Source organism: Acidovorax sp. Root568, from assembly GCF_001427445.1.
Classification (GTDB): Bacteria; Pseudomonadota; Gammaproteobacteria; order Burkholderiales; family Burkholderiaceae_C; genus Acidovorax; species Acidovorax delafieldii.
In genome coordinates this window covers 223494-281164 of sequence record NZ_LMGP01000018.1, presented here as the reverse complement: position 1 = coordinate 281164, position 57671 = coordinate 223494, and the positions used below count along the sequence as shown (strand labels likewise).

The following is a 57671-nucleotide window of genomic DNA, read 5'->3' as shown; positions in this document are numbered from 1 at the left end:
TGCCGGTGCCTCTGCGGCAGGGGCCGGTGCAGGCGCGGGGGCCGGTGCCGGTTCTTCCTTCTTGCCACAGCCCACCAGGGCAGCAGCAGCCACAGCGGAGAGCGCTGCCACCTTGAGCAGGGAGCGTTTCTGCAGATCAGTCATGTCGGTTTCCTTATCGAAGAAGTAGGACTTGCAAAGGTTGGGGGACGAAAACAATGATTATGGTGCGATCTACCGCAGGGTAACCAGATTTTCCGGTGGGCTAACCCTTTCAGGAGCCCGGATAAAACGGTTTGCCCAGCGATGCCGGCATGTTGATGCGGATCCACGCCGGATTGCGCGAGATCAGCGCCAGCACCACGATGGTGGCCACATACGGCAACATGCTCAGCAACTGACTGGCCACCTGCACGCCGGTGGCCTGCAAATGGAACTGCAGCATGGTCACGCCGCCGAACAGATAAGCACCAAGCAACACCCGTGCCGGGCGCCAGGTGGCAAAGGTGGTGAGCGCCAGCGCAATCCAGCCGCGCCCGGCCACCATGCCCTCGACCCACAGCGGGGTGTAGACAGTGGAGATGTAAGCCCCGGCCAGCCCGCACAGCGCCCCGCCCACCACCACGGCCGCCAGCCGGATGCGCCGCACCGGGTAGCCCAACGCATGGGCTGACTCAGGCGATTCGCCCACCGACCGCAGCACCAGCCCTGCGCGCGAGCGGTACAGAAACCAGATCAACCCCGCCACCAGCAGCATGGTGAGATACACCAGCGGGTGCTGCTGGAACAGCGCTGGCCCGAGGAGCGGCACGTCGCCCAGCACGGGAATGGCGTACTTGGGCAGCTCGGGCAGCTTGGCCTGCACGTAGCTGATGCCCGCAAACGCGGAGAAGCCCACGCCGAACAGACTGAGCGCCAGCCCCGTGGCGTACTGGTTGGTGTTGAGCCAGATCACCAGCACACCAAAGATGGCGGCCAGCACGGCACCGGCCGCCATGCCTGCCGCAAAGCCCAGCCAGGTGTTGCCCGTGTGCACCACGGTGGCAAAGCCGGCAATGGCGGCGCAGAGCATCATGCCCTCGGCCCCCAGGTTGACGATGCCCGCCTTTTCGTTGATGAGCAGGCCCAGGGCCGCAATGGCCAGCACGGTGCCCGCGCTGAGCGTGGCGCCGATGAGCAGTGCATAAGACTCCATCAGACACCTCCTTTCTTGCTGCCGACCCAGCGGATGCGGTAGGCAATCAGCGTGTCACAGGCCAGCAGCGTGAACAGCAGCAGGCCCTGGAACACGCCGGTGAGCGACTTGGGCAGGCCCAGGCGCGACTGCGCGAGTTCACCACCGATGTAGAACATGCTCATGAGGATGGCGGAGAGGATCATGCCCACCGGGTGCAGCCGTCCGACGAAGGCCACGATGATGGCCGCGAAGCCGTAGCCCGCAGGCACATAGGGGGTGAGCTGGCCGATGGGCCCTGCCACCTCCAACGCACCGGCCAGGCCAGCGGCGCCGCCCGAGATCAGCAGCGCCGTCCACAGCGCCCGGCGCGACGAAAAGCCCGCGTAACGCGCCGCTGCCGGTGCCAGCCCGCCCACCTGCTGTGCAAAGCCCGCCCGCGTGCGGAACAGGAACACCCACAAGGCCCCAGCGCCTGCGAGCGCCAGCAGCAACCCGATGGACACGCGCGAGCCCTGCATCAGGCGCGGGATCTGCGTGACCTTCTCGAACGTCTTGGTCTGCGGAAAGTTGTAGCCCATGGGGTCCTTCCACGGGCCATAGACCAGGTAGCCCAGCACCAGCGTGGCCACATAGACCAGCATCAGGCTGACCAGGATTTCGTTGGCATTGAACTTGTCTCGCAGCAGCGCCGTGAGCCCCGCCCAGGCCATGCCGCCCAGCACCCCGGCGAGCAGGATGGCGGGCACGATCCAGGGGCCCGTGGTCTTGTCAGCCAGCAGCGCCACGCCACCCGCCACCACGGCGCCGATGACAAACTGGCCTTCGGCACCGATGTTCCACACGTTGGAGCGGAAACACACGGCCAGCCCCAGCGCAATCAGCAACAGTGGCGTGGCCTTGACCATGAGTTCGCCAATGGCGTACTGCGTCTTGATGGGCTCCCAGAAGAACACCTGCAGCCCGCGCACCGGGTCTTTGCCCAGCGCAATGAACAAGGCCACACCGATCAGCACGGTAAAGGCCAGCGCCAGCAGGGGCGAACCGTAGGTCCAGACCTTCGACGCCTGGGGGCGTGGTTCCAGCTTAAGCATGCTGCACCTCCGCTGCCCGGCTCTGTTGTTGTTGCTGCGCCAGGTGCGCCTGCACATCGGCATGCCACAGCCCGCTCATCCATTCACCGATGCGCTCCACCGTGGCCTCGGCGCGCGGCACCGAGGGCGACAGGTGCCCCTTGGCCACCACATGCAGCCGGTCGCAGATTTCAAACAATTCGTCCAGCTCCTCACTCACCACCAGCACGGCGCAGCCTGCGTCACGCAGGGCCAGGATGGAGCCCCGGATCTGTGCGGCGGCGCCCACATCCACGCCCCAGGTGGGCTGCGAGACGATGAGCAGCTTGGGGTTGGCGTCAATCTCGCGCCCCACGATGAACTTCTGCAGGTTGCCACCCGACAGCGACTTGGCCGCTGCGTTGGGTCCACCCGCCTTCACATTGAAGCGCCGGATGATGTCCTCGGCATGTTTTTGCAGCGCACCCACCTTGATCCAGCCACTGCCGCCGACCGAATTGGTGCGGGTGAGCAGCAGGTTGTGCGCCAGCCCCATGGTGGGCACGGCGCCCCGGCCCAGGCGCTCTTCGGGCACAAAATGCAAGCCCAGCGCCCGGCGCTGGCCGGGACCCATGCGGCCCGCGTTCTCGCCAGACACCTGGATGCAGGCCGCGTCAGCCCGCTGGTCTTCGCCCGACAGCGCGTAGAGCAGCTCTTTTTGCCCATTGCCCGACACCCCGGCAATGCCCACCACCTCGCCCGCCTTCACCTCAAACTGCAGGTCGATCAAATCCACGCCGAACTGGTCGGCGCGCGGCAGCGACAGGCCCTGCACGCGCAGCACCGTCGCGCCAGTCTGCACCGCGCGGTGTTCCAGCGCGGGCGGTTCGGCGCCGATCATCAGCCGCGACAGGGACGCATTGGATTCCTCGGCCGGGTTGCACACGCCCGTCACCTTGCCGCCACGCAGCACGGTGCAGGCGGTGCACAGCGCGCGAATTTCGTGCAGCTTGTGGCTGATGTAGAGGATGCTGCAGCCCTCGCTGGCCAACTTGCGCAGCACCACAAAAAGCTTTTCGACCGCCTGGGGCGTGAGCACCGAAGTGGGCTCGTCCAGGATCAGCACCTTGGGGTTGGTGAGCAGCGCGCGAATGATTTCTACCCGCTGCATCTCGCCCACGCTCAACGTGTGCACGGGGCGCAGGGGGTCGATGTCAAGGCCGTATTCGGCGGCCTTGGCGGTGATGCGGCCGGTCACTTCAGCCAGCGTCAGGCTCTTGTCCAGGCCCAGCCACACGTTCTCGGCCACCGTGAGGGTGTCGAACAGGCTGAAATGCTGGAACACCATGGCAATGCCCAGTGCCCGCGCTTCTTGCGGGTTGCGCACCTGCACGGCCTGGCCGTTGAAGAACACGCTGCCTTCATCGGGCTTGACCGAGCCGTAGATGATTTTCATCAGCGTGGACTTGCCCGCGCCGTTTTCGCCCAGCACGGCGTGGATTTCACCCGGCAGCACCGTGAGCGACACGCCGCTGTTGGCCACCACGGCCGGGTAGCGCTTGGTGATGCCCACCAGCTGCAGCCGTGGCGGCGCCGCACCAGGCGCTGAAGGATTGGGGGGAGAACTCATGCGGGGATTGTCTCTCAGTTTTACAACTTGTTATAAGAATGAAAATACCTCATGGCGCTTGTTCAGCATGCTCAAGCAGCTATTCTTTTCGTAGCGAAGCAGCCACAGTTTTCACGCAATCTCGCAGCCAGGCGGCCGCCGCCGAGTGGTGCGTGCGGGCATGCCACAACTGGTAATACATGAGCCGGGGGAAGGGCACCGGGCACGGCAGGATGGCCAGCGGCAGCTGGTCCACATACCGCTCGCAGTACTGGCGGCCCGTGGTCAGCACAAGCAAGCTCGATGCCACGATGCTTGGGATGAGGCTGAAATGCGCACAGCGCGCCGTGATGTGGCGCTGCATGCCCAGGCTGTCCAGGTGGGCGTCGATCACGCCGCGTGCGCCGGGGTGGGTGGGCGTGGGCGCGATGTGCTCGGCAGCCAGCCAGCTCTCCACGTCCCAGCCGCGCCGCACGGCGGGGTGGTCCCTGCTGACCAGGCACACCACCTCGTCGCCAAACAGGCGGCCCATGTGCAGGTCGTCCGGGGGCTGGGGCCAGTTGCCGATCACCACATCGACCTCACCCTGCGCCAGGTGTGCGTGGTAGTGCGTGTCGGCCGACAGGGGCAGGATCTCGATGGGGCACAGGGGCGCCTCGACCTTGATGCGGGCCACGAGCTGGGGCAGAAAGAGCGGGTCGAGGTAGTCGCTGGCCGCCACGCGGAAGGTGCGGGTGGCCGTGCGCGGATCAAACCCGCGCGCATCCGAAAACAGTGCCTCGGCCGCCCGCAAAATGGCGCCTGCAGGCTCCACCATGCGCAGCGCGGCGTCGGTGGGCATCATGCTGGCGCCGGAGCGCACCAGCAGCGGGTCGCCCGACAGGTCGCGCAGCCTTTTCAACGCAGCCGACACCGCCGGCTGGTGCATGCCCAGGCGGACGGCGGCCCTCGATACGCTGCGTTCTGTGAGCACGGTGTGCAAGACCCTTATGAGATGGAGGTCTATCTTGTCGAAAAGGGCGTGGTCTCTCATAGCGGTGGGGGCATGGGTGCCATAAGCTTGCGCATATGCCGGTAACGGTACTGCGTTCTACCCTCTGCTGAACCTTTCCATCAAAGATCGAAGTGGCGTTTGTCATGACAACAAGACCCTTGCAATTCCTGCGCCGAGGCCAGCCCGTGGCGCTGGGCAATGTACCACCCGACCGCACTCTGCTGGAGGTGCTGCGCGAAGACCTGGGCAACACCGGCACCAAGGAGGGCTGCGGCGAAGGCGACTGCGGCGCCTGTACCGTGGTACTGGGCGAAGAACGCGACGGCCAGCTGCACTACAGCGCCGTGAACAGCTGCATCCGCCTGGCCCATTCGGTGGACGGCATGGCGCTGTGGACGGTGGAGGACCTGGCCGAAGACCCGCTGATCCAGCCGGTGGGCGACGCCCCCGCTGCCCGACAAACGATCACGCTCCATCCCGCACAGGAGGCGATGGTCCAGTGCCACGGCTCTCAATGCGGCTTCTGCACCCCCGGTTTTGTCATGAGCCTCTTCGGCATGTACCAAAGACACATTGCCCCCACGCTCCCCACTGCGTGTGGTTCGCTGCCCCCATCCGGGGAAGGCCCCCCGGATCCCCGAGCGCCCGGGGCCCTCGCGCCTAGGGGCGGCCCGTCGGCGCTCGACCACGTCCGCCACGGCCAACCCATCACCCGCGAACTGGCCCAGGAAGAACTCTCGGGCAACCTGTGCCGCTGCACCGGCTACCGCCCCATCCTCGATGCCGCCCAGCAGATGGCGTCACTGCCCGGCATGGCGGTCAATGAATCCGAAGTGCTACAAAAACTGAAGCTGCTGAGGCATGATGCACTAGCGCATGCGGCCGATTCGACCTATATCGCGCCCTCCACACTTCCGGAGCTGCTTGCAGCACGCGCCGCCCACCCGGGTGCCCAGGTGGTGGCGGGCTGTACCGACGTGGGGCTGTGGGTGACCAAGCAGCACAAGCAGTACTCCCAGGTGCTGGACGTGACCCGTGCGGCCGAGCTGCGGCAGGTGGCACAACACCCCGACGCCATCCACATCGGCGCTGCCGTCACGCTGACCGACGCGTTTGCAGCCCTTACCGCACAGTGGCCGCAACTGCACCGTTTTGCCACGCGGTTTGCGGGGCTGCCCGTGCGCAACTCGGGCACGCTGGGCGGCAATGTGGCCAACGGCTCGCCCATTGGCGATTCCATGCCCCTCTTGATCGCGCTGCACGCCCAGGTGGTGCTGGCCAGCCAGGCCCGGGGCGAGCGCCAGCTGCCGCTGGAAGACCTGTACACCGGCTACCGGCAAAACGTGATGGCAGCCGATGAGCTGCTGGTGCGTATCGTGGTGCCCCGCCCTTCTGCCCAAGAACAGCTGCGGGCGTACAAGATCTCAAAGCGGTTTGACGACGATATCTCAGCCGTCTGCCTGGTGCTCAACCTCGACATCGCAGGCGGCACTGTGCAGCGCGCCAGCATCGGCGCAGGCGGCGTGGCTGCCACCCCGGCCCGCGCACGGCAGACCGAGGCAGCACTGACCGGCCAGCCCTGGACCGAGGCCACCGCGCAGCGCGCCGCCGCCGTGCTGCAGGCCGAGTTCAGCCCCATCTCTGACATGCGCGCCAGCGGCGCCTACCGCCGCGAGGTGCTTGGCAGCCTGCTGCAGCGCTACTGGCTGGAGAGCCAGGGCCAGCCCTCGGTCAGTCTGGACACCTTGACGCTGGAGGCCGCTGTATGAACGCCCCCCACACCATCGCAGAAACCGCCCTGCCTGCGCCCGCCCGCGCCGCCATGGGCCAGTCGCACATCCACGAAAGCGCCCGCGCCCAGGTGGCGGGCGCCGCGCATTACATCGACGACCTGCCGGAGGTGAAGGGCACGCTGTACGCAGCGCCCATCCTCTCCACCGTGGCCCATGGCACGCTGACCGGGGTGGATGCCACCGCCGCCCTCGCGCTGCCCGGCGTGCGCGGTGTGGTGCTGGCCAGCGATGTGCCCGGCGACAAGATCCTGGCCGCGTTCGGGCACGACGAGCCCGTATTTGCGCTGGACAGCGTGCAGTTTGTCGGCCAGGTGATCGGCCTGGTGGTGGCCGACTCGGTCATGCAGGCGCGCCGCGCGGTGCAGGCCGTGAAGCTCGACATCTCCCCCCTGCCCGCCGTGCTGACGGTGCAGGACGCGCTGAAGGCGCAAAGCTATGTGCTGCCGCCGGTGTTTGTGCGCCGGGGCGATGCGGCCACAGGCCTCGCGCAATCGGCGCACCGCATGCAGGGAGCGTTTGAAGTCGGCGGCCAGGAGCACTTCTACCTGGAGGGTCAGATCGCCTACGCCATGCCGCTGGAGCAAAAGCAGTGGTGGATCTACTCCAGCACCCAGCACCCCGGCGAGGTGCAGCACTGGGTGGCGCACGCGCTGGGCATCGACAACCACGCGGTCAAAGTGGAATGCCGCCGCATGGGCGGTGGCTTTGGTGGCAAGGAGACCCAGGCCGGGCACCTGGCTGTGTGGGCCGCCGTGGCCGCCAACAAGCTGGGCCGCCCCATCAAGCTGCGGCTGGACCGGGACGAGGACTTCATGGTCACCGGCAAGCGCCACCCGTTTGCGTACGAGTACGACGTGGGCTTTGACGGCACGGGCCGCATCACGGGCCTGAAGCTCCAGATGGCCGCCAACTGCGGCTTCAGCGCCGACCTGTCGGGCCCCGTGGCCGACCGCGCGGTGTTCCATGCCGACAACGCGTACTACCTGAGCGATGTCGAGATCGCGTCGTACCGCTGCAAGACGAATACCCAGAGCCACACCGCCTTCCGCGGCTTCGGTGGCCCGCAGGGCGTGATCGTGATCGAGGCCATCCTGGGCGACATCGCGCGCGCGCTGGGTCTGGACGCACAGGACGTGCGCCTGGCCAACCTGTACGGCAAGGACGCGAGCACGGGCCGCCACGTCACCCACTACCAGATGGCGGTGGAAGACAACATCCTGCACGAGCTGCTGCCCACGCTGGAGCAGACCTCGCACTACCGCCAACGCCAAGCCGAGATTGCGGACTGGAACGCGCACAACCCGATCATCAAGCGCGGCATCGCCATCACACCCGTCAAGTTCGGCATCAGCTTCACGGCCACGCTGTTCAACCAGGCGGGCGCGCTGGTGCACGTGTACACCGACGGCAGCGTGCAGGTAAACCACGGCGGCACCGAAATGGGCCAGGGCCTGCACACCAAGGTGGCGCAGATCGTGGCCGACGAGCTGGGCGTGCCCCTGCACCGCGTGCTGGTGACGGCCAGCGACACCAGCAAGGTGCCCAACGCCAGCGCCACCGCAGCCAGCAGCGGCACCGACCTGAACGGCCGCGCCGCCCAGTACGCCGCGCGCAACGTGCGCGACAACCTGGCCTCGTTTGTGTGCGGGCTGGACGGCTGCGGCGCAGGCGCGATCCAGTTTGCGGGCGGCCAGGTGATCTCGCCCAAGACGGTGCGCAGTTTTGAAGAGGTGGTGCAGGCCGCGTACGCCAACCGCATCCAGCTGTGGAGCGACGGCTTTTACCGCACGCCCAAGATCCACTACGACAAGACCACCCTCACCGGGCGCCCGTTCTACTACTTTGCCTACGGCGCCGCCTGCACGGAGGTGGCCATCGACACCCTGACCGGCGAGAGCCGTGTGCTGAAGGTGGACATCCTTCACGACGTGGGCCACAGCATCAACCCGGCCATCGACATCGGCCAGATCGAGGGCGGGTTTGTGCAGGGCATGGGCTGGCTGACGACCGAGCAGTTGGTGTGGAACGACAAGGGCACCCTCGCCACCCACGCGCCCAGCACCTACAAGATTCCCGCCACGGGCGACATCCCGGCGCACTTCAACGTCCACCTGTGGCCCGAGGCGAATCGGGAGGACAACGTGGGTGGCAGCAAGGCGGTGGGGGAGCCGCCGTTCATGCTGGCGATCAGTGTGTATGAGGCGCTGCGCAATGCGGTGGCAGCGGGGCGTAGCGGCGTGGATGCTGCGGCGCCAGTGGTGTTGATGGCGCCAGCGACTGCGGAGAATGTGCTGAAGGCGTTGGGGCGGTTGGGAGAGTAACGTTTTTGGCTTCTGGCGCCAGTGGGATATGGGCTGGTAGCTATTGATTTTGTAGTGTTTGGTTGTGTGCGCTGACTGAGTCGCATGCCTTTGTTAAGGGCGGAGGCCGGGAGTCGCCCGGCAGGCGAGGTACTTTTCTTTGCTTCGCCAAAGAAAAGTACCCAAAAGAAAGGCGACCCCCAGTCTGCGTCCCCTGCGCTGACGCTACGGGGCAACCTGCGGTGCTCGGGTTTGGCGGGGTCTCGCTCAACTCGCGCCGCTGCGCGTCGCTCAGACACACGCGAGCCCTGATCCGCCAAACCCTGCGCTCCTCGGCGCATCCACAGGGGCACCGGGGGCAGAACATCCACACGGGCCATCGCTGCGCTCGGCCCCACCTCGCGGGCGCAAGCGCCACGCGCTGCGCAGCCTGGGCCGAGCGCAGCAATGGCCCGAATGGATGTCCGGCTGTTCGGTTGTTTGGATGTTCGGCTGTCCCACCCCTGCTGGCTGCGCCTGCGGCGGGGCGGTTGTGGGGTGGCACGCGCGTCGGAGCGCGCGTGCTTCGTGCTCTGACTCGCCGTGGATGTCCGAGCGGCGCGCGGCAGCGCAAAGCGAGTTCCACGGCGCACCCCGCAACCGCCCCGACGCAGGTGTGCCCCGGAGCGAAGCGCAGGGGTCGCAGACTGGGGGTCGCCTTTTCTTTGGTGACTTTCTTTTGGCGAAGCAAAAGAAAGTTACTCGCACGCCGGGCGACTCCCGGCNGCGCAGGGGTCGCAGACTGGGGGTCGCCTTTTCTTTGGTGACTTTCTTTTGGCGAAGCAAAAGAAAGTTACTCGCACGCCGGGCGACTCCCGGCCTCCGCCTTCAACCCAGGCATGCGATCCAATCAGCAACCACAAGAACACGCTACGAAATCAATAGCTACCACCGCATATCCCACTGCGCATCCAGCCCAAAAGCCCTCAAACAGGCCCCAAAGCCATCCGCCCCGAAGAAGTCACCGACGCATCCCTCGCATGCCGCGTCTCCACCCGGTTGCGCCCCGCCCGCTTGGCGTCATAACAAGCCATGTCCGCCGCATACAACACCGACGGCACATCCTGCAAGCTGGCGTCCAGCACCACCAGCCCAATGCTCACCCCCAGCGTAAAACTGCGCCCCTGGTAAGACGGCTCCCACGCACGCACCGCCGCACGCAACTGCTCGGCCACGGCCTGGCCGCGTGCCAGCGCACAGCCAGGCAACACCACCGCAAACTCGTCCCCGCCCAACCGCGCCGCCCAGCCGATCTGCCGTACATGGGACGCCAGCAGCCGGGCCACATGGCGCAGCACATCGTCACCCGCGTCGTGGCCCGCAATGTCGTTGACAACGGTGAAATGGTCCAGGTCGAGGAACAGCACCACCCCGTCGCCCTGGGTCTCACCGCCCTCCTCATCGGCGGCGGGTGCCACAGCGCGCTGGCGGGCCGACCGCTCCGCCATCAGCTGGCCCAGGCGCTCGTCAAACGCGGCGCGGTTGTACAGCTGCGTCAGCGCGTCGTGCGCGCGGCCCCAGGACTGCTGCACCTGGGCCTCGCGCGCGGCGGTGATGTCTTCCAGAATCCACACGGTGCCACCGTGCACCTCCTCGGGGCGCACGCCCTGGCCCTGCACGCGGGCCCACACGGGGGTGCCGTCCTTGCGCAAAAAGCAGACATCGCCGTCGAACGCGCCATGCGCCGCCACCTCGGCGCGCACACGGTCTCCCACCTGGGCATAGTCGGCGTCGCTGGCGTACAGGATGCGCGCGGGGCGGCCCTGCAGCTCCTGCGCGCTGTAGCCCAGCATCACACAGGCCTGGTGGCTCACCACCTCCAGCATGCCGTGGCGGGTGATGACGATGCCCACCGGGGCGCTGTCCAGCACGGCCTGGAACTGGCCGACCACCGTGTCCTTGCGCGACTGCTGCAGGCTGCCCTGCTGCACCAGGCCCTGGAACACCCGCACCAGTTCGCCCACCTCGCCGCCCGCGCGGGGCCAATGCACATCTTGCGCAGGCTGCTGGCGCGCGCTGGTCCTGAGCAACTGGCGCGCCTTGAAGGTCAGCTGCGCCAGCGGCTGGGCCATCCAGCCCATCAGCGCCACCGCCAGCAGCATGCACAGCACCATGCTGGCCACCGCCAGCCACCAGGCTTCGCGCTGGGCGCCGCGCAGCGGTGCCAGCAGCGCCTGCGACTGGCTCACGCGCGCCACGATCCACTGCGGCAGCGGCATGCCCGCCATGCTCACGATGTGGTCGGACTGCACATGGGTCATGCCCCGCCCCACCACCGGCTGGGCCTGGCTTTGCCAGCGCGTGTACACCGGGGCCAGGCCCACTTCATCACGCACCTGGCCCAGCACGCGGGTGGGGTCGGAGTGCGACAGGATGGTGCCGTCGCGGGTGAAGACGATGAGCTGCGAGTCATCGCGGGCAGGCAGCGTCATCGACGGTGGCAGCAGGCTTTGGGATTGCAGGCGCAACGCCCCTGCCACCACACCCACCACCGTGCCGTCTTCGCGGTGCAGGGGCATGGTGAACATGACCCGCGCCTCGCCCCGGCGGCCGGCGATCAGCTCGGACACCAGGGGCTTGCCATCCACCAGGGTGCGGCGCAGGGCATCGCGTTCGGTGGGGTCCAGGTCTGCGGCCTTTTCGATCTGACCGGCGCGCAAATTCAGGCGCAGTTCGCCGTTGTCGCGGGCGACCTGCATGGTGTCGAAGAACTGCACCGCGGGCAGGCCCTGCTGCAGCAGCCATTCCAGCGACGAGGGTGACTCCAGCATCGCCGGTGTGATGCCTGCGGCCACGGTGCGCAGCACCTTCTGGCTCTGTTCGATCTTGCTGGCCAGCAACCGGGCCACCACCTCGACCTCGTCGGTCTGCTGGCTCACCACCCGGCGCATGGCCTCCTGCCCGGAGGCCCGAGTCACCAGCCAGGCGGCCACCGCCCCCGACAGCGCCACCGCCAGCGCCGCCACCAGCATCAGCCGCAGCACCAGGGCGCCGGGCACCAGCCAGCCCGGATCAAGGTCCGGGGCTGCCTTGGGGCCGGGCGGCGGCGTCACGGACGCTCCCCCCCTGCAGGCTGATGGGCACGCTCAAAGTTCGGCATGGGGACGGGTCATGGCAGACATGTCCCAACAAATATACGCAGGGCCTGTGCCCGGGGGCTTGGGTGGAACCCTTGGGTAAAGCCAAGGAAAAACCCTGAGCCCGTCGGGGTGCGGGAAGGGTGTGTGGCGGGATGGAAGCGGACTGCGGCAAGGGCCCTGCAGCGTGGTACCAGCGCCCACGGCCATACAGAACGGGCCACCACCCAAGGCGCATCACCCGGGGTGCGGGGCTTGTCAGCAAATGCAACGCAAGGGCAGTCCGTGGCTGCCGGCAGGCGCAACCCGACAGCCGCCGCAGGGCGTCAAGAGAGCGGTGTCAAGAACGCTGTGTCAGCAGCCCGCCATCGACTGCAATGCCCGTGGCTGGGGCAGCGCCAGCACATTGCCGGTGCCGTGGATCAGGCCCAGCTCGCGCAGGTGGCGCAGCACGCGCGAGAAGGTTTCGGGCGCAATGCCCAGCTGCGCCGCAATCAAGCGTTTGCGCTGGTGCAGGGTGACCTGCATGGCACCGCTGTGGTCGGGCTGGGCGTGGTTCAGCAGCCACTGCGCGCAGCGCGATTCGGCGTCCTGCGCCAGGCGGCTCACGGCCAGCTCGGACTGCTGCCGGTAGCCCTGCGCCATGTCCAGCAGCAGCCCGCGCGCCCCCGCAGGCATGGCGGCCAGGCTGCGGCGAAACTCTTCGATGGGGATGCGCCGCACATGCACGCGCGTGTCGGCCACCATGTCCACCGGTAGCGGCAGGCCCATCAGGGCCGACGCGGCGTCGAGCCAGAACGGCCCCTCGACGGCACCGAGCTGGTGGCGCAGGAAACCGTCGTCCAGCACACCGCGCAGCACACGGCCGTTTTCGAGGTGCAGCACCGTCGTCAGCACCTCATTGCGCCTGCGCAGCACTTCGCCGGGGGCGATCACCTCGGTGTCAGCGGGCAGAGAAAAAAGGGTAGATGGCAGCATGGAAGCCACTGTGCCGTGCGGCTGCGCCCGTGGCATTGAGCCACATCAAAGCCGCACCATGTCGCCCGCCCCGCGCGCCCCAGGTTTGCGCCAAAACACACGAAAACTGCGCCAGCAACGTGCATGGGTGCGCCCTGACCCGGCCAAAAAGTATGTAAACAGGTGTTGCACTAGGGCATGGAACTTGCGATGCCCCAACGGCGGTCCCCGCCCTGCACCACGGTGCAACAGGGGCCGCGTCTCCCCTTGCACCCGCCGGACCTCCGGCGCTTTCATCCCCAGGAATCACTCCATGAAAAAAAACCTGATTGCACTGTCTCTATCGCTCGGTGGCGCCCTGCTGTGCTCCACCGGCGCCCAGGCCCAGAGCTCCGTCCAGCTGATGGGCTTGACCGATGTGTTTGTGGGCTCCATGAAAAACGCCGGTGACGCCGGCAGCAGCAAGGTGGTCAACAGCGGCGGCATGACCACGTCGTGGTTCGGATTCAAGGGCACCGAAGACCTGGGCGGCGGGCTCAAGGCCAACTTTGCGCTCACCTCGTTCATCAAGGTGGACAGCGGCATCCAGGGCCGATTTGCCAACGACACGTTCTTCTCGCGCGATGCCAACGTGGGCCTGAGCGACAGCTGGGGCACCGTGACCGTGGGGCGCGGTCTGGCGCCCAACTTCCTGCCGTCCATCCTGTCGAACCCGCTGGGCGACTCGTTCACCTTTGCACCGCTGATCCTGCACATGAACGTGCCTCTGTTCAACGGCACGGGCTGGGGTTCGACCACGCCGTCCGACACGGGCTGGTCCAACGAAATCATCTACAGCACGCCCAACCTGGGCGGCCTGACCGCCAACCTGCACTACCAGTTTGGCGAGGTCGCGGGCGACAGCAGCAAGAAGAACGTGGGCATCAACGCGCTGTACTTCAACGGCCCCATCACCGTCACCGGCTTTTACGAGCGCGACCAGATGAGCAACCCCGCCGTGCCCAGCACCTACCTGGGCACCACCAAGACCGACTGGATGCTGGGCGGCGCGTATGACTTCGCGATCGTGAAGGCCTTTGCGAGCTACGGCCAGGCCAAGGCCGACAACACCACCAACAAGGCCAAGACGACGCAGCTGGGCGTGTCGGTGCCCGCAGGCGCCACCGGCAAGGTGCTGGCATCGTGGGCGCAGACCAAGATGACGGCCACCGACATCTCGCGCAAGACCTTCACCGTGGGGTATGACTACTTCCTGTCCAAGCGCACCGATGTGTATGTGATGGCCATGAACGACCGCATCGCCAACCAGACCAAGGGCAACAGCTTCGGCGTGGGCATCCGCCACCGGTTCTGAGGCCTGCACAGGGCTTCTGGGGCCTTCTTCAAGCCCCAGCAGCCCCAGGCGCTAGTGCAATATGCCTGAGCAGCTACAAAATCAGTAGCGCCCGAAAATCGTTCACGTTGGTGTGCGTAGGGCCGGTGACCAGCAGGTCGTCCAGCCCCGCAAAAAATCCCCAGGCGTCGTTGCGCGCCAGGTGGTCGTCGATGCGCAGGCCTGCAGCGCCTGCGCGCGCCAGCGTGTCGGGGCACACAAAGGCCCCCGCGTTGTCTTCGCTGCCGTCAATGCCGTCGGTGTCGGCCGCCAGCGCCCACACGGCGGGCTCGCCCTGCAGCGCCTGCGCCAGGCCCAGGCAAAACTCACCCGCACGCCCGCCCCGCCCCCGGGGCACACCGGGTGCACGCGGACGCACGGTGACGGTGGTCTCCCCCCCCGACAGGATCACACACGGCGCCGCAAACGGCTGGCCGCGCCGCGCCACCGCGCGGGCCAGCGCCGCATGCACCTTGCCCACTTCGCGCGACTCGCCCTCGATCTCATCCGACAGCACATGCGCAGGCAGCCCCGCCGAACGGGCCAGCGCGGCCGCGGCCTCCAGCGCCTGCTGCGGCGTGGCGATCAGATGCACGGCATGCCCGGCAAAGCGCGCGTCGCCGGGTTTGGGCGTCTCCAGGCGGCCTGCCTCCAGCGCAGTGCGGATGGCCGGGGGCACATCGATGCCATAGCGCGCCAGAATGGCCAGCGCATCGGCGCAGGTGGTGGCATCCGGCACGGTGGGGCCGCTGGCGATCACCGACGGGTCGTCGCCCGGCACGTCGCTGATGGTGAGCGTGACCACGCGCGCTGGCGCACAAGCCGCCGCCAGGCGCCCGCCCTTGATGCGCGAGAGGTGCTTGCGCACGCAGTTCATCTCGCCAATGTGCGCGCCGCTGTCGAGCAGGGCGCGGTTGATGCGCTGCTTGTCTTCCAGCGTCACCCCGTCGCAGGGCAAGGTCAGCAGGGACGAGCCCCCGCCCGAGATCAGGCACAGCACCAGGTCGTGCTCCGTCAGCCCCTGGGTCAGATCGAGAATGCGCTGCGCCGCAGCCAGCCCCGCCGCATCGGGCACAGGGTGCGCGGCCTCCACCACCTCGATGCGCTGCGGCACGCCCGCAGGCCGGGGCGGAACATGCCCGTAGCGGGTGACCACAAGGCCCGACAGGGGCGCGTCCTGCGGCCACAGGGCCTCCAGTGCGTGGGCCATGGCGCCCCCCGCCTTGCCCGCGCCCAGCACCAGGGTGCGCCCCCCGCTCTCGCGGCTGGGCGGCTGGGGCAGCCACTGGCGCATGCCGTGCAGGGGTTGTGCGCTGTGCACTGCGGCATCAAACAGCGCCTTCAGAAAGGCGCGGGGGTGGGTGCGGTAGTCCGGCAGGGAGGGGCTGGCTGGCTGGGTTTCTGGGTGCATGCCGCGCATTGTGCAGCGGCCGTACCAGTCACGCTGCTGTAACCAGCCTGTCACACGCCACCGGTATCGTCGGCACCCTTGCTCAGGGACCCACAACAGCCATGCACAACACCCCATGGAGCCGACTGGAGGCGATGATGGCGCTGATATCGCCCGCCGCCCGCCAGGGCACCGGCCCCCTGGCGCGGCTGATGCGCGAGGGCGGGCTGTACTGCGTGTTCCAGCCCCTGGCCGACCTGCGCGAGGGCCAGGTGTACGCGCACGAGGCACTGATCCGGGGGCCCCAGAACACCCCGCTGCACACCCCCGACAAACTGCTGGAGCTGGCCCGCCGCGAGGGCATCCTGCAGGACTTTGAGCTGCTGTGCGTCTACACCGCCATGGAGCAATGGGGGCGCCACGACGCGCCGGGCCGGCTGTTTGTGAACATCAGCGCCGATGCGCTGGTGCATGGCGTCCAGCTGATCGGCGCCACCGAGCTGGGCAACACCGTGCGCAGCCTGGGCCTGAGCGCTCGCATGCTGGTGCTGGAGATCACCGAACACGAACGCGTGACCGACATGCCCCAGCTGCGCCAGGCCATCAAGGCCGTGCATGCCTGCGGCGCGCGGCTGGCGCTGGACGACTTTGGCGATGGCCGCTCCAGCCTCAGGCTGTGGTCCGAGGTGAAGCCCGACTTCGTGAAGATCGACAAATACTTCATCCGCGACATCAGCGACCACCCCGAGAACCTGCAGATGCTGCAGGCCATCAAGGGCATTGCCGACGTGTTCGGCACCCAGCTCATCGCCGAAGGCATCGAAACCCGCGACGACCTGCGCGCGCTGCGCGACCTGGACATCCCCCTGGGCCAGGGCTGGCTGCTGGGCCGCCCGGCCATGGCGCCGCGCGAGGCGGTGGACGACGCGGCGCTGGAGGTGATGCACGACCGCCGCGTGGCCGTGCTGCCGCACCTGGGGCAGACCGCGCGCCCAGGCATCCTGCGCAGCCTGCTGGTGGTGCAGGCGCCCACCGCAGCGCCCGCCACCAACAACGACGCCGTGGCCGCCTTGTTTCGCCAGCACACGGACCTGCACGCGCTGGCGGTGGTGGACGGGTCGCGCCCCGTGGCCCTCATCAACCGCCAGCAGTTCATGAACCACTACGCCACGCCGTACTTCCGCGAGGTGCATGGCCGCAAGTCCTGCCTGGCGTTTGCCAACCTGGCGCCGCGTGTGGTGGAGCTGGACTGCGACGTGGACCAGCTCGTGGGCATCCTGACCTCGCAGGACCAGCGCTACCTGAGCGACGGCTACATCGTCACCGACAACGGCCGCTACCTGGGCCTGGGCACCGGCGACCAGCTGGTGCGCGCCGTGACAGAGACCCGCATCGAGGCTGCGCGCCATGCCAATCCGCTCACCTTTTTGCCAGGCAACATCCCCATCAGCCTGCACATCCAGCGCTTGCTGGAAAGCGGCACCGAGTTCGTGGCCTGCTATGCGGACCTGAACAACTTCAAGCCCTTCAACGACCACTACGGCTACTGGCGCGGCGACCAGATGATCCGCCTGGTGGCGCGCCTGGCCACGGCACACTGCGACGCACGCAGCGACTTTGTGGGCCATGTGGGCGGGGACGACTTCATGCTGATCTTCCAGAGCAGCAACTGGCTGCAGCGCTGCAAGAACATCGTGGACGAGTTCGCACGCGAGGCCGTCACGCTGTTTGACGACAGCGCACGGCTGGCAGGCGGCATCCATGCCGAGGACCGGCATGGCGTGCAGCGGTTCTTTCCGTGCACCACGCTGGCCATCGGCGCCGTGCGCATCACGCCCGGGCGCTTTCGGCATGCCGAAGAAGTGGCCAACCTGGCTGCCGTGGCCAAGCATGAGGCGAAGCAGGCATCAACCGGGGTGGTGCTGCATGGCGGGTTTACCGAGTCGAGCCTGGGGGCGGTGGCTGCCACGCGGGCGTTGCAGGATGTTTTGGCTGCGTAGGGCTTGTTTGGATCGCATACCCAGGACGCAAAAACGGCGTTCTGGCTTGCCGGCATTGGGGCCTTGACGCTGCTCGGCTTAGAGCAAACAAGTCCGCTTCGGTCCCTTTGTAGCCGCTCGCTGAAGCGTGAATCCGTCTTTGAAAATGCGTGTCCGGCGACTTATCGGGCACTCAAGTTCAAAGCAATGACGCCCAAAACAATGAGGCTAAGACCGGACAGTCGAAGGAAGCTCGCCGACTCACCAAACCAGAGCATTCCGAGCACCGCCGTCAAAGCTGTTCCGCTTGCCGCCCATACCGCATAGGTAAGTCCGACTTCCATATGCCGGACGGCGATTGCCATAAGCCAGATAGCGGCGGAATAACAAAGCCCTGAAAGGACGGAAGGGAAAATACGTGTGAAGCCATCCGCATAGCGGAGTGCAATGGTTCCAACGACTTCCGCGAGCACGCTTGCCGCCAGTACAAGCCAAGCAAAGGTTGAGTCACGCACAGAGCACCTCTCAAGCCAGGCGCCTATACCGAGCGCGGCCAGAGGTTCTAAGAGCGGTACCCCGGATCAGTATTGGAGATTATCAGAGGCGCGCCGAAACAGCCTAAGGCTCAGTCGATCCACGCCCGCTTCTTGGCGATTCTGTGAGCGACTGCTTCTGGCCGATTGTTGCGGCACTCAACACATTCAAGGCCCCGTTGCGGCCCCTGCCTCAAACCACTTCCCAATCAGCGCACGCTCCGCATCGGTAATGCCCGTGGCGTTGTTCATGGGCATGAGCTTTTGCACCACGGCCTGCTGGTAGATGGCCTGGGCGTGTTGCTTCACGCTGTCGGGCGAATCAAGCCGCAGGTTCTTCATCTGCACCTGCTCGCCGTGGCACATGTAGCAGCGCTGTTCCAGCACCGCCTGCACGGCCTTGAAGTCATTTTGGCCGCTAGCGCCGGTTTTATCTGCGCTGGCAGCTCCTGAAACAGGAGCATTCGCCACGGGGGTGGCCACCGGTGCGGGGCGCATCCACACAATGGCGCCCACGATCACGGCCACGCCCACCAGCGCATACGGCAGCGGGTTGCCGTTGCGGCCCAGCTTGTAGCCGTGGCGCATCACAAAGAACTGGCGGATGGCCGCGCCCGCGAACATCATCAGGATCAGCACCAGCCAGTTTTGCGGGTGGCTCCAGGTGAAGCTGTAGTGGTTGCTCAGCATGGCAAACAGCACGGGCAGCGTGAAATAGGTGTTGTGCACGCTGCGCTGCTTGCCGCGTTTGCCGTGGATCGGGTCCACGGGCTGGCCGGCCTTGATCTGGCAGATGACGGTGCGCTGACCGGGGATGATCCAGAAGAACACGTTGGCGCTCATGGATGTGGCGATCATCGCCCCCACCAGCAGGAAGGCCGCACGGCCCGCAAACCAGTGGCAGGCCAGCCACGAGGCCACGCACACCAGCACCAGCACCAGCGCGCCCACAATGGCGTCGCCGTTCTTGCGCTGGCCGAAGATGCGGCAGATGGCGTCGTACAGCAGCCAGAACACCACAAAGAAGCCCAGCGCCACCATGATGGCCGTGGCGGGCGCCCAGTCCATGCGCGACTTGTCGATGAGGTAGGTACTGGCGCTGTAGAGGTAGGACACGGTGAACAGCGCAAACCCGCTGATCCAGGTGCTGTAGCTCTCCCAGAAGAACCAGTGCAGGTGTTTGGGCAACTGCGGCGGCGACACCGCGAACTTGACGGGGTGGTAAAACCCGCCGCCGTGCACGGCCCAGAGCTCGCCGCTCACGCCTTGTTTCTTGAGGTCTTCGTCCTCGGGCGGCGTGAGGCTGCTGTCCAGAAAAACGAAATAGAACGACGAGCCGATCCAGGCGATGGCCGTAATGACATGGACCCAGCGCAAAAGCAGGTTGGCCCAGTCGAGAAAGTAGCTTTCCATATCTCAACCTTGATGGCGCGTTAGCGCCAAACAGCAAACCTGCTCACCACTGCGGGCGCTCTGAGCAGACATTGAGGTCGCGCACCTTGGCCAGTGGGTTGCTGGCCGGGGCACCGCTGCGACCGGTACGTCAAAGTGTATGCAGGAATTGTTCCCGATTCCAGCCCCAACCTGGGGCATTCGGGGCCGGAATTACCCTCATTCCCCAGCCTTTGGCGCTGGCTGCAGCGTCTGCAGCAACTGCGCTGCCACGGCAACGGCAATCACCTCAGGCTCCTTGCCGCCAATGCCGGGAATGCCGATGGGGCACGTCACTTGGGCCAGCTCCTCGGGCGCAAAACCACGCCCATGCAAGCGGTTGCTGAAGGTGGCCCACTTGGTTTGGCTGCCGATCAATCCGATGAAAGGCAGGTCGCCCTGCTCGCGCTGGCGGCGCAGGCAGGCGGCCACCACGTCCAGGTCCTCGGCGTGGCTGAAGCTCATGATCAGCACGCGGCTGCCGGGTGCCAGGCGGGGCACGGCGAGTTGCACCGGCTCGGAGTGTTCGCAGACCACACCCTCGGGCGGGTCGGGCGGGAAGATGCCGTCCCGGCTGTCGATCCAGGTCAGCGCAAAAGGCAGTGGCGCCAGCACGCGGGCCAGCGCGTGGCCCACATGCCCGCCGCCAAACAGGGCCACCGGGTGCAGGTTGGGTGTGAGGCGCTGGGCCAGCCCCGGGGCGTCTTGCGCCGCGAGAAGCTCAAATCCCAGGTGCACCACCCCGCCGCAGCACTGGCCCAGCGCCGGGCCCAGCGCAAACCGCATCGGCCCAAGCGCCGTCACCGGCCCACCCGCCAGGCGGCGGCGCGCCTCGGCAATCGCCTGCAGCTCCAGATGCCCGCCGCCGATGGTGCCCACCAGCTGGTCGGCAAATACCGCCATCCAGGCGCCGCGCTCCCGGGGCACGGACCCTTGGGTAGACTCCACGGTCACCAGACAGGCTGGCGCGGCCCCCAGGCCGTCCAGCAGCATTTGCAAATTTGTCACCGCGATCCTTTTCGTGACGGACGCAAAACGGGGCCAGGCAAGCGGCTCACCCTCCGGTGAGTCTGCTGCTGCATCCCCTTTGCAGCCGTCGTCATTTTGTAACGTACCACCTTCGCCGCTGGGTTATCGTGCCCGCAGCCTCAGGAGCCTTTCACACCATGCCCGACACGCCCTCTCCCCGCTCCACCGGAAAGCGCAGCCACTGGTTGCTGGCAGGCATCATGGCCGTGGGTGCGGCGCTGGTCTCGGCCTGCAAGTCCCCACCAGAGCCCACGCCAGCCCCCGCTCCCGACAGCGTCCCCTCCACCGGCCCCGATGCCAGCGGCGTCAAGGGCCCCGTGCCCGCCACGGCCGGATCTGCGCGCCCCTCGGCCGCTGCCACACCGCTGGCCTACCGCCAGGATGCCGCCACACACCTGTATGGCCTGAACCGCGAACGCATCTTCAAAGGCAAACTGCCGCCGCAGCTGTATGCCATCGGTGTGCTGCAGCTCGACATCGACCGCGCGGGCAAGATCACCCGCCTGCACTGGATACGCGCCCCGCGCCATGCCCCCGAGGTGGTCACCGAGATCGAGCGCACGGTGCGCGCTGCGGCCCCCTTCCCTGTCCCGGCCCGCATGGGCAAGGTCACGTACACCGAAACCTGGCTGTGGGACAAGAGCGGGCACTTTCAGCTTGATACGCTGACCGAAGGGCAGCTTTAGAAGCTGGCGTTTTACCCGCGCGCTAGCAGTGCGGATACATACCGACCCTGGCAACTGTCGCTGCTTAGGCCAGGGCCGCCGCGCAAGGGCCGCCCCGCCGCGCTGGCGGCGTCCCCCTGAGAGGGAAGGCGCGAAGCGACTCAGAGGGCTTCACACTACGAGCCCCGGTAGGTCGAATAGCTCCAGGGGCTGACCAGCAGCGGCACGTGGTAGTGCTGGTCGGCATGCGCAATGCCGAAGTCCAGGCTCACCTGGTTCAGAAAATTCGGCTCGGGCAGCTGCACGCCCCGGGCCTTGAAGTAACCCGCCACATCAAAGCGCAGCCGGTAGGTGCCGGTGCGCAGGCTGGCGTTGTCGAACAGCGGTGCGTCGGTGCGGCCGTCGTGGTTCAGCACCAGGCGCTTGATGAGGGTGGCGTTGTCGCCGTCGGTGGAATACAGGGCCACTTCCATGCCGGCCGCAGGGCAGCCGTTCATGGTGTCCAGAACGTGGGTGCTCAATCCCATGGGGGAATCTCCTGAAGTAAGAGTCTGTCCAATCGGCGACGATTGCCAGATCGCAGTGTGTAGACCAAAAGTGTATACACTTTTCACCATCCACCGTATCATGCAGCCATGGAATCTTCCTCCACCAGCGCCATTGTCGAAGCGCTGACCCGCGCCATCGTAGAGCACCGCCTGCAACCCGGCACCAAGCTGGCCGAGCAAAAGCTGGCCGACCACTTTGGCGTGTCGCGCACGCTGGTGCGCCAGGCGCTGTTCCAGCTGGCACAGAACCGGCTGGTCACGCTGGAGCCCGCACGGGGCGCATTTGTGGCCACGCCCTCGGTCGAGGAGGCACGCCAGGTGTTTGCCGTGCGCCGCATGCTGGAAACCGAAATGACCCGCGCCTTTGTGCGCAGCGTGACGCCCGCCAAGCTCAAGGCCCTGCGCGCCCACGTGGCCAGCGAGAAGACCGCCATGGGCACGCAGGACGCCAGCACCCGCACCGAGTTGCTGGGCGACTTTCATGTGCGCATGGCCGAGCTAATGGGCAACGAGGTGCTGGCGCAGATGCTGGGCGACCTGATCTCGCGCTGTGCCCTCATCACGCTGATGTACCAGTCAGCCAGCGCCGCCGAACACTCGCACGAAGAGCACGCCGACATCGTGGCGGCCCTGGCCGCGCGCGACGAAGAACGCGCCGTCGCCCTGATGCAAAGCCACCTCGAACATGTCGAAGCCAGCCTGACCTTTGACCGCAAGCGCCCTGCCAGCGATCTGGCCGCCGCCCTGGCCCCTTGAAAACCACCCCTACATGATCTACGACACCACCCAGGCCTACCCCCGCGACCTTATTGGCTACGGCAAGACCCCGCCCCATGCGCAGTGGCCCGGTGGCGCGCGCATTGCCGTGCAATTCGTCCTGAACTACGAAGAGGGCGGCGAAAACGCGGTGCTGCATGGCGATGCGGGCAGCGAGCAGTTCCTGTCCGAAATGTTCAACCCGGCCAGCTACCCCGAGCGGCACATGAGCATGGAGGGCATTTATGAATACGGATCGCGCGCTGGCGTGTGGCGCATCCTGCGCGAGTTTGAAAAGCGCCAGCTGCCCCTCACGGTGTTTGGCGTGTCCACGGCCCTGCAGCGCCACCCCGACCTCACTGCGGCGTTTGTGGAGCTGGGCCACGAGATTGCGTGCCATGGGCTCAAGTGGATCCATTACCAGCACATCCCCGAAGAGGTGGAGCGCGCCCACATGCAAGAGGCGATGGAAATCATCCAACGAATGACGGGCGAAAGGGCGTTGGGCTGGTACACCGGCCGCGACAGCCCCAACACCCACCGCCTGGTGGCCGATTACGGCGGGTTTGAATACGACAGCGACTACTACGGCGACGACCTTCCCTTCTGGATGAAGGTGCAAAAGACCGACGGCAGCGTGGTGCCCCAGCTCATCGTGCCCTACACGCTCGATTGCAACGACATGCGCTTTGCGCTACCCCAGGGCTATTCGCACGCCGATCCGTTCTTCCAGTACATGAAGGACACCTTCGATGCGCTGTATGCCGAGGGCGATCCGGCCGGCGACAACGCGCCCAAGATGATGAGCATTGGCATGCACTGCCGCCTGCTGGGCCGCCCGGGCCGCATCACGGCTCTGCAGCGCTTTCTGGACCACATTGCACAGCATGACAAGGTGTGGGTGGCCCGCCGCATCGACATCGCGCGCCACTGGAAGGCCGTGCACCCCTACCCCACCACAAAGGCCTGACGACCATGGCATGGACCCTTGACCAACTGAATGCCGCCACGCCCGCGCAGGCCCTCGAGGCACTGGACGGCGTGTACGAGCATTCCCCCTGGATTGCAGAGCAGGCGCTCACGCAGCGGCCATTCCGCTCGCTGGCACACCTCAAGCACGCCCTGGCCCACGCGGTGCGCACCGCCAGCACCGAGGCGCAGCTGGGCCTGATCCGCGCCCACCCCGAGCTCGCGGGCAAGGCCATGGTGGCGAAAAGCCTCACCGCCGAATCGACCAACGAGCAGTCCAAGGCGGGCCTGACGCAGTGCACGCCCGAAGAATTTGCGCGCATCCAGCAGCTCAATGCCGACTACAACGCACGCTTTGGTTTCCCCTTCATTCTGGCCGTGCGCGGACCGCGCGGCGCGGGGTTGAACAAGCAGCAGATCATCGACACCTTTGCGCGGCGGCTCGACAACCACCCGGAGTTCGAGGTGGCAGAGGCCTTGCGCAACATCCACCGCATCGCCGAGATCCGGCTGAACGACAAGTTCGCCGCCGAACCTGTGCTGGGCAATGACGTGTGGGACTGGCATGAAAAGCTGGCCGAACACTCCGACCCCGGCTTTGCCGAAAAGGGCCAGCTCACCGTCACCTACCTCACCGACGCCCACCGGGCCTGCGCCCAGCGCATCAGCCACTGGATGCGCGACTGCGGCTTTGACGAGGTCGAGGTGGACGCCGTGGGCAACGTGGTAGGGCGGTATCGCGCCGCAACGCCCGGGGCGAGGTACCTCATGACGGGCTCGCATTACGACACCGTGCGCAATGGCGGCAAGTATGACGGGCGCCTGGGCATCTTTGTGCCCATGGCTTGCGTGCGCGAACTGCACCGCGCGGGCCGGCGCCTGCCGTTCGGCATCGAGGTGATTGCCTTTGCAGAAGAAGAAGGCCAGCGCTACAAGGCCACCTTTCTGGGTTCGGGCGCGCTCATCGGGCACTTCAACCCGGCCTGGCTGGACCAGAAGGATGCGGACGGCGTGACCATGCGCGCGGCCATGCAGCACGCGGGTCTGTGCATTGACGACATTGCCAAGCTGCAACGCGACCCGGCGCAGTACCTGGGCTTCATTGAAGTCCACATCGAACAGGGCCCGGTGCTCAACGAGCTGGATCTGCCGCTGGGCGTGGTCACCTCCATCAATGGGGGTGTGCGGTTTGTGGGCGAGATGATCGGCACCGCGAGCCACGCAGGCACCACCCCCATGGACCGCCGCCGCGATGCGGCCGTGGCTGTGGCAGAGCTGGCGTTGTACATCGAGCAGCGCGCCGCCCAGGACGGGGACTCAGTGGGCACGATCGGCCTGCTCAACGTGCCCGGCGGCTCCATCAATGTGGTGCCGGGCCGCTGCCAGTTCAGCCTGGACCTGCGTGCGCCCACCGATCCGCAACGGGACGCACTGGTGCGCGATGTGCTGGACCAGCTGGGCCAGATCGCTGCCCGGCGCGGCCTGCGCTACACGCTGGAGGAATCCATGCGCGCCGCCGCCGCCCCCAGCGCCCCGGCCCTGCAGCACCACTGGGAGCGCGCGGTGGACCACCTGGGCGTGCCCGTGTTCCGCATGCCCAGTGGGGCAGGCCACGATGCCATGAAGCTGCACGAAATCATGCCGCAGGCCATGCTGTTTGTGCGCGGAGAAAACTCCGGCATCAGCCACAACCCACTCGAATCCACCACCAACAACGACATGCAGCTGGCCGTGGACGCCTTCACCCAGGTGCTGCACCAGCTTGCCGAGGAACAACAACCATGACCACCCCGAACCACCACGCCGCGCTGGACGCCTGGATCGACCAGCACTTTGACGAAGAAGTGCGCTTTCTGCAGGCCCTGGTGCGCGTACCCACCGACACGCCCCCCGGCAACAATGCGCCTCATGCGGAGCGCACCGCCGAGCTGCTGAAGGACTTTGGCTACGAGGCCGAAAAGCACGCCGTGCCCGCCGCCGATGTGTTGGCCTACGGCATGGAATCCATCACCAACCTCATCGTGCGCAGACCGTACGGCAGCGGCGGCAGGACCATCGCCCTGAACGCCCACGGTGACGTGGTGCCGCCCGGCGAAGGCTGGACACACGACCCCTATGGCGCCGAGATCGTCGATGGCGCCATGTACGGCCGCGCCACCGCCGTGAGCAAGAGCGACTTTGCGAGCTTCACCTTTGCCGTGCGGGCCTTGGAAGCCGTGGCCAGGCCCACCCAGGGCGCGGTAGAGCTGCACTTCACCTACGACGAAGAGTTTGGCGGCGAACTCGGCCCCGGCTGGCTGCTGCAAAAGGGACTGACAAAGCCCGACCTGATGATTGCCGCCGGCTTCAGCTACGAAGTGGTCACCGCCCACAACGGCTGCCTGCAGATGGAAGTGACGGTGCACGGCAAGATGGCCCATGCCGCCGTGCCCCACACCGGAGTGGATGCCCTGCAGGGCGCCGTGCACATCCTGAACGCGCTGTACGCACAGAACAACGAGTACAAGAAGGTCACGTCCAAGGTCGAGGGGATCAAGCACCCCTACCTGAACGTGGGCCGCATTGAGGGCGGCACCAATACCAACGTCGTACCCGGCAAGGTGATGTTCAAGCTCGACCGCCGCATGATCCCCGAGGAAAACCCGGTGGAGGTTGAAGCCAGCATCCGCCGCGTGATTGAACAGGCTGCAGGTGAGCGCGCCGGTATCAGCGTGGAGATCAAGCGCCTGCTGCTGGCGAATGCGATGACGCCGCTGGCGGGCAACAAGCCCCTGGTCGATGCGATCCAGCAACATGCCCAGGTCGTGATCGGTGAACCGGTCCCCGCCGTGGGCACGCCGCTCTACACCGATGTGCGTCTGTATGTGGAGCGCGGCATTCCCGGCGTGATTTACGGTGCAGGCCCCCGCACGGTCCTCGAATCGCACGCCAAGCGCGCCGACGAGCGCCTGCAGCTCGAAGACCTGCGCCGCGCCACCAAGGTGATTGCACGGACATTGAGCGACTTGCTCGCCTGAGGTCCCACAGGGCAGTAAGTAATGCACGCAGCACATCAGTGCTGCGCTTCAATGTCATGGCGAGATTGCCTCTGGCAGCCCTTTGACCGACCTACACTGGCGCGGGCGCATCCTTCGGCTGGGTGCGCCCGTTGTCATTTCCAGATTCCACACACCAGGAGATATCCCATGAACATTCGTCATACGCTGCTGGCTGGCAGCGTTGTGCTGGCCCTGGCCAGCCTCACGGCCTGCGGCAGCACGCCGCCGGTAGCCACGGCTGCACCCGCGCCCGCAGTGCAGCAGACCGCCTCGGCCCAGGCCGCCAGTGCAGCCTACGACTTCGACATGGATGTGTTCCACCCCGTGGTGGCACGCAATGGCATGGTCGCCTCCGAGCAGGAGCTGGCCTCGCAGATTGGCCTGGACATCCTCAAGGCCGGTGGCAACGCTGTGGATGCGGCCGTGGGCATTGGCTTTGCGCTGGCCGTGGCCCTGCCCAATGCGGGCAACCTGGGTGGTGGCGGCTTCATGATGGTGCACGACGCCAAGACCGGCAAGAGCGTGGCCCTCGACTTCCGCGAAGTGGCGCCATCGAAGGCCACGCGCGACATGTACCTGGATACCAAGGGCAATGTGGTGGACGGCAAGTCGCTGTACACCCACTATGCCGTGGGCGTTCCCGGCACCGTCGCGGGCATGGAACACGCGCTCAAGAGCTGGGGCACCCTGCCCCTGTCGCGTGTGATCGCTCCGGCGATTGAACTGGCGGACAAGGGCTTCCCGGTGAGCGAAACGCTCGCCAAGATCCTGCAGCAAGAGAAGAAGAACATGGGCAAGTGGCCCGCCACCCAGGCCATCTTCTGGAAGAACGGCGAACCCCTGAAGGTGGGCGACCCGCTGGTGCAAAAAGACCTGGCGCAGTCCATGCGCCTGATTGCCCAGCAGGGCGCCAAGGCGTTCTACGAAGGCGAGATCGCCCAGAAGATCGCGGCTGAAATGGCACCCCACGCAGGCGCCATCACCCTGCAAGACCTGCGCGAATACAAGGTGGCCGAACGCGTCCCCACGCGTGGCACCTACCGTGGCTACGAGATCGTGACCATGCCCCCACCCTCCTCGGGCGGCCCGCACCTGGTGCAGATCCTGAACATGCTGGAGCCCCTGCCCCTGGCCCAGTGGGGCCCCAACAGCGCGCAGACCATCCACTACATGGCCGAGAGCAGCAAGCTGGCATACGCCGACCGCTCCGAATACCTGGGCGACCCGGACTTCGTGAAGATCCCGCTGAAGGGCCTGACCTCCAAGCGCTATGCCGAATCGCTGGCCAAGGGCATTGACCCCAACCGCGCACGCCCGGCCAAGGAGATCAAGCCCGGCCAGCCCCAGCCGTATGAGAGCGACCAGACCACCCACTACTCGGTGGTGGACAAGGCGGGCAACGCCGTGGCCGTGACCTACACGCTGAACACCAACTTCGGCAGCGGCATCGTCGCCAAGGGCACGGGCATCCTGCTCAACAACGAGATGGACGACTTCTCGGCCAAGCCCGGCGTGGCCAATGCCTACGGCCTGGTCGGTGGCGACGCGAACGCAGTGGCCGCCAAGAAGCGCCCCCTGTCGTCCATGACACCCACCCTGGCGCTGAAGGACGGCAAGCCCACACTGGTGACCGGCAGCCCTGGCGGCGCGCGCATCATCACCACGGTGCTGCAGACGGTGGTCAACACCATCGACTTCGGCATGAACCCTGCGGAGGCCGCAGCGGCACCCCGCGTGCACCACCAGTGGACGCCGGACGAGCTGCGCGTGGAAAAGGGCCTCTCGCCCGACACCATTGCCCTGCTCAAGCAACGCGGCCACAACATCGCAGTCAAGCCTTCGATGGGCCGCACGCAGACCATCCAGATCCGTGGCGGCGCGCTGTACGGCTACTCGGACCCCCGCAACCCCGACGGCAAGACACTCGGCTACTGATTGCCAGCGCCCGCTTCATGCGGGCGGTCTGTGCTTGTCAACATTTGCGAGGCCACGCCCCACAAGGGCGTGGCCTTTTTTATTGCCGGCTCTGGCAACCCCATGCGGGCATACCCTCATACCGCCATTCTTCAGACTTGCCTACAGTTCTTGTATGCAAGATTTGCGTTCAAAAAGCTATTGAAGGAGTTGGCATGTCCCGGTTTTTCAAATCCCTTTTTGGTCAGGTGGTGCTGGCCTTGATAGCCGGTGTGGTGGTGGGCCTGGTGTGGCCCGACACCGCCATTGCGCTCAAGCCCCTGGGAGACGGCTTCATCAAGCTCATCAAGATGCTCATCCCGCTCATCGTCTTCTGCGTGGTGGTGCATGGCATTGCTGGCACTGGCGACCTGCAGCGGGTAGGCCGGGTGGGCGTCAAATCGCTGATCTACTTCGAGGTGGTCACCTCCATCGCCCTGGTGCTGGGCCTAGCGCTGGCGTTCTGGTTCGAGCCGGGCGTGGGCATGAACGTGGACCCCAAGGCGCTGGACCCCAAAGCCATGGGCGCCTACGCCGAAAACGCCAGCAAGCTCACTGGCGGCGGCTTCACCGACTTCTTGCTCAAGCTCATTCCCACCACCGCCGTGAGCGCGTTTGCCAACGGCGATGTGCTGCAGGTCCTGCTGTTTTCCATCGTTTTTGGCTGCGCCCTGGCATTGATCGGTGAGCGCGGGGCGCGGGTCACCGGCCTGATCGATGACCTGTCGCATGTGCTGTTCAAGACCATGGGCCTGATCATCAAACTCGCACCGTTGGGTGTGCTGGGCGCCATCGCGTTCACCGTGGGCAAGTACGGCCTGGGGTCCCTCAAGCAGCTGGGCATGCTGGTGGCGCTGTTCTACGCCGCGGTGGTCATCTTCGTCGTGGTGGTGCTGGGCCTCATCATGCGGATGTCGGGCTTCAGCCTGTTCAAGCTGCTGCGCTATCTGCGCGAGGAGCTGGCCGTGGTGTTTGCCACCACGTCGTCCGACAGCGTGCTGCCCCAGATCATGGCCAAGCTCAAGCACATGGGCATCCGCGATTCGACCGTGGGCCTGGTGATCCCCACGGGCTACTCGTTCAACCTGGACGCGTTCTCGATCTACATCACACTGGCCGCCGTGTTCATCGCCCAGGCCACCAACACGCCGATTTCCATGGCCGACCTGCTGACGATCCTGGCGATCTCGCTGGTCACCTCCAAGGGTGCACACGGCGTGCCCGGCTCGGCCATCGTCGTGCTGGCAGCCACCTTGCAGGCAATCCCTGCCATCCCGGCGATTGGCCTGGTGCTGGTGTTGTCGGTGGACTGGTTCATGGGCATCGCCCGCGCGCTGGGCAACCTCATTGGCAACTGCGTCGCCACCGTGGCCGTGGCAGCCTGGGAAGGCGACATCGACCGCGAACGCGCCCACGCCGTGCTGGACGGCCGCGAGCCACCCTCGCCGCGTGCCTGATCGGGCAAGCCCCCGACACAGCACGCGACAATCCGGCCATGAGCATCAACCAGACCCAGATCGCCCAGCAGGTGGTGGAATCCATCCTGGCGCAAAAACTCTCGCCCGGCGAACGCCTGGGCGAGCAGGAGCTGGCCGATCTATTCGGCGTGAGCCGCACGCTGGTGCGCGAGGCCCTGATGCAGCTGCAGGCACGGGGCTTTGTGGAAGTGCGCTCGCGCCGGGGCTGGTACGTGGTGGAGCCGTCGGTGGAGGATGCACGCGACGCGTTCTCCGCCCGGCGCATCATCGAATCGGGCATCCTGGCCGATGCGGGCCGCCCGCTGCAGAGCGTGACCCGCCGCCTGCGTGCGCACATCGCCGACGAACAGCAGGCCATCGAAGGCGCTGACGCTGCCACACGGGCCTTTTTGCTCGCAGATTTCCACGTCTGCCTGGCCGAAGCGATGGGCCACCGCAGCCTGAGCGACATCCTGCGCGACCTCACGGCGCGCACCACCCTGGCCGCGTCGCTGTACCAGTCGCAGCACGCGGCCGGCCAGTCTTGTGCGGAGCATGCCGCCATTGTGGAGGCGCTGGAGGCCGGCAACACCACCCTGGCCCGCGAACGCATGCTCGCCCACATTGGCCATGTGGAAGGCGCCCTCAACCCCGGCCAGCCGCTGGTGCGCGACCGCCTGCGCGAGTCGCTGGCACCGCTGACCAGCCAACGCACCAAGGCTGCATCCACGGACCTCGGCTAGCCCACGCCGGACGCGCCCGCCGGCCCCCAACCTTCCCATCGCCTGCGTCCACGGCTGGCGGGTACTTTGCTGCGCCCCTCTAAGGGTTAACCGGGATAAGCGTGCCCGGTCATTTTGTATACGATTTTTGTATGGACATCTGTGCACCATTCGGCACAGGTTTCCATTCCGTATTCAAAAACCAACCCCCGAAGGACACCCATGAACCCGCCCGTACACCCCGTGGACGAACACCTGCCCCTGGGGCGACTCACGGCGCTGGGCCTGCAGCATGTGCTGGTGATGTATGCGGGTGCCGTGGCGGTGCCGCTCATCGTGGGCCGTGCGCTCAACCTCACGCCCGACCAGGTAGCCAAGCTGATCTCGGCCGACCTGTTTGTGTGCGGGCTGGTCACGCTGATCCAGGCGCTGGGCGCCTCGCGCTGGTTTGGCATTCAGCTGCCGGTGATGATGGGGGTGACCTTTGCCTCTGTGGCGCCCATGATCTCGATGGCGCAGACCACCGGCGGCACCGCCGGAGCCGGACTGATCTTTGGCTCGGTGATTGGCGCGGGGGTGATCTCCATCCTGATCGCTCCGCTGGTGAGCCGCATGCTCCGTTTCTTCCCGCCGGTGGTCACCGGCACCATCATTGCCGTCATCGGCATCAGCCTGATGCGCGTGGGCATCAACTGGATCTTTGGCAACCCCGTCGGCCCCACGGCGCCCAGCGTGCCCAACCCCGAGCACCTCAAGTGGCTGGCCGATGCGCAGGCCGCTGCCGGAGCCCCCGGCTCGTCACTGCCACCGGTGCCCAAGGGGTTTGCGGTGGTGCCCACGGTGCCCAACCCCAAGTACGCCGACCTGACCGGTGTGGGCATCTCGGGCCTGGTGCTGCTGTCCATCCTGCTGATTGCCAAGTTTGCCAAGGGCTTCGTCGCCAACATCTCGGTGCTGCTGGGCATCGTCATTGGTGCGGTAGTGGCCGTGGCGCTGGGCATGATGAACTTCGACAAGGTGGCCAAGGCGCAGTGGTTTGACCTGGTGCTGCCGTTCGAGATTGCCGGCCCTGTGTTCGACCCCATCCTGATCCTGACCATGACCCTGGTGATGATCGTGGTCATGATCGAATCCACCGGCATGTTCCTGGCCCTGGGCGAGATGACCGACCGCAAGGTGGACCAGGCAGCCCTCACGCGCGGCCTGCGCACCGATGGCCTGGGCACGCTGCTGGGTGGCATCTTCAACACCTTTCCGTACACCAGCTTCTCGCAGAACGTGGGGCTGGTCGCCGTCACCGGCGTCAAGAGCCGCTTTGTGTGCGTGGCCGGCGGCGTGATCCTGATCGTGCTGGGCGTGCTGCCCAAGATGGCCGCACTGGTCGAGTCGCTGCCCACCATGGTGCTGGGCGGCGCGGGGCTGGTGATGTTCGGCATGGTGGCGGCCACAGGCATCCGCATCCTTGGCGGGGTGGACTTCAAGACCAACCGCTTCAACGCCATGATCGTGGCCGTTTCCATCGGCGTGGGCATGGTGCCGCTGATCGCGCCCAACTTCCGCCAGTGGATGCCGCACGCTATCCACCCGCTGATCGAATCCGGTATCCTCCTGGCCTCGATCACGGCGGTGGCCCTGAACGTTTTCTTCAATGGCGCCAGCCGCGACACCTCCGCCGCTGTCAACGCCGCACGCCAAGCCGACGCCCACTAGCGTCCCGCCTGCCCGCTGCCGAAAACCTGCCACTGCCCGCGTGGCCCCGCCCCCTGTCCGCCACGGCTGCCAGGGGGTTTTGGCTTCATGCTGCATACGCATAAACCTGCATGTCCGCCGCCCACGCCATCGGGTACCCTTGTTTTTGCTTTCCGCCCAGGACTTCCAGGATTTCCGCATGACACAGAACATTTCCGCCGCCGAACAGGCCCTGCGCGACGCTGCGCGCGAATACCACCGCAACCCCACCCGGGGCAAGATTTCGGTCACCCCCACCAAGCCTTTGTCCAATCAGCGCGACCTGTCGCTGGCCTACTCGCCGGGCGTGGCTTACCCATGCCTCGACATCGCTGCCGACCCGTCCAAGGCGTTTGACTTCACCTCGCGCGGCAACCTGGTCGCGGTGATCACCAACGGCACGGCGGTGCTGGGCCTGGGTGACATCGGCCCGCTGGCCAGCAAGCCGGTGATGGAAGGCAAGGGCTGCCTGTTCAAGAAGTTCGCGGGCGTCGACGTGTTCGACATCGAACTGGCCGAGCGCGACCCCGACAAGCTCATCGAGATCATCGCGGCACTGGAGCCCACGCTGGGCGGCATCAACCTCGAAGACATCAAGGCACCCGAGTGCTTCTACATCGAGCGCGAACTCAGCAAGCGCATGAACATCCCGGTGTTCCATGACGACCAGCACGGCACGGCCATCATCAGCAGCGCGGCGCTGCTCAACGGCCTGGAGCTGGTGGGTAAGCAGATCGACCAGGTGAAGATTGCCGTGTCGGGCGCGGGAGCGGCCGCCATTGCCTGCCTGAACGTGATGGTGGGCCTGGGCGTGAAGATCGAGAACGTCTTCGTGTGCGACTCCAAGGGCGTGATCTACGAAGGCCGCCCCGGTGGCTACGACGAATCCAAGGCGGCCTACGCGCAAAAGACCGACGCCCGCACGCTGGCCGATGCGGTCAACGGCGCCGACGTGTTCCTGGGCTGCTCGGCCCCCGGCGTGCTCACGGCCGAGATGGTCAAGACCATGGGCCCCAAGCCCATCATCCTGGCCCTGGCCAACCCCGAGCCCGAGATCCGCCCCGAACTCGCCAAGGCCATCCGCCCCGACTGCATCATCGCCACGGGCCGCTCGGACTACCCGAACCAGGTCAACAACGTCCTGTGCTTCCCGTACATCTTCCGCGGCGCGCTGGACTGCGGTGCCACCAAGATCACCGAGGCCATGAAGCTGGCCTGCGTACGCCAGATCGCCGACCTGGCCAAGGCCGACATCAGCGAAGAAGTGGCCAGCGCCTATGCAGGCAAAGAACTGACCTTTGGCCCTGACTACCTCATCCCCACGCCGTTCGACTCGCGCCTGATCCTCAAGATCGCGCCCGCCGTGGCCAAGGCCGCTGCCGAATCGGGCGTGGCCACGCGCCCCATCGAAGACATGGAGGCCTACAAGGAAACGCTGTCGCGCTTTGTCTACCAGACCGGCATGCTGATGCGCCCCGTGATCAACGCGGCCAAGGCCCTGCCCGATGCACAAAAGCGCGTGGCCTACGCCGACGGTGAAGACGAACGCGCCCTGCGCGCCGCGCAGATGGCCATCGACGACAAGATCGCCACGCCCATCCTCATCGGCCGCCCCGCCGTGATTGCCGCGCGCATCGCCAAGGCCGGCCTGCGCATGCAGCTGGGCAAGGACGTGGAGGTGTGCAACCCCGAGGACGACCCGCGCTTTCGCCAGTACTGGGAGCACTACCACCAGCTCATGAAGCGCAACGGCGCCTCGCCCGAAGTGGCCAAGGCCGCCGTGCGCCGCTCCAACACCATCATCGCCTCGCTGATGGTCAAGCTGGGCGATGCCGACGCCATGATCTGCGGCCTGGTGGGCACGTATGAAACGCACCTGGAGCGCATCCACAGCATCATCGGCCGCCAGGAAGGCGCCAACAACTACGCCGCGCTGAACGCGCTGATGACCAACCGGGGCACGCTGTTCATTGCCGACACCTACGTGAACGAAGACCCCACGGCCCAGCAGCTGGCGGACATCGCCTGGATGTCGGTGCAGGAGGTGCAACGCTTTGGCATCCCACCCAAGGTCGCTTTCCTGTCGCACTCCAGCTATGGCTCGTCCAAGCGTGCGTCGGCCCGCAAGATGCGCGAGGCTCGCGACCTGTTCGTGGCCGCCCATCCCGAGATCGAGTGTGATGGCGAGCTGCACGGCGATGCCGCGCTGGAGCCGAACATCCGCAACGCCTACATGGCGGATTCGACCCTGACTGACTCGGCCAACCTGCTGATCTGCCCCAACCTGGATGCTGCCAACATCCTCTACAACGTGCTCAAGACGACCACCAGCGGTGGCGTCACGGTGGGCCCCATCCTGATGGGCGCCGCTGCCACGGCCTACATCCTGACCCCGGCCGCCACCGTACGCCGGGTGCTCAACATGACGGCCCTGGCCGTGGCCAGCGCTGCCGCCCGGCCACGCTGAGCGCGCTGTGCCGTGCTGACCTGAGCGCAGGCCGTGAGCAGGCCTGCCCACACACCGTTGCAACGGGGCCCTCGGGCCCCGTTTTTCATGGGCAAGCCAACCCCCTGGCCCTGCGCATGCACCATTTCGGGAAACCCAGCATGCTGACGCGCACCACTTCGGTGAACAATGGGGCGCAGCAAAGCACCCGCGTACACAAACCGGGCATCGTTTTTGCTGACTGCAGGACCATGGCCCATCAAAGGGGCCAGTGCCTTCCCTCACCGAATTTCCCCTCGCCCGACAGGAGCCCCGAATGAAAAAAAGACTGTTCATGCAAACCGCCGCCGCCCTGGCCCTGATCGGCAGCACCTCGCTGGCCCAGGCGCAGGCCACCACGCCCATCAAGTTCCAGCTCGACTGGCGTTTTGAAGGCCCTGCCGCACTATTCCTGCAACCCGTGGCCAAGGGCTACTTCAAGGCCGCAGGCCTGGACGTGACGGTGGATGCGGGCAACGGCTCCGGCGGCGCGGTGCAGCGCGTGGCCTCGGGCACCTACGACATGGGTTTTGCCGATCTGGCCGCCGTGATGGAGTTCCACGCCAACAACCCCGACGCGCAGAACAAGCCCGTGGCGGTGATGGTGGTCTACAACAACACGCCCGCCTCGGTCATGGCGCTGAAAAAGAGCGGCATCGCCAAGCCCGCCGACCTGGCTGGCAAGAAGCTGGGCGCCCCCGTGTTCGACGCAGGCCGCCGCGCGTTCCCCATCTTCCAGAAGGCCAATGGCATCGGCGCCGTGACCTGGACCGCCATGGACCCGCCACTGCGCGAAACCATGCTGGTGCGCGGCGACGTGGACGCCATCACCGGCTTCACCTTCACCTCGCTGCTCAACCTGGAAGCCCGTGGCGCCAAGGCCGCCGACGTGGTGGTGCTGCCCTATGCCGACTTTGGCGTGAAGCTGTACGGCAACGTGATCATCGCCAGCCCCAAGCTCATCAAGGAGAACCCGGGCGCCATCAAGGCGTTCCTGTCGGCCTTCACCAAGGGCGCCAAGGAAGTCATTGCCAACCCCGCAGCCTCCATCGAATACGTGAAGGCGCGCGACGGCATCGTGAACGTGCCGCTCGAAACCCGCCGCCTGCAGCTGGCCATCGACACGGTGATCAACAGCCCCGACGCCCGCGCCGAAGGCTTTGGCCAGCTCAAGCCCGGCCGCCTCTCGCTGATGGCGTCGCAGGTATCGGATGCGTTCAACACCAAGACCCGCGTGAACGCCGACGATGTGTGGAACGCCAGCTTTCTGCCCAGCGCGGCCGAGCTGAACATCCTGCCGAAGAAGTGACACCCCCTGAGTCGCTTCGCGCCTTCCCCCTCTCTCGACTCGCTGCGCGAGTCGGGAGGGGGACGCCCCCGGTGCACGCCAGCGAAGCGCCGCCTACGCGGCATGGCGGCCCTTGCACGGGGGCGCTGGCCTGGGCCGCGCCCAGCATCAACCTCGGTGCACCAACACTACTCATTACGGACCTCTGATGCAGGCTGCTGATTCCTACTTTGTGGACTTCCGCGATGTCTGGCTCGCGTACAACGACGAGCTGCGCGCCAAGAACCAGTTTGCGGTCGAAGCCATCGACCTGCAGGTACGCCAGGGCGAATTCATCGCCATCGTGGGCCCCTCGGGCTGTGGCAAGTCCACCTTCATGAAGCTGGCCACCGGGTTGAAGATGCCCTCCATGGGCAAGATCCTCATCGACGGGCAGCCGGTGACGGGGCCGCTCAAGGTCTCGGGCATGGCCTTCCAGGCGCCTTCGCTGCTGCCCTGGCGCACCACGGTGGACAACGTGCTGCTGCCGCTTGAAATCGTCGAGCCCTACCGCAGCAACTTCAAGCAAAAACGCAAGGAATACGAAGAGCGCGCCCGCAAGCTGCTGCAAAAGGTGGGGCTGGCGGGCTATGAGGACAAGTTTCCCTGGCAGCTGTCGGGCGGCATGCAGCAGCGCGCCAGCATCTGCCGCGCGCTCATCCATGAGCCCCAGATGCTGCTGCTCGACGAGCCGTTTGGCGCACTCGACGCCTTCACCCGCGAGGAGCTGTGGTGCATCCTGCGCGACCTCTGGACCGAGCAGCAGTTCAACGTGATCCTGGTCACGCACGATCTGCGCGAATCGGTCTTCCTGGCCGACACGGTGTATGTGATGAGCAAGAGCCCCGGCCGGTTCGTGGTGCGCAAGGAGATCGAACTGCCCCGCCCGCGCGACCTGGAGGTGACCTACACCAAGGAGTTCACCGACATCGTTCACGAACTGCGCGGCCACATCGGCGCACTGCGCAAAGCCGGCGCGCCCATCCAGCAATAACAAGAAAGCGCCTCATCCCATGCACAAGAAAACCGTCGAGCGCTGGTCTCCCTGGCTGCTGCTGACCGCCACCATCCTGCTGTGGCAGATCATCTGTTCGGCCTTCAATGTCTCCGAGTTCATCTTCCCCAGCCCCTGGGCCATTGCCACCCAGCTGGTGGAGTTTGGCGGCGTCATCGCAGGCCACGCCTGGCGAACCTTCTGGGTCACCATGGCCGGCTTTGGCATCGCCATCGTCGTGGGGGTGCTGCTGGGCTTTGTGATCGGCTCTTCGCGCCTGGCCTACGCCGCCGTGTACCCGCTGATGACGGCCTTCAACGCACTGCCCAAGGCCGCCTTTGTGCCCATTCTGGTGGTGTGGTTCGGCATTGGCGTGGGCCCGGCCATCCTCACGGCGTTCCTCATCAGCTTCTTCCCCATCATGGTCAACATCGCCACCGGCCTCGCCACGCTGGAGCCCGAGCTGGAAGACGTGCTGCGCGTGCTGGGCGCCAAGCGCTGGGACGTGCTGACCAAGGTGGGCCTGCCGCGCTCCATGCCGTACTTCTACGGCTCGCTCAAGGTCGCCATCACCCTGGCCTTTGTGGGTACCACGGTGTCGGAAATGACAGCTGCCAACGAAGGCATTGGCTACCTGCTCATCAGCGCGGGCTCGTCCATGCAAATGGGCCTGGCCTTTGCGGGCCTGATGGTGGTGGGCGCCATGGCCATGGTGATGTACGAACTGTTCAGCTGGATCGAAAAGCGCACCACGGGCTGGGCGCACCGGGGATCCCAGGGGGAATAGGCAGGGTACATCCCCCTAAGTCGCTTCGCGCCTTCCCCCTTCTCTCGAACTACTTGCGTAGTTCGGGAAGGGGGACACCGCCAGCGCGGCGGGGCGGCCCTTGCGCGGCGGTACGGGCTGAGGCCGTGCCAGTCTCTACCGTTGTCAGCCGATTCCCCTGGGATTGAAAGAACGATGTCACTCTCACCCAACCAGATCACGCTTCATCTTCGCCGTGCCAACGCCGTGGCCCAGCGCGCCAAGGACATGGGCCGCCATCCCTTCGGCGCGCTGCTGGTTGCGCCCGATGGCGAGACGGTGCTGGCCGAGCAGGGCAACATAGACACCGTGAACCATGCCGAGAGCACGCTGGCCCGCACGGCGGCGGCCAACTATCCCGGCGAGTACCTGGCCCGGTGCACGCTGGTCACCACCTTCGAGCCCTGCGCCATGTGTGCAGGCACCATCTACTGGGCGGGCATCGGCCGCGTGCTGTATGGCGCCGAAGAAGCCGCCCTGCTCGCCCTGACGGGCGACCACCCCGAGAACCCCACGCTGGCCCTGCCTTGCCGCACGGTGTTTGCGAGCGGCCAGCGCCCCACCGAGGTGCTGGGGCCGATGCCTGCGCTGCAAGACGAGATCACGGCCCTGCACCGCGATTTCTGGCGGTAGTTGGCTCTGGCGCTTGTATGCCAAGCGCAAGCAGCTCCTCTTTCAGGAGCAAAAGACACCACCAACCGGTGACTCGGCACCCTGCCGCTATACTGCCCGCCCCGTTTGGACGACAGCAGGATCACACCGCATGCGCTTGACCATTCTTTTGCGCCTTCTGGCCCTTGGGGCCGCAGCAGGTCTGGCCGCATGCGGTGGCACCGCGCCGACCCAGCCAGCGGCGGGCGACGCCACACCGGTCGCAGCGACCCCATCCACCGCGCTCCCCGTCCGCATCGGCATCGCCCTGGGCGGGGGGGCTGCCAAGGGCTTTGCGCACATCGGCGTGATCAAGATGCTGGAGGCCAATGGCCTGGCGCCCGCCGTGGTCTCGGGCACCAGCGCCGGCAGTGTGGTCGGCGCGCTGTATGCCAGTGGCATGAACGCGTTTGAGATGCAGGAAAAGGCCGTGACGCTGGACGAAGCCAAGATCCGTGACCTGCAGTTGTCGTCCGGCGGGTTGGTGCTGGGCCAGAAGCTTGAAGACTATGTGAACGAGCAGGTGCGCCGCAAACCGCTGGAACAGATGGCCAAGCCCTTTGTCGTTGTCGCCACGCGGCTGGAAGACGGTGAGCGCACCGTGTTTGCACGCGGCAACACGGGCCAGGCCGTGCGCGCATCGAGCAGCGTGCCGGGCGTGTTCCAGCCCGTCACCATCGGCAAATACCATTTTGTGGATGGCGGCATCGTGAGCCCTGTGCCTGTGGATGCCGCACGCCAGCTGGGCGCCGACATCGTGATCGCGGTGGATATCTCCAACAAGGCCCGGGGCCAAACGCCGGGCAACATGCTGGGTGCGCTGAACCAGTCGATTGCCATCATGGGCCAGAAGCTGGGCCAGGCCGAGCTGGCGCGGGCCGACGTGATCATCCGCCCGCAGGTGCTGGACATTGGCGCCGCCGACTTCAGCCAGCGCGCCAATGCCATCGTGGAAGGCGAGAAGGCCGCGCTGGCCGTGATGCCGCAAATCCGCGAGCGTGTGGCCCAGCTCCAGGCCGAGCGCAGCAAGGCGGCGGCGCAGGCCCAGCAGAAGGCGGCCGAGGCGCAGTACCAGGCCTGCCTGGACAACCGCAGCCGGCTGCAGAAGCTGGCGGGCCTCGCCAAACTGGACGACTCCTGCCCGGCGCCCAAGTAGCGCGGCAAACAAACGATTCCGGCACAGTGCCCTTCGGGTAAAGTCAACTGCGCCCCGGCCTGCCAGCACATCCCGGCACAGACTTCACGCCCCACTGCCCGCCCTACCCATGTCTTCGCCGTTCTCCGCCGTCAAACCCAGCGCCAAGCTCTCCGACCAGGTGGCCAGCGCGCTGGAGGCCGAGATCCGCGCGGGCCGCATCCAGGCGTCCGACAAGCTGCCCACCGAGGCGGTGCTGGCGCAGCAGTTCCAGGTGAGCCGCACAGTGGTGCGCGAGGCCATCTCGCGCCTCAAGTCGCTGGGGCTGGTGGACTCCCGCCAGGGCAGCGGCGTGTATGTGCTGGCTCCGGGAATAGAGCCGCTGCAGTTCGATGTGCCCCTGGCGGCATCGCGCGAGGCGGTGATGCAGATTGTGGAGGTAAGGCGTGCGCTGGAGGCCGAGGTGGCCGAGCTGGCGGCCCTGCGGCGCACCGATGAAGACATGGCCGCCATACGTGCCGCCATGCAGCACATCGCCGACGCCGTGCGTGCAGGCCGCGACGGGGTGGAAGAAGATGTGCTGTTCCACCGCGCCATCGCCCGGGCGGCAGGCAACCCGTTCATGATCAGCACGCTGGACTATCTGGCGCAGTTCCTCAAGGGCGCCACCCGCGTGACCCGTGCCAACGAAGCGCGTCGCACCGACTTTGCCGATGCGGTGACCCACGAGCACACCCACATCGTGCGCGCCATCGAGGCGGGCGACCCGGTGGCAGCGCGGGCGGCTGCCGCGCAGCACATGAAGAACGCACTGGCCCGCATCGAGCAGGCCGACCTCACGTTCTGGGCCCAGGACGGCGCTCGGCTGGCCCAGCCGCTGGTGGCGGCATCCATACCGCTGGTGTTCTGAGCCACGTCCCAAACCTGTGCGCCGGGCTTGCGTCCCAACACATCGGTGATTTGCTACATATTTGGTAGCTACTCAGGCATATCGCACTAGCGCTTGAGCACCAAAACGCCTCAAAACCGCTTCCCCCTCCATGCCCACGCACTGGCAGACGCGGGTTAACCCGTAGCAGTGCCGTGCGCGATAATTTGTATGATAACCATATAAACATACCAACCAAGGTGCAGATGAAAACCCCTGCAAGGCCGTTTTGAGCGGCTCCAGCCTGGGTCAGCCCCTTCCATCCCGGAGATATCTCGTTCATGTCCACCCTCGCACTTCTCGGCATCGGCGCCGGCAGCATTGGCCTGCTCCTGTTGCTCATCATCCGCTGGCAGGTCCACGCCTTCGTGGCGATGATGCTGGTGAGCTTTCTGGTGGCGTTTGCCACGCAGATGCCCATTGGCGACATCATCAGCACGCTGATTGCGGGCATGGGCGGCACGCTGGGTTCGGTCGCCATCCTGGTGGCGCTGGGCTCCATGCTGGGGCGCATGATCGAGGTCTCGGGCGGTGCGGCCAGCCTGGCCAACCGCTTCACACAGCTGCTGGGTCCCACACGGGTGCCCATGGCGCTCACGGCCGCCGCGCTGGTGCTGGCCATCCCGGTGTTTTTTGACGTGGGCTTCATCATCCTGGTGCCCATCGTCTATGGCTTTTGCAAGGCAGCGGGCGTCAACCCCATCAAGTTCGGCCTGCCCGTGGCGGGCATCATGCTGGCCGCGCACGTGGTGGTGCCGCCGCACCCCGGCATCGTGGGTGGGGCAGCCATCGTCAAGGGCGACATTGGCTGGATCACCATCATTGGCCTGGCCATCTGCATCCCGCTCGCAGCGCTGTCGCAGGTCGTGTCGGGCTGGCTCAACCGCAAGGGCTACCCCATGCTGCCCACCACAGCCGAGCAGTTTGCGGCTTTTGGCAACAGCGAAGATAGCAAGGGCAGCAAGGCGGTTAAGGCGCCTAGCGTCGGCACCATCATGGCGCTGATCATCATCCCCCTGGCGCTCATCATGGCGGGCACCACCGGCGCCACACTGCTGCCCAAGGGCGACAACCTGCGCAACGTGCTGGGCTTCATCGGCTCGCCCATCTTTGCGCTGATGGTGGCTGTGGGCCTGGCCATGTTCCTGCTGGGCCGCAACCAGGGCTGGAACCGCGAGCGCACCAACGCCATCATGGAATCTGCCCTGCCCCCTGCCGCCACCGTGATCCTGGTGACGGGTGCGGGTGGCGTGTTTGCCAAGGTGCTCACGGCCAGCGGCATTGGCGCTGCGCTGTCGCAAAGCCTCACCGCTACTCACCTGCCGCTCATCCTGCTGGCGTTCATCATCTCTCTGGCCCTGCGCGCCGCCCAGGGCTCGGCCACCGTGGCCATCATCACCACCTGCGGCCTGCTGGCCGATGCGATGGCGGGTGGCGGGTATTCCCCCTTGCAAGTGGCGCTGCTCACGGTTGCCATCGGCTTTGGCAGCCTGGGCCTGTCACACGTCAACGATTCGGGCTTCTGGATCGTGACCCGCTACCTGGGCCTGAGCGTGGGCGATGGCCTGCGCACCTGGACCGTGCTGACCACCGTGCTGGGCCTTGCAGGTTTTGCAATGACCGCTTTGCTCTGGGTGCTGGTGGCCTAAGCGCCCTCTTATTGAAATTCTTTGAAGGACTGACAACATGACACAACCCACCGTCGGCATCATCGGCCTGGGCGCCATGGGCGCTGGCATTGCCAAGACTCTGCGCAACAACGGTTTCACCATCCACGTGTGCGACGTGCGCCCCGGCGTGGCCGAGGCCTTTGTGGCAGACGGTGGCACGGCCCACGCCACCACTGCTGCGCTGGCGGCGGTGAGTGATGTGGTGGTGTCGGTGGTGGTCAACGCCGCGCAGACCGAGAGCGTGCTGTTTGGCGACGATGGTAAAAGCGGTGCGGCCAGCACCTCGCGCCCCGGCAGCACCTTTGTGATGTGCTCCACCGTGGACCCCAACTGGTCCGTGGCGATGGAAGCGCGCCTGAACGCCCTGGGCCTGCACTATGTGGACGCCCCCATCTCCGGCGGCGCAGCCAAGGCTGCCTCGGGCCAGATGACCATGATGACCTCGGCCAAGCCCGAGGCCTATGCCGCTGCAGGCGCGGTGCTCGACGGCATGGCTGGCAAGGTGTACCGCCTGGGTGACAAGGCGGGCGCGGGCAGCAAGGTCAAGATCATCAACCAGTTGCTGGCCGGCGTGCACATTGCCGTGGCCGCCGAAGCCATGGCCCTGGGCCTGCGCGAAGGCGTGGAGGCCAGCGCCTTGTATGAAGTGATCACGAACAGCGCGGGCAACAGCTGGATGTTTGAAAACCGCATGGCACATGTGCTGGCGGGCGACTACACACCGCTTTCAGCCGTCGATATTTTTGTGAAGGACCTGGGCCTGGTGCTGGACACCGCACGCGCCAGCAAATTCCCCCTGCCTCTGGCGGCCACCGCGCACCAGATGTTCATGCAGGCATCCACCGCAGGCTTTGCCAAGGAAGATGACAGTGCCGTGATCAAGATCTTCCCTGGCATCACGTTGCCCGAAGGAAAGGAGAAGGCATGACACGCGCGTTGCTGGGCTGCATTGCCGACGACTTCACGGGCGCGACCGACCTGGCCAACAACCTCGTGCGCGCAGGCATGCGCGTGGTGCAGGCCATGGGCGTGCCCACGGCCCCGCTGGATGCGGAGGCCGATGCCATCGTGGTGGCACTCAAGTCGCGCACCGTTCCCAAAGACGAAGCCATCGCCCAGTCGCTGGCCGCACTGCAGTGGCTCAAGGCGCAGGGCACCGAGCAGATCTACTTCAAATACTGCTCCACCTTTGACAGCACGGCCGAAGGCAACATTGGCCCCGTGACCGATGCGCTGATGCAGGCCCTGGGCACCGACTTCACCATCGCCACGCCCGCCTTCCCCGACAACAAGCGCACCGTGTTCAAGGGCTATCTGTTTGTGGGCGACGTGTTGCTGAACGAGAGCGGCATGCAGAACCACCCGCTCACGCCCATGACCGACCCGAACCTGGTGCGCGTGCTGCAAGCGCAGACACCCAGCCGCGTGGGTCTGATCGACCACAGTGTGGTCGCACAGGGCGAGGCTGCCATCCGCGCACGCATCGACCAACTCAAGGCCGAGGGCGTGCGCATGGCCGTGGTCGATGCGGTGTCGAACGCCGACCTGATGCGCCTGGGCCCTGCCCTCAAGGGCATGCCGCTGGTCACAGCGGGCTCGGGCGTGGCCATTGGCCTGCCGGGCAACTTTGGCGTAGCCTCCAGCAACGAGGCAGCCCGCCTGCCCGCCGCGCAAGGGCTGCAGGCCATCGTGTCGGGCAGCTGCTCAGTGGCGACCAACCAGCAGGTCATGGATTTCATCAAAGCGGGCCAACCCGCTCTGGCCATCGACCCACTGCGCATTGCCGCAGGCGTGGACGTGGCCGCCGAAGCGCTGGCCTGGGCCGAAGGCCACCTCGGCAAAGGCCCGGTGCTGGTGTATTCCACCGCCGAGCCATCGGCCGTGCGCGCCATTCAGGGCAAGCTCGGTTCTGAGAAAGCCGGTGCCATGGTGGAAGAAACCATTGCCGCCGTTGCTCGCGGCCTGGTGCAGCGCGGTGTGCGCCAGCTCATCGTGGCGGGCGGTGAAACCTCGGGTGCCTGCGTGCAGGCCCTCGGCATTACGCAGATGCGCATTGGCGCGCAGATCGACCCCGGCGTGCCGTGGTGCCATGCCGTGGCCCCCGACGCCAAGGACGGGCTGCACATCACGCTGAAGTCGGGCAATTTTGGTAGCACCGACTTTTTCACCAAGGCTTTTGCACAATTGCTGGCATGACCTCTACCCCCGCCTTCATGGATGAGCGCCAAGCCCGCGACGAAATCTGCCGCGTGGGTCGCAGCCTGTTTGAGCGGGGCTATGTGCATGCCACCGCAGGCAACATCAGCGTGCGCCTGGCCGATGGCTACCTCATCACCCCTACCGATGCCTGCCTGGGCACGCTACAGCCCGAGCGGCTGGCGCGCCTGGACGCACACGGCCAGCAGGTGGCGGGCGACCGGGCCAGCAAGACCATTGCGCTGCACCGGCAGATTTACGAGGCATCGGCATCGACAGCAGCCCCCGCGCGCTGTGTGATCCACACGCACAGCACGCACCTGGTGGGCTGCTCGCTGCAAGCCGACACCGCTGCAGGTGGCCAGCTGGCGCCCGATGCGCAATTGCTGCCCCCCATCACGCCCTACTTTGTGATGAAGGTGGGCCGGGTGCCGCACATCCCTTACCACCGCCCGGGTGATGCTGCCGCTGCAACGCTGGTGGCGCAGACCATCACCCGCTATGCCGCACAGGGCAGCCCTGTGCGCGCCGTGATGCTGGCGCGCCTGGGGCCCAACGTGTGGCACGACACGCCCGCCGCCGCCATGGCCGTGCTGGAGGAGCTGGAAGAAACCGCACGCCTGTGGATGCTGTGCCAGCCTCGCCCCACGTCGCTGACCGAGCCCCAGATCGAGGAGCTGCGCCAGAGCTTTGGTGCCCACTGGTAACGGGCGGGCTGTGCCCATGGCGCGGGGATGAAAGAACACACACAAGGAGACAAACCATGACCCTTTCTTTCTGGCGCAAAGCCTTTGCTCCCATGCTGCTGGGCGTGCTGGCCGCAGGCGGTGCATCGGCTGCGGACTACCCCGCCCCCAAGCACGGCGAGTGGATCGTCAAGGATTTCCGCTTTCACACCGGCCAGACCCTGCCCGAACTCAAGCTGGCCTACTCCACCGTGGGTGATCCCACAGGCGAGCCGGTACTGGTGCTGCATGGCACCAATGGCTCGGCAGAGAGCATGCTCACGCCCGGCTTTGCAGGCACGCTGTTTGGCCCCGGCCAGCCGCTGGATGCACGCAAGTACTTCATCATCCTGCCGGACGCCATCGGCACCGGCCGCTCCAGCAAGCCGTCAGACGGCCTGCGCACCGCTTTTCCGGCATACAACTATGACGACATGGTGCAGGCCCAGTACCGCCTGCTGACCGAGCACCTGGGCGTGCGCCATGTGCGCGCCATCATTGGCAACTCCATGGGCGGCATGCACACCTGGGTGTGGGCCCAGCGCAACCCCGATTTCATGGACGTTGCCGTGCCCATGGCCTCGCTGCCCGCCGCCATGTCAGGCCGCAACTGGATGATGCGCCGCCTGCTGGTGGATGCCATCCGCAACGACCCCGAATGGCAGGGCGGCAACTACACCCGCCAGCCCCGCAGCCTGCAGTTCGCGTCGGTGTTCTTTGGCACGGGCACCAACGGCGGCAACCAGGGCCTGCAAAAGCTGGCTCCCACCCGCGCTGCGGCCGATGCGCTGGTGGAGCAACGCCTCAAAGCGCCTTTCCGTGGCGATGCCAACGACCACATCTACCAGTGGGAGGCATCACGCGACTACGACCCCGAGCCCGGGCTGGAACGCATCACCGCGCGCGTGCTGGCCATCAACTCGGCAGACGATGAGCGCAACCCACCCGAGCTGGGCGTGCTGGACAAAGCCATCGCCCGCATCCCGCACGCACAGGCCTACGTGATCCCAGCCAGCGCCGACACCCTCGGCCACAGCACGGTGGGCCTGGCGCGCTTTTACCAAGACCGGCTGGCGCAGGTGCTCACAACCGCACCCCGCCGCTGACCTCTTTTTCCTCAGGAACCTGTTTATGCCCCGCTTTGCCGCCAACCTGTCCATGCTCTACAACGACGTGGACTTTCTCGACCGTTTTGCTGCCGCCGCCCGCGATGGTTTCAAGGCGGTGGAGTACCTGTTTCCCTACGCCTACCCGGCGCAAGAACTGGCCGCGCGCCTGCAAGCCAACGGCCTGCAGCAGGTGCTGTTCAACGCCCCGCCCGGCAACTGGGACGCGGGCGAACGTGGGCTGGCCTGCCTGCCGGGGCGTGAGGCCGAGTTCCGCGAAGGCATTGCCAAGGCCATCGACTACGCCAAGGCCCTGCAGTGCCCCCGCATCCACGTGATGGCAGGTCTGGTGCCCCAGGGGGCAGACGCCGCCACCGTGCGCTCCACCTACATCGCCAACGTGCGCTACGCTGCCGAACAAGCCGCGCCGCACGGTATCCAGATCCTGCTGGAACCTATCAATGGCCGCGACATGCCCGGCTTCTTCCTCAGCCGCCAGGACCAGGCCCATGCGCTGATCGCAGAGATCGGCGCCGCCAACGTCAAGGTGCAGATGGACCTGTACCACTGCCAGATCGTGGAAGGCGACCTCGCGATGAAGGTGCGCCAGTACCTGCCCACAGGCCACGTCGGCCACTTCCAGATTGCCGGTGTGCCCGAGCGCCACGAACCCGATGTGGGCGAGATCAACTACACCTACCTGTTCAAGCTGTTGGACAGCCTGGGCTACGACGGCTGGATTGGCTGCGAATACCGCCCCGCGCGCGGGGCCGCCGCCCACGCCACCAGCGACGGGCTGGGCTGGCTCAAGCCCTGGCTGTAAAGACCTACCTCGCACCACAGTTGCCGTTGCACGCCTGACGCTGGTGCAGCGCGCACCATGGCGCGGCACGCGGGGGCGTTCGGGCATGGTTTCTCCTTGGGTTGGCATGGCACAGATCCTGCAAATACGCAGACGCCAAGAGTAGAAGCGTTCAGCGGCCACCGCCCGGAAATTGCTCTTGAAGCATGCAATGGACTGACGCCACCACGGGCGCACAGGACTGTGCGTCTTCAGGAGGCCGGTGCCCCCACCTCGCAGCCCCAGCGCCCTGTCGGTTGATTGCATGCACCCCGTTCGGAGGGGTGTGAAGCCTGGCTTTTCACTCCCCCGTGGTTACCCGCCAACGACCAGGAGTGCTCCACCATGCAACGCCGTTCCCTCATCCGCGCCACCGGCGCCGCCGCCCTTCTGTCTGCCACACCGTTTGTGCGCGCCCAGGGCAATCTGCAAAAGTTCAAGTTCAACCTGGGCTGGAAGGTCGAGGCCTCGGGCGCAGGCTTTTTGCTGGCGCAGCAGCGCGGCTACTACAAGGATGCAGGCCTTGATGTCACCATCGACACCGGCAACGGGTCTGCCTCGGCCATCAGCCTGGTGGCGGGTGGTGCCTATGACGCGGCATCGGCCGACCTCTCGACCATGATCGAGTTCAACACCGCCAATCCGCAGTCCAGGCTGGCAGCGGTCGCCATCCAGTACGACCTGAACCCCAACTCGGTCATGGTGCGCAAGGACGGCGCTATCAAGAAGCCCGCTGACCTGGCGGGCAAGACCATCCTGGGTCAGCCCTTCAACGCTTCGCGCAAGCTCTTTCCCGCCTTTGCCAAGGCACAGGGCTTTGATGGCAGCGGCGTGAAATGGGAGAACGTCGCACCCGACATCGGCGACACACGCTTCGTCAAAGGCGATTTCGACGCAGCGGCGTACTTCTTCTTCACCGGTCTGCTCAACCTGAAGGCGCGGGGCCTGACACCGGATCAGATCACGGTGTTCCGCTTTTCGGACTATGGCCTCAAGTCGTATGGCAACGGACTCATTGCCAACGCCAAGAGCATGCAGGACAACCCGGATGCCATGAAGGCCTTCGTCAAAGCCACCACACGCGGCTGGGTCGACGCGATTGCCGACCCGCGCGCCGGCGCTGCCGCCATCAAGGCCCGAGAGCCCCTGGCCCATGAAGAGATCGAGTTCGAACGCCTGCAGCTCATCGTGGACGGCACCATGAAGACCGCCGAGACACGCGCCAACGGCTGGGGCGCTGCCACGCCTACGCGCCTGCAGGCCACCATCGATGAGACCGTGGCCGCCTTTGGCCTCAAGAGCAGCCTGGCGGTGGCCGACATCTGGACTGACCGCTTTCTGCCCCCGGCCGTAGACCGCAAGCTCAAGGCCTGACCAGGGGAAAGCCATGGGCATCCCCCTCCTCGACCTCAGCGGCGCCCTGCAGCCGGGCGCGCCGCGCAGCCCCGCCGTGATGGCCGTGGCCGCCCAACTGCGCCAGGCCTGCACGGGCCCGGGGTTCTTCTACGTGCGCCACCACGGTGTGCCGCAGGACATCATTGCACGCCAATTTGCTCTGGCGCAGCAGTTCTTCGACCTGCCGTTGGCATCCAAGGAAGCGATTTCGCTGCACCACTCACCCGCGATGCGGGGCTACGAAAGCCTGGGCGGGCAGACCCTGGACGCGAATGCGCGCCCGGACCTCAAGGAGAGCTTCTATTGCGGGCTGGACTATGCGGCAGACCATCCGTATGTGCAGCGCGGCTACCACTCCTACGGCAGCAACCAGTGGCCTGAGGGGTTGCCCGAGCTGGCCACCCAGAGCCGCACCTACATCGCCGCCATGCGGCAACTGGCCCTGCGGCTGATGCAGCTGCTGGCGCTCTCGCTCGACCTGCCAGAAGACTATTTCGACCACACACACCAGAGTCCCATGCTCACGCTGCGGCTCCTGCGCTACCCACCCCATCCTGAGAGCGCCGATGCGCTCACCTTTGGCGCGGGCGAGCACACCGACTGGGGAGCCATCACCCTGCTGGCCCAGGACCACCATGGCGGGCTGGAGGTGAAACTTCCCACCGGCGAATGGGTGTCTGCCACACCCATCGAGGGAGCGCTGGTGGTGAACCTGGGCGACATGATTCCGCGCTGGACGAATGGGCTGTACCGATCCAACCCCCACCGCGTGCGCAACGTGCACAGCGGGGGCGCACCGCGCCACTCCATTCCGTTCTTCTACACGCCCGACTACGAGGCCCAGGTGGTCCCCGTCCCCACCTGCGTGCCTGCGGGTGAGTCGCCGCGCTTTGCACCCTGCACCGTGGGCGCGCACCTGCAGGCCATGTACCGCAAGACGTACGGCCTGGGTCAGATCACCACCCCAGCCAGCGCGGCGGTGATGGCATGAGGCTCTGGTTCAACCTGCTGTGCCAGGACATCGAAGCGCAGCTTCAGTTCTATCAAGCCCTGCTGCAGTTGCCCGAGGCGTCGGGGACGCGCTCGGCCATCTACCGGGCGGTGGAGACCGAGCACTTCCAGCTCGGCTTCAATGCCCCCGAGGCCTATGCCCTGCTAGGCCTGGCCGACCGGCAGCCTGGCGCAGCCTTGCCGTCACCACGCGGCGTGACAGGCTATGCCACCTTCATGCTGGACACACCGGACGCCGTGGAGGCTGCCAGCGAAAAGGCCAAAGCTCTGGGCGGACAGGTCATCAAGCCACCTTACGCCACGTACTACGGCCAATGGCAGGCGGTGCTGGCGGACCCGGAAGACAACGTGTTCCGGATAAGCGCTGTGGGTGTACCGCGCCACGTCGCTTGAGCCTGCCCCTGCCCGGCCGCGCCATCTACGGCAGCCGACCACCCAGGCATCGGCGGGGCGGACAAGCGCCCACCCCTGCCTCCCAAGTCACGCGTCAATAAGCCTTGAAGTTGGCCGCCACCCGCTGGTTCAGGTAGTCGCCCGCGGCAATCGCCGGGTACTTCTTGCCGGGCCCTTCGATGATGGCGTCGCGGTTGGCCTGGGCAAAGAAGGCGATGCTGTAGCGCGGCCCCATGTACTCGCCTGGCAGAGGGTTCTTCACACGGTGGAAGTTGCTGGGCAGCTGGTCGTCGCTCCAGCGCATCAGCATGTCCCCGATGTTGCAGGTGATGGCCTGCTCGTCGGGCTCCACCGAGGTCCAGGCCTGGGTGTCCATCTCCTTGCCCGGGCACACCTGCAGGCCGCCCTGGCCCTGGCGCTGAAAGAGCAGGGTCAGGCAATCAAAGTCGGTATGCGCCCCGGCGCGCCACAGGCCCAGGCTGGCTTGTTGCTCGGGCGGGGTCGCAAAGTAGTGCAGCAGGCGCAAGGTGCTTTGGTAGCTGGCCTGCGCAGGGTCGTGCGCGCCGGCAAAGAAGGCCTCGTCAAACCCCAGCTTCCACGCAAAGCACGACAGCACCTGCATGGCCACCTGCCAGCACTGGCCCTCAAACGCGAGCATGGTGGCCTGGAAGCCCGCCAGCTCCTCGTCGGTGGGCCACAGGCCTGCCATGTGCGGGCGGGTGATCTGGTACGACTCCTTCTGGTCCGGTGTGCCGGTGGAGGGGCGCACCTGCGCGCGGCTCTCCCAGCCCACGTTGAGCGCCTTCTTGAGCGGGTACTGCGCCTTCACGGCATCCGGCAGCGCAAAGAAACGCTCGGTCATCGCAAAGGCTTTATGCACCCCGGCCAGGTCAATGCCGTGGTTCACGATCTGGAAAAAGCCGACATCGACGGCGGCGTCCCATAGCTGATCGGCAATCTCGGTCTTGCGCTGAGCAAAGTGGCTGAGGTCGATGCGGCGGATCTCGCGGCTCGCGGTTTCCGAGCCCATCGCGCCCATGCGCGTTTCTTTTTGCAGCTCGGCGAGGTCGTAGGTGGCAGTGGTGGTCATGCAGTTCTCCTGAAGACAAGTGGAAGGAAGAAAGGCCCTCCCGCTGGGTGCTTCAAGAGCGTTTGGCACCGCCTGCTGCGGCCGGCCGTTCAACCCTTGAAGCCACGGTGTGCCAACGCACACCGCTGTGCGCACAGCGGGCTTCAAGAGCAATTTCCGACTGGCATCGCCTCGTGCAGGATGGCACAGGGACAACGCAGTGAACGCTTCTACTCTTGCCAATAGCGATGCAAGAAGAATGCCCACGCGCCTTGCATGTGTGCCAGCGCAAAGTCAGAGCGCTTGTGCACAGCGCGTCCAAAGCCATGCATACATGTCACTGATTGTGATTGGCATGCCAAATGCATAGCGCCCTGCACCACAACGGCGGGCGTGCAGACAGTCCGGCGTTGCACAACGACAGCAACCCACCCACCATCGACGGAGACACACCATGCACGCGCTCATGTCTGCACCCCCGGCCAGCTTTGACGACCCTACCCCCATCAACGACACCGACGGCACCTACCTGCGCCAGGCCATCGCGTGGTCGTGCACCGCCCGCGCGCGCGGCAACCGCCCGTTTGGTGCGGTGGTCATCAGCGCCGAAGGGCACCTGCTGGCCGAGGCCTACTGCAACACCACCGAGACCGGCGACTGCACCGGCCACGCCGAAACCAATGCCGTGCGCCAGCTCAGCCCCCGCGTGGGCCGCGATGCCCTGGCCAAGGCCACGCTGTATTCGTCGGCCGAGCCCTGCGTGATGTGTGCGGGCGCCATCTTCTGGTCGGGCATTGGGCGCGTGGTGTTCGGCATTGATGCCGAACGCCTGCGCGTGTTCCGGGGCGAACGTGCCGAACAGCGCGACGCCGAGCTGTCGTGCCGCGACGTGTTTGCCGCCTCGCCCCACGCCATCGAATGCATCGGCCCGGCGCTGGTCGAAGAAGCCAGCGCACCGCATATCGGGTTCTGGAAAGTCTGACCCACTCCTGCGCGGGCAGAATCTGCGGCGCACACTCTGCAATCCCCCCATGCCTCGCACCAAAGCCATGACCGAATCCGAAGCCGAAGCCGCCTCCGGCGCGCTGCTCAGCCGCGCCAAACAAGGCCGCGAACGCATCCTGGGCGCCATCCGCGAAGCGGCCATTGCCGAGTTCAGCCGCCATGGTTTCAAGGGGGCATCCACCAAGGCCATTGCCGAGCGCGCCGGCCTGACCAAGCCCCAGCTGCACTACTACATCAGCAGCAAGGAAGAGCTGTATGAAGAGCTGCTGTACTCGGTGCTCAACGGCTGGTCGGGCGCCTTCATTTTCGACAGCAACAGCGACGATCCCAAGAAGGTGTTGAGCAGCTACGTGCGCAAAAAGCTCGACTACGCGCTGGACAACCCGGGCCTGTCGCGCATCTTCACCACCGAGGTGCTGGGCGGTGGGCGCAATCTGGGCAAGTACTGGCCGGTGGCCGTCAAGTCCACCCAGCAGAAGGTGGACCTCATCAACCGCTGGATTGCCGAAGGCCGCATGCGCAAGGTGGACGCCAAGGTTTTGCTGATGCAGATCTGGGGCATGACGCAGCACTACGCCGACTACGGCGTGCAGGTGCACATCATGCTGGGCCTGGCGCCCGACGAGCCCATCGACCGCGAGCCCATCGTGCGCGAACTCACCAGCTTTGTGCTGCTGGGCTGCGGCCTCGCACCAGACTAAGGCCCCCGCCCCATTCTGGGCATCCCTCAGGTGCCCGAGGGACGAGTCCCGGGAAATTTGCACCAGCACGCGGCGTCAAAAGCCGCTTTCAGGCCGCGTTGATCCACCACAAAGACGTTTGACCGCTTTTTGTGGCTGGCACAGCCTTTGCAATAGTTTGACCAATCGATCAAATCACATGGTCAAACAATGCAGACAGCCCCTGACACCGCCAGCAGTACCTGCGCCACCCGCACAGAACACGCATTCGAGCTGATCCTGCAGCGCAGCCAGATGCGCTTGCCCGTCGCCCCCGGCGAGAGCATGGCCGATGTGCTGCAGCTCGCTGGCGTACCGCTGGAAACCCTGTGCGAGCAGGGCGTGTGCGGCACCTGCGTCACCCGCTGGCTGGACGGCGAGCCCGACCACCGCGACAGCTGCCTGAGCGCTGCAGAGCAAGCCACCCACGTCGCCGTGTGCTGCGCGCGCAGCCACAGCCCCACGCTCACGCTGGACCTGTAGGCCCATCCCCCACAACCCGAAGGACCCCCGCCATGCGCATCCTCGTGATCTATTGCCACCCGGTAGAGACCAGCTACAACGCAGCCCTGCACACCGAGGTGGTGCAGCAGCTGCGCGGCGCGGGCCATGAGGTGGACGACTGCGACCTGTACGCCGAGGGCTTCAACCCCGTGATGACACGCGAAGAGCGCCTGGGCTACCACGAGGTGCCCAGCAACCAGTTGCCCGTGCAGGGCTATGTGGACCGCCTGCTCTGGGCCGAAGCCGTGGTGTTCTGCTTTCCCACCTGGTGCTTTGGCATGCCGGCGATGCTCAAGGGATTTTTCGACCGCGTGCTCATGCCCGGCGTGGCGTTTGACATCAGCGACCCGCACAACGTCAAGCCGTCGCTCACGCACATCAAGCGCATCTCCGCCGTGGTCACCTATGGCCGCCCCCGCTGGACGGCCCTGTTCATGGGCGACCCGCCGCGCAAGTCCATCACCCGCTACATGCGCCTGCTCACGGGCGGAAAAGCGCGGGTGGACTACCACGCCTATTACCACATGAACGTGGCCACACCGCCCCGGCTGGCGGCCTTCAAGGCCCGCGTGGGCCAGGCGATGGCGCGCTTTGCATAAGACAACGTTCTAAGGGCCACGGCATGCACGCATCCAACACCCCCGACCACATCCTGCGCGCCCGGTTGCCGCGCTGGCTGCTGCCCTCCCCGTGGCCGCAGCAGGGCCACCAGCCCGCACTGGCCGATCTGCGCCTGGCCCAGGGCCGCATCGTGCAAGTGCTGCCCCACGGCACCCAGCCTGCGCTACACGGCGCTGTGTGGGACGTGGCAGGCGCGCTGGTGCTGCCCGGCCTGGTCGATGCGCACACCCACCTGGACAAGGCCTTCACCCTGCCGCGCATGGGAGAGGTCAAACCCGGCCTGCTGGGCGCCATCGAGGCCATGATGGTGGACCGCCAAAGCTGGACCGAAGCCGACATCCACGCCCGCGCCAGCCGCGCGCTGCAATGGGCCTACGACGCAGGCACCGTCCACCTGCGCACCCACTGCGACTGGTGGGAGCCCGACGCGCAGCCACTGGCCTGGAACGTGTTGCGCGCACTGGCCCACGACTGGGCCGACCGCATCACGCTGGAGCGCGTGAGCCTGATCCCCTTACACCTGTACGCAGACCGCAGCGCCGCCCTGCGGCTGGCCGCCACCGTGGCCGCCAGCGGCCCCGGCGCATTGCTGGGCGGCTTTGTGCATTCCACCAACTGGGACCCGCAGGCGCTGCACCACCTGTTGGAAGCCGCACAACACCACGGGCTGAACGTCGACCTGCATGTGGACGAAGAACTGCACCCCGGCGCCCAGGGCTTGGCGACCACCGCCGCACTGCTCAAGGAGCTGGGTTTCGAAGGCCATGTGGTCTGCGGCCACACCTGCGCGCTGGCCGCACAGGACGAGGCCACGGCCCTCGCCACGCTCGATGCCGTGGCACAAAGCCCCATCACCCTGGTCACGCTGCCCATCACCAACCTGCTGCTGCAGGACGCCACCACCGGCCGCACGCCGCGCCAGCGGGGCCTGACGCTGGTGAAGGAGGCCCGTGCACGCGGCATCCCGGTGCTGGTCGCCAGCGACAACGTGCAAGACCCGTTCAGCCCCGTGGGCAGCTTTGACCCGCTGGAAGCCCTGGCCACGGGTGTGCTGGCTGCGCAGCTGGATGCACCTTTCGACCAATGGAGCGAATCGCTGTGCCGCGCCGACTGGCTGTGCACCGGCCACACTGGCACCACAGCGCTGCCGCTGCAGCCTGGCACGGTGGCTGACCTGCTGGTCTTCACGCAGGCTGACCACTGGGGCTTTCCATCGCGCGCACAAAGCCGTGTGGTGCTGCGCCAGGGCCGCGTCGCCAGCGGCCATGCACCGGCTGCCTGGCATGTGCCAACCACCCAATCCGCAAGGAGCCTCGCATGAGCCCCACATCTGCGCCGGGCATCGCCCAGCCCCTGGCCCGCTACGCCGCATGGCGCCGCGCAGGCGACTTCATCTACCTGAGCGGGATCATTGCCGTGGACCCTGCCGCCAGCCGCATCGTGCGCGGCTACGACGACATCCCGCATGAGGCCGCCACGCTGATTGGCCGCACCGGCGAGTTCAGCAGCGACATCAAGGAAGGCCCCATCCTCGCGCAGAGCTGGTATGTGCTCGACCGCATCCGCCAGACCATTGAGGCCGCCGGCGGCCAGATGTCCGACGTGTTCAAGCTGGTGCAGTACTTCAAGAACCTGGACCACTTCCCACAGTACAGCCGCGTGCGCAAGCTGTTCTTCCCCGGCGAGCCCCCCGCATCCACCGTAGTGGAAGTGAGCGGCATGTTGCCCACGCCCGACATCCTCATCGAGGTCGAAGCGACCGCCTACCTGCCCCAGCGCTGAGCCACCCCCGACACCCTCACGAAAGTCTTTCATGCTGCACGGCTACAACCCGCCCCACCGCTACCTGCCCTACCTGAGCTGGACCGAGATCGCCGACCTGCCCGACAAGGAAAACACCGTCATCGTGCTGCCCACCGGCGCCACCGAGCAGCATGGCCCGCACCTGCCGTGTGCGGTGGACACGGTGATCAGCGCGGGCGTAGTGGGCCACGCGCTGGCGCGCCTGCCGGCCGAGGTGCCTGCGTTCGCGATGGCGCCGATCACCTACGGCAAGTCCGAAGAACACCTGCACTTCCCCGGCACCGTCACGCTGAGCGGCGAGACCCTGCTGGCCACCATGAACGAGGTGGGCGAGTCGGTATACCGCGCGGGCTTTCGCAAGCTGCTGTTCGTCAACGGCCACGGCGGTCAGCCGCAGGTGATGGAAATGTGCGCGCGTGAGCTGCGCCTGCGCCATGGCGACTTCATTGTGGTGCCCAGCTTCACCTGGCGGGTGCCGCATGTGGCTGGCAAGTACCTGTCCGACACCGAAAAGAAACTGGCTATGCACGCAGGCCATGCCGAGACCGCGTTGATGCTGGCGCTGGCCCCCGACACCGTGCACATGGAGCGTGCGGTAGTCAACTACCCACCCGTTTTTGACTCGCCCCTGCTCTCACCCGACGGCCGCCCGGCCTGCGCCTGGAGTGCGCGCGACTTCGGCCCCAGCGGAATCATTGGCGACCCGCTGCCCGCCACGGCCGAACAAGGGCACGCCATCCTCGACTCGCTGGCCGTGAGCTGGGCCGCCGCCATTGCCGAGCTGCACAAGCTGCAGTGGGCACCGCGCGCTGAGCCCACCTGGGGCCGCGCCCATCACACCGGGCACGTGGAGCACTCCAGCGCACTGGCCTGAAACCTGCAAACGCTACTGCAAAACCGTTTCGCCTTCCCCTTCGTTGTCCCTTCGTTCCACCTCCACCACCCTACCGGAGTACCACCATGATGAAGACCGCCTCCCGCCTTTCCAAACTTGGTGCAGCCGCGCTGCTCGCTGTTGGTGCCGTCGGCACCATGCAAGCCCACGCGCAGGAAAAGTTCACCTACATGACCAACTGGTATGCGCAGGCCGAGCATGGCGGCTTCTACCAGGCGGTGGCCACGGGCCTGTACAAAAAGTACGGGCTGGATGTGACCATCAAGATGGGCGGCCCGCAGGTCAACATCGTGCAGATGATGGCCGCCGGCCAGGCCGAATGCGTGATGGGGTCGAGCGACCTGCAGATGATCCAGATGCGTGAAGGCGGCGTGCCCGTGGTCAATGTGGCGGCCGTATTCCAGAAGGACCCGCAGGTGCTCATCGCGCACGAGGACGTGAAGAAATTCGAAGACCTCAAGGGCAAGACCATCCTGATCGCCTCGTCGGCCCAGCGCGGCTACTGGCCCTGGCTCAAGGCCAAATACGGCTTCACCGACTCGCAGACGCGCCCCTACACCTTCAACATCCAGCCCTTCGTGGCCGACAAGAACGCCGCCCAGCAGGGCTACCTGACATCCGAGCCGTTTGCGATTGCCAAGGCGGGCGTTAAGGCCAACACGCTGATGTTCAGCGACCAAGGCTACCCCGCCTATGCCACCACCATCTCGTGCATGGAAAAGACGGTGAAGGACCGCAGCGCCGCTGTGGCCTCGTTCGTGAAGGCGTCGATGGAAGGCTGGAAGAGCTACTTGGCAGACCCAGCCCCCGCCAACGCGCTCATCAAGAAGGACAACCCCAACATGACCG

50 protein-coding genes (2 of these 50 cut by a window edge) are annotated in these 57671 nt (G+C 66.2%); 37 read left to right on the top strand and 13 right to left on the bottom strand.

All coding sequences use genetic code 11. The features are described from left to right. From ASD75_RS19170 to ASD75_RS19150, 5 genes are all read right to left on the bottom strand, one after another. Positions 1–144 carry the 5' portion of a BMP family ABC transporter substrate-binding protein gene (locus ASD75_RS19170; protein WP_056747406.1) on the bottom strand. Its footprint begins 1023 nt before the window's first position, so only the first 144 of its 1167 coding nucleotides appear in the window; its start codon is at positions 142–144; its stop codon lies beyond the left edge, outside the window. A 109-nt stretch (positions 145–253) separates the two neighbouring features. Further along, the gene (locus tag ASD75_RS19165) at positions 254–1174 is read right to left on the bottom strand and encodes an ABC transporter permease (protein WP_056060799.1); all 921 of its coding nucleotides are present in this window, start codon (positions 1172–1174) and stop codon (positions 254–256) included. After that, a complete protein-coding gene (locus ASD75_RS19160) occupies positions 1174–2247 on the bottom strand; it encodes an ABC transporter permease (protein ID WP_056747405.1) in 1074 nt (357 codons plus the stop codon). Before ASD75_RS19160 ends, ASD75_RS19165 begins: the two co-directional genes overlap by 1 nt. Then, the gene (locus tag ASD75_RS19155; protein ID WP_056747404.1) at positions 2240–3835 is read right to left on the bottom strand and encodes an ABC transporter ATP-binding protein; all 1596 of its coding nucleotides are present in this window, start codon (positions 3833–3835) and stop codon (positions 2240–2242) included. The genes ASD75_RS19160 and ASD75_RS19155 overlap by 8 nt, the downstream gene beginning before the upstream one ends. A gap of 79 nt (positions 3836–3914) precedes the next feature. Next, complete coding sequence (locus ASD75_RS19150) at positions 3915–4847, bottom strand: LysR family transcriptional regulator (protein WP_082565093.1); 933 nt, start codon at positions 4845–4847, stop codon at positions 3915–3917. A 104-nt stretch (positions 4848–4951) separates the two neighbouring features. Between ASD75_RS19150 and ASD75_RS19145 the strand changes: the two genes are divergently transcribed. Both ASD75_RS19145 and xdhB read left to right on the top strand, forming a co-directional pair. Then, entirely contained in the window at positions 4952–6577 is a 1626-nt protein-coding gene (locus ASD75_RS19145) for a xanthine dehydrogenase small subunit (RefSeq protein ID WP_056747733.1), read from the top strand. After that, complete coding sequence (gene xdhB, locus ASD75_RS19140) at positions 6574–8922, top strand: xanthine dehydrogenase molybdopterin binding subunit (protein WP_056747402.1); 2349 nt, start codon at positions 6574–6576, stop codon at positions 8920–8922. Before ASD75_RS19145 ends, xdhB begins: the two co-directional genes overlap by 4 nt. 944 nt (positions 8923–9866) lie before the next feature. On the opposite strand, the gene ASD75_RS19135 is transcribed toward xdhB, so the two are convergent. Together ASD75_RS19135 and ASD75_RS19130 are read right to left on the bottom strand one after the other, a co-directional pair. After that, on the bottom strand, positions 9867–11993 hold the full coding sequence (locus ASD75_RS19135; protein ID WP_056747401.1) for a diguanylate cyclase domain-containing protein: 2127 nt from the start codon (positions 11991–11993) through the stop codon (positions 9867–9869). Positions 11994–12371: 378 nt separating this feature from the next. Further along, a complete protein-coding gene (locus ASD75_RS19130; protein WP_056060781.1) occupies positions 12372–12995 on the bottom strand; it encodes a Crp/Fnr family transcriptional regulator in 624 nt (207 codons plus the stop codon). A gap of 292 nt (positions 12996–13287) precedes the next feature. On the opposite strand from ASD75_RS19130, the gene ASD75_RS19125 reads away from it, so the two are divergent. After that, entirely contained in the window at positions 13288–14328 is a 1041-nt protein-coding gene (locus ASD75_RS19125; protein WP_056747400.1) for a porin, read from the top strand. A 73-nt stretch (positions 14329–14401) separates the two neighbouring features. Here ASD75_RS19125 and ASD75_RS19120 read toward each other — a convergent pair whose 3' ends face one another. Next, positions 14402–15757, bottom strand: coding sequence for a glycerate kinase (locus ASD75_RS19120; RefSeq protein WP_056747732.1), 1356 nt, complete (start codon positions 15755–15757; stop codon positions 14402–14404). Between the two features lie 101 nt (positions 15758–15858). Here ASD75_RS19120 and ASD75_RS19115 point away from each other — a divergent pair, with 101 nt between their 5' ends. Beyond that, positions 15859–17736 (top strand): phosphodiesterase, encoded by a 1878-nt coding sequence (locus ASD75_RS19115; protein ID WP_056747399.1) that lies wholly within the window; start codon positions 15859–15861, stop codon positions 17734–17736. Positions 17737–17897: 161 nt separating this feature from the next. Here ASD75_RS19115 and ASD75_RS23500 read toward each other — a convergent pair whose 3' ends face one another. The 3 genes from ASD75_RS23500 to xdhC all read right to left on the bottom strand — a co-directional run bounded on the left by ASD75_RS23500 (position 17898) and on the right by xdhC (position 20687). Beyond that, on the bottom strand, positions 17898–18230 hold the full coding sequence (locus tag ASD75_RS23500; protein WP_082565092.1) for a multidrug efflux SMR transporter: 333 nt from the start codon (positions 18228–18230) through the stop codon (positions 17898–17900). A gap of 186 nt (positions 18231–18416) precedes the next feature. Then, entirely contained in the window at positions 18417–19661 is a 1245-nt protein-coding gene (locus ASD75_RS19110) for a urate hydroxylase PuuD (RefSeq protein WP_056747398.1), read from the bottom strand. Between the two features lie 198 nt (positions 19662–19859). Continuing rightward, positions 19860–20687 carry a xanthine dehydrogenase accessory protein XdhC gene (gene xdhC / locus ASD75_RS19105; RefSeq protein WP_056747397.1) on the bottom strand — a complete coding sequence of 276 codons (828 nt, stop codon included), beginning with the start codon at positions 20685–20687 and terminating at the stop codon, positions 19860–19862. Positions 20688–20845: 158 nt separating this feature from the next. On the opposite strand from xdhC, the gene ASD75_RS19100 reads away from it, so the two are divergent. Beyond that, complete coding sequence (locus ASD75_RS19100; protein ID WP_082565091.1) at positions 20846–21394, top strand: hypothetical protein; 549 nt, start codon at positions 20846–20848, stop codon at positions 21392–21394. A gap of 155 nt (positions 21395–21549) precedes the next feature. Here ASD75_RS19100 and uraH read toward each other — a convergent pair whose 3' ends face one another. Further along, a complete protein-coding gene (gene uraH, locus ASD75_RS19095; protein ID WP_015012870.1) occupies positions 21550–21900 on the bottom strand; it encodes a hydroxyisourate hydrolase in 351 nt (116 codons plus the stop codon). A gap of 108 nt (positions 21901–22008) precedes the next feature. On the opposite strand from uraH, the gene ASD75_RS19090 reads away from it, so the two are divergent. From ASD75_RS19090 to ASD75_RS18975, 24 genes are all read left to right on the top strand, one after another. Then, positions 22009–22677 carry a GntR family transcriptional regulator gene (locus ASD75_RS19090; RefSeq protein WP_056747396.1) on the top strand — a complete coding sequence of 223 codons (669 nt, stop codon included), beginning with the start codon at positions 22009–22011 and terminating at the stop codon, positions 22675–22677. A gap of 13 nt (positions 22678–22690) precedes the next feature. Then, a complete protein-coding gene (gene puuE / locus ASD75_RS19085; protein ID WP_056747395.1) occupies positions 22691–23647 on the top strand; it encodes an allantoinase PuuE in 957 nt (318 codons plus the stop codon). 5 nt (positions 23648–23652) lie between these two features. Next, positions 23653–25431, top strand: a complete 1779-nt coding sequence (gene uraD / locus ASD75_RS19080; RefSeq protein ID WP_056060758.1) for a 2-oxo-4-hydroxy-4-carboxy-5-ureidoimidazoline decarboxylase — start codon at positions 23653–23655, stop codon at positions 25429–25431. Then, positions 25428–26663: an ArgE/DapE family deacylase gene (locus ASD75_RS19075; RefSeq protein ID WP_056747394.1), complete on the top strand. Its 1236-nt coding sequence runs from the start codon at positions 25428–25430 to the stop codon at positions 26661–26663. The genes uraD and ASD75_RS19075 overlap by 4 nt, the downstream gene beginning before the upstream one ends. A 168-nt stretch (positions 26664–26831) precedes the next feature. Continuing rightward, entirely contained in the window at positions 26832–28619 is a 1788-nt protein-coding gene (gene ggt / locus ASD75_RS19070; protein WP_056747393.1) for a gamma-glutamyltransferase, read from the top strand. Between the two features lie 194 nt (positions 28620–28813). After that, the gene (locus ASD75_RS19065) at positions 28814–30094 is read left to right on the top strand and encodes a C4-dicarboxylate transporter DctA (RefSeq protein WP_056747392.1); all 1281 of its coding nucleotides are present in this window, start codon (positions 28814–28816) and stop codon (positions 30092–30094) included. Positions 30095–30132: 38 nt separating this feature from the next. Next, on the top strand, positions 30133–30837 hold the full coding sequence (locus ASD75_RS19060; RefSeq protein WP_056060747.1) for a GntR family transcriptional regulator: 705 nt from the start codon (positions 30133–30135) through the stop codon (positions 30835–30837). A gap of 201 nt (positions 30838–31038) precedes the next feature. Beyond that, the gene (locus ASD75_RS19055; protein WP_056747391.1) at positions 31039–32526 is read left to right on the top strand and encodes a nucleobase:cation symporter-2 family protein; all 1488 of its coding nucleotides are present in this window, start codon (positions 31039–31041) and stop codon (positions 32524–32526) included. Between the two features lie 178 nt (positions 32527–32704). Next, complete coding sequence (locus tag ASD75_RS19050) at positions 32705–35011, top strand: NADP-dependent malic enzyme (RefSeq protein ID WP_056747727.1); 2307 nt, start codon at positions 32705–32707, stop codon at positions 35009–35011. 295 nt (positions 35012–35306) lie between these two features. After that, positions 35307–36338 (top strand): ABC transporter substrate-binding protein, encoded by a 1032-nt coding sequence (locus tag ASD75_RS19045; RefSeq protein WP_056747390.1) that lies wholly within the window; start codon positions 35307–35309, stop codon positions 36336–36338. A gap of 187 nt (positions 36339–36525) precedes the next feature. Continuing rightward, positions 36526–37350 (top strand): ABC transporter ATP-binding protein, encoded by an 825-nt coding sequence (locus ASD75_RS19040; protein ID WP_056747389.1) that lies wholly within the window; start codon positions 36526–36528, stop codon positions 37348–37350. Between the two features lie 19 nt (positions 37351–37369). After that, complete coding sequence (locus ASD75_RS19035; protein ID WP_056060732.1) at positions 37370–38137, top strand: ABC transporter permease; 768 nt, start codon at positions 37370–37372, stop codon at positions 38135–38137. A gap of 174 nt (positions 38138–38311) precedes the next feature. Then, positions 38312–38788, top strand: a complete 477-nt coding sequence (locus ASD75_RS19030; RefSeq protein WP_056747388.1) for a nucleoside deaminase — start codon at positions 38312–38314, stop codon at positions 38786–38788. A gap of 130 nt (positions 38789–38918) precedes the next feature. Continuing rightward, entirely contained in the window at positions 38919–39962 is a 1044-nt protein-coding gene (locus ASD75_RS19025; protein ID WP_056747387.1) for a patatin-like phospholipase family protein, read from the top strand. Between the two features lie 109 nt (positions 39963–40071). Continuing rightward, positions 40072–40851 carry a FadR/GntR family transcriptional regulator gene (locus ASD75_RS19020; RefSeq protein ID WP_056747386.1) on the top strand — a complete coding sequence of 260 codons (780 nt, stop codon included), beginning with the start codon at positions 40072–40074 and terminating at the stop codon, positions 40849–40851. Positions 40852–41150: 299 nt separating this feature from the next. Continuing rightward, positions 41151–42518, top strand: a complete 1368-nt coding sequence (locus ASD75_RS19015) for a GntP family transporter (protein ID WP_056747385.1) — start codon at positions 41151–41153, stop codon at positions 42516–42518. A 37-nt stretch (positions 42519–42555) separates the two neighbouring features. Further along, the gene (gene ltnD, locus ASD75_RS19010) at positions 42556–43467 is read left to right on the top strand and encodes an L-threonate dehydrogenase (protein ID WP_056060717.1); all 912 of its coding nucleotides are present in this window, start codon (positions 42556–42558) and stop codon (positions 43465–43467) included. After that, positions 43464–44735 (top strand): 3-oxo-tetronate kinase, encoded by a 1272-nt coding sequence (gene otnK, locus ASD75_RS19005; protein ID WP_056747384.1) that lies wholly within the window; start codon positions 43464–43466, stop codon positions 44733–44735. Before ltnD ends, otnK begins: the two co-directional genes overlap by 4 nt. A 17-nt stretch (positions 44736–44752) precedes the next feature. Then, a complete protein-coding gene (locus tag ASD75_RS19000) occupies positions 44753–45442 on the top strand; it encodes an aldolase (RefSeq protein WP_056747725.1) in 690 nt (229 codons plus the stop codon). Positions 45443–45498: 56 nt separating this feature from the next. Further along, positions 45499–46566: an alpha/beta fold hydrolase gene (locus ASD75_RS18995; protein ID WP_056747383.1), complete on the top strand. Its 1068-nt coding sequence runs from the start codon at positions 45499–45501 to the stop codon at positions 46564–46566. A 25-nt stretch (positions 46567–46591) separates the two neighbouring features. After that, positions 46592–47389: a 2-oxo-tetronate isomerase gene (gene otnI / locus ASD75_RS18990; RefSeq protein WP_056747382.1), complete on the top strand. Its 798-nt coding sequence runs from the start codon at positions 46592–46594 to the stop codon at positions 47387–47389. 363 nt (positions 47390–47752) lie between these two features. Then, positions 47753–48781 carry an ABC transporter substrate-binding protein gene (locus ASD75_RS18985; RefSeq protein ID WP_056747381.1) on the top strand — a complete coding sequence of 343 codons (1029 nt, stop codon included), beginning with the start codon at positions 47753–47755 and terminating at the stop codon, positions 48779–48781. A gap of 13 nt (positions 48782–48794) precedes the next feature. Beyond that, the gene (locus tag ASD75_RS18980; protein ID WP_056747380.1) at positions 48795–49793 is read left to right on the top strand and encodes an isopenicillin N synthase family oxygenase; all 999 of its coding nucleotides are present in this window, start codon (positions 48795–48797) and stop codon (positions 49791–49793) included. Next, complete coding sequence (locus ASD75_RS18975; protein ID WP_056747379.1) at positions 49790–50206, top strand: VOC family protein; 417 nt, start codon at positions 49790–49792, stop codon at positions 50204–50206. The genes ASD75_RS18980 and ASD75_RS18975 overlap by 4 nt, the downstream gene beginning before the upstream one ends. A 94-nt stretch (positions 50207–50300) precedes the next feature. Here ASD75_RS18975 and ASD75_RS18970 read toward each other — a convergent pair whose 3' ends face one another. Further along, on the bottom strand, positions 50301–51296 hold the full coding sequence (locus ASD75_RS18970) for an isopenicillin N synthase family oxygenase (RefSeq protein WP_056747378.1): 996 nt from the start codon (positions 51294–51296) through the stop codon (positions 50301–50303). 445 nt (positions 51297–51741) lie between these two features. On the opposite strand from ASD75_RS18970, the gene ASD75_RS18965 reads away from it, so the two are divergent. From ASD75_RS18965 to ASD75_RS18930, 8 genes are all read left to right on the top strand, one after another. Then, the gene (locus tag ASD75_RS18965; RefSeq protein ID WP_369804331.1) at positions 51742–52257 is read left to right on the top strand and encodes a nucleoside deaminase; all 516 of its coding nucleotides are present in this window, start codon (positions 51742–51744) and stop codon (positions 52255–52257) included. A 67-nt stretch (positions 52258–52324) separates the two neighbouring features. Continuing rightward, a complete protein-coding gene (locus ASD75_RS18960) occupies positions 52325–52981 on the top strand; it encodes a TetR/AcrR family transcriptional regulator (protein WP_056747723.1) in 657 nt (218 codons plus the stop codon). A 189-nt stretch (positions 52982–53170) separates the two neighbouring features. After that, positions 53171–53482 carry a 2Fe-2S iron-sulfur cluster binding domain-containing protein gene (locus ASD75_RS18955; protein WP_056747376.1) on the top strand — a complete coding sequence of 104 codons (312 nt, stop codon included), beginning with the start codon at positions 53171–53173 and terminating at the stop codon, positions 53480–53482. 32 nt (positions 53483–53514) lie between these two features. Beyond that, positions 53515–54102, top strand: coding sequence for an NAD(P)H-dependent oxidoreductase (locus tag ASD75_RS18950; RefSeq protein ID WP_044398955.1), 588 nt, complete (start codon positions 53515–53517; stop codon positions 54100–54102). Positions 54103–54125: 23 nt separating this feature from the next. Next, positions 54126–55445, top strand: coding sequence for an amidohydrolase family protein (locus ASD75_RS18945; RefSeq protein WP_056747375.1), 1320 nt, complete (start codon positions 54126–54128; stop codon positions 55443–55445). Continuing rightward, entirely contained in the window at positions 55442–55906 is a 465-nt protein-coding gene (locus tag ASD75_RS18940; RefSeq protein WP_056747374.1) for a RidA family protein, read from the top strand. The genes ASD75_RS18945 and ASD75_RS18940 overlap by 4 nt, the downstream gene beginning before the upstream one ends. 31 nt (positions 55907–55937) lie before the next feature. After that, a complete protein-coding gene (locus ASD75_RS18935; protein WP_056747373.1) occupies positions 55938–56801 on the top strand; it encodes a creatininase family protein in 864 nt (287 codons plus the stop codon). Between the two features lie 86 nt (positions 56802–56887). Next, positions 56888–57671 carry the 5' portion of an ABC transporter substrate-binding protein gene (locus ASD75_RS18930; RefSeq protein ID WP_056747372.1) on the top strand. The gene runs 215 nt beyond the window's last position, so 784 of the gene's 999 nt are visible here — the first part of the coding sequence; its start codon is at positions 56888–56890; its stop codon lies beyond the right edge, outside the window.

What these genes read in the sequence shown, in the direction of transcription:
- ASD75_RS19020 (WP_056747386.1), top strand. Translation starts at nt 40,072, where the DNA reads ATGTCTTCGCCGTTCTCCGCCGTCAAACCCAGCGCCAAGCTCTCCGAC.
- ASD75_RS19075 (WP_056747394.1), top strand. Translation starts at nt 25,428, where the DNA reads ATGACCACCCCGAACCACCACGCCGCGCTGGACGCCTGGATCGACCAG.
- ASD75_RS19025 (WP_056747387.1), top strand. Translation starts at nt 38,919, where the DNA reads ATGCGCTTGACCATTCTTTTGCGCCTTCTGGCCCTTGGGGCCGCAGCA.
- ASD75_RS18955 (WP_056747376.1), top strand. Translation starts at nt 53,171, where the DNA reads ATGCAGACAGCCCCTGACACCGCCAGCAGTACCTGCGCCACCCGCACA.
- ASD75_RS19165 (WP_056060799.1), bottom strand. Translation starts at nt 1,174, where the DNA reads ATGGAGTCTTATGCACTGCTCATCGGCGCCACGCTCAGCGCGGGCACC.
- puuE (WP_056747395.1), top strand. Translation starts at nt 22,691, where the DNA reads ATGATCTACGACACCACCCAGGCCTACCCCCGCGACCTTATTGGCTAC.
- otnI (WP_056747382.1), top strand. Translation starts at nt 46,592, where the DNA reads ATGCCCCGCTTTGCCGCCAACCTGTCCATGCTCTACAACGACGTGGAC.
- uraH (WP_015012870.1), bottom strand. Translation starts at nt 21,900, where the DNA reads ATGGGATTGAGCACCCACGTTCTGGACACCATGAACGGCTGCCCTGCG.
- ASD75_RS18935 (WP_056747373.1), top strand. Translation starts at nt 55,938, where the DNA reads ATGCTGCACGGCTACAACCCGCCCCACCGCTACCTGCCCTACCTGAGC.
- ASD75_RS18950 (WP_044398955.1), top strand. Translation starts at nt 53,515, where the DNA reads ATGCGCATCCTCGTGATCTATTGCCACCCGGTAGAGACCAGCTACAAC.
- ASD75_RS19090 (WP_056747396.1), top strand. Translation starts at nt 22,009, where the DNA reads ATGGAATCTTCCTCCACCAGCGCCATTGTCGAAGCGCTGACCCGCGCC.
- ASD75_RS18945 (WP_056747375.1), top strand. Translation starts at nt 54,126, where the DNA reads ATGCACGCATCCAACACCCCCGACCACATCCTGCGCGCCCGGTTGCCG.
- ASD75_RS19015 (WP_056747385.1), top strand. Translation starts at nt 41,151, where the DNA reads ATGTCCACCCTCGCACTTCTCGGCATCGGCGCCGGCAGCATTGGCCTG.
- ggt (WP_056747393.1), top strand. Translation starts at nt 26,832, where the DNA reads ATGAACATTCGTCATACGCTGCTGGCTGGCAGCGTTGTGCTGGCCCTG.
- ASD75_RS19150 (WP_082565093.1), bottom strand. Translation starts at nt 4,847, where the DNA reads ATGAGAGACCACGCCCTTTTCGACAAGATAGACCTCCATCTCATAAGG.
- ASD75_RS19065 (WP_056747392.1), top strand. Translation starts at nt 28,814, where the DNA reads ATGTCCCGGTTTTTCAAATCCCTTTTTGGTCAGGTGGTGCTGGCCTTG.
- ASD75_RS19000 (WP_056747725.1), top strand. Translation starts at nt 44,753, where the DNA reads ATGGATGAGCGCCAAGCCCGCGACGAAATCTGCCGCGTGGGTCGCAGC.
- ASD75_RS19060 (WP_056060747.1), top strand. Translation starts at nt 30,133, where the DNA reads ATGAGCATCAACCAGACCCAGATCGCCCAGCAGGTGGTGGAATCCATC.
- ASD75_RS19145 (WP_056747733.1), top strand. Translation starts at nt 4,952, where the DNA reads ATGACAACAAGACCCTTGCAATTCCTGCGCCGAGGCCAGCCCGTGGCG.
- ltnD (WP_056060717.1), top strand. Translation starts at nt 42,556, where the DNA reads ATGACACAACCCACCGTCGGCATCATCGGCCTGGGCGCCATGGGCGCT.
- uraD (WP_056060758.1), top strand. Translation starts at nt 23,653, where the DNA reads ATGGCATGGACCCTTGACCAACTGAATGCCGCCACGCCCGCGCAGGCC.
- ASD75_RS19035 (WP_056060732.1), top strand. Translation starts at nt 37,370, where the DNA reads ATGCACAAGAAAACCGTCGAGCGCTGGTCTCCCTGGCTGCTGCTGACC.
- ASD75_RS19155 (WP_056747404.1), bottom strand. Translation starts at nt 3,835, where the DNA reads ATGAGTTCTCCCCCCAATCCTTCAGCGCCTGGTGCGGCGCCGCCACGG.
- ASD75_RS19040 (WP_056747389.1), top strand. Translation starts at nt 36,526, where the DNA reads ATGCAGGCTGCTGATTCCTACTTTGTGGACTTCCGCGATGTCTGGCTC.
- ASD75_RS19160 (WP_056747405.1), bottom strand. Translation starts at nt 2,247, where the DNA reads ATGCTTAAGCTGGAACCACGCCCCCAGGCGTCGAAGGTCTGGACCTAC.
- ASD75_RS19045 (WP_056747390.1), top strand. Translation starts at nt 35,307, where the DNA reads ATGAAAAAAAGACTGTTCATGCAAACCGCCGCCGCCCTGGCCCTGATC.
- ASD75_RS19110 (WP_056747398.1), bottom strand. Translation starts at nt 19,661, where the DNA reads ATGGAAAGCTACTTTCTCGACTGGGCCAACCTGCTTTTGCGCTGGGTC.
- otnK (WP_056747384.1), top strand. Translation starts at nt 43,464, where the DNA reads ATGACACGCGCGTTGCTGGGCTGCATTGCCGACGACTTCACGGGCGCG.
- ASD75_RS18980 (WP_056747380.1), top strand. Translation starts at nt 48,795, where the DNA reads ATGGGCATCCCCCTCCTCGACCTCAGCGGCGCCCTGCAGCCGGGCGCG.
- ASD75_RS19030 (WP_056747388.1), top strand. Translation starts at nt 38,312, where the DNA reads ATGTCACTCTCACCCAACCAGATCACGCTTCATCTTCGCCGTGCCAAC.
- ASD75_RS18965 (WP_369804331.1), top strand. Translation starts at nt 51,742, where the DNA reads ATGTCTGCACCCCCGGCCAGCTTTGACGACCCTACCCCCATCAACGAC.
- ASD75_RS19125 (WP_056747400.1), top strand. Translation starts at nt 13,288, where the DNA reads ATGAAAAAAAACCTGATTGCACTGTCTCTATCGCTCGGTGGCGCCCTG.
- ASD75_RS18975 (WP_056747379.1), top strand. Translation starts at nt 49,790, where the DNA reads ATGAGGCTCTGGTTCAACCTGCTGTGCCAGGACATCGAAGCGCAGCTT.
- ASD75_RS18940 (WP_056747374.1), top strand. Translation starts at nt 55,442, where the DNA reads ATGAGCCCCACATCTGCGCCGGGCATCGCCCAGCCCCTGGCCCGCTAC.
- ASD75_RS19050 (WP_056747727.1), top strand. Translation starts at nt 32,705, where the DNA reads ATGACACAGAACATTTCCGCCGCCGAACAGGCCCTGCGCGACGCTGCG.
- ASD75_RS18985 (WP_056747381.1), top strand. Translation starts at nt 47,753, where the DNA reads ATGCAACGCCGTTCCCTCATCCGCGCCACCGGCGCCGCCGCCCTTCTG.
- ASD75_RS18995 (WP_056747383.1), top strand. Translation starts at nt 45,499, where the DNA reads ATGACCCTTTCTTTCTGGCGCAAAGCCTTTGCTCCCATGCTGCTGGGC.
- ASD75_RS19055 (WP_056747391.1), top strand. Translation starts at nt 31,039, where the DNA reads ATGAACCCGCCCGTACACCCCGTGGACGAACACCTGCCCCTGGGGCGA.
- ASD75_RS19100 (WP_082565091.1), top strand. Translation starts at nt 20,846, where the DNA reads ATGCCCGACACGCCCTCTCCCCGCTCCACCGGAAAGCGCAGCCACTGG.
- ASD75_RS19130 (WP_056060781.1), bottom strand. Translation starts at nt 12,995, where the DNA reads ATGCTGCCATCTACCCTTTTTTCTCTGCCCGCTGACACCGAGGTGATC.
- ASD75_RS19115 (WP_056747399.1), top strand. Translation starts at nt 15,859, where the DNA reads ATGCACAACACCCCATGGAGCCGACTGGAGGCGATGATGGCGCTGATA.
- ASD75_RS18970 (WP_056747378.1), bottom strand. Translation starts at nt 51,296, where the DNA reads ATGACCACCACTGCCACCTACGACCTCGCCGAGCTGCAAAAAGAAACG.
- ASD75_RS18960 (WP_056747723.1), top strand. Translation starts at nt 52,325, where the DNA reads ATGACCGAATCCGAAGCCGAAGCCGCCTCCGGCGCGCTGCTCAGCCGC.
- xdhB (WP_056747402.1), top strand. Translation starts at nt 6,574, where the DNA reads ATGAACGCCCCCCACACCATCGCAGAAACCGCCCTGCCTGCGCCCGCC.
- ASD75_RS19120 (WP_056747732.1), bottom strand. Translation starts at nt 15,757, where the DNA reads ATGCACCCAGAAACCCAGCCAGCCAGCCCCTCCCTGCCGGACTACCGC.